General features: G+C 68.9%; 45 protein-coding genes and 1 tRNA gene (2 of these 46 running past the window's edge). 30 read left to right on the top strand and 16 right to left on the bottom strand.

Features of this window, described 5'->3' with window-relative positions; translation table 11 throughout:
- The 4 genes in view from LLS1_RS14930 to LLS1_RS14915 are tightly spaced (at most 56 nt apart) and all read left to right on the top strand, a layout consistent with a single transcriptional unit that may run on beyond the window.
- Nucleotides 1-470, top strand: partial view of an ABC transporter substrate-binding protein gene (locus LLS1_RS14930; RefSeq protein ID WP_226656725.1) — the 3' portion only. Its footprint begins 880 nt before the window's first position; only the last 470 of its 1350 coding nucleotides appear in the window; its start codon lies off the left edge, out of view; it ends in the stop codon at nt 468-470.
- Nucleotides 471-526: 56 nt separating this feature from the next.
- Nucleotides 527-1468, top strand: a complete 942-nt coding sequence (locus tag LLS1_RS14925) for a carbohydrate ABC transporter permease (protein ID WP_226656724.1) — start codon at nt 527-529, stop codon at nt 1466-1468.
- Complete coding sequence (locus LLS1_RS14920) at nt 1465-2409, top strand: carbohydrate ABC transporter permease (RefSeq protein WP_226656722.1); 945 nt, start codon at nt 1465-1467, stop codon at nt 2407-2409. Before LLS1_RS14925 ends, LLS1_RS14920 begins: the two co-directional genes overlap by 4 nt.
- Nucleotides 2410-2461: 52 nt before the next feature.
- Nucleotides 2462-2920: an MSMEG_6728 family protein gene (locus LLS1_RS14915; protein ID WP_226656720.1), complete on the top strand. Its 459-nt coding sequence runs from the start codon at nt 2462-2464 to the stop codon at nt 2918-2920.
- 80 nt (nt 2921-3000) lie between these two features.
- Here the strand turns inward: LLS1_RS14915 and LLS1_RS14910 are convergent, their stop codons facing one another.
- From LLS1_RS14910 to LLS1_RS14895, 4 genes are all read right to left on the bottom strand, one after another.
- Nucleotides 3001-4572, bottom strand: coding sequence for a transporter (locus LLS1_RS14910; RefSeq protein WP_226656718.1), 1572 nt, complete (start codon nt 4570-4572; stop codon nt 3001-3003).
- Nucleotides 4554-5297, bottom strand: coding sequence for an ABC transporter ATP-binding protein (locus tag LLS1_RS14905; protein WP_223360884.1), 744 nt, complete (start codon nt 5295-5297; stop codon nt 4554-4556). The genes LLS1_RS14910 and LLS1_RS14905 overlap by 19 nt, the downstream gene beginning before the upstream one ends.
- Before the next feature lie 146 nt (nt 5298-5443).
- The gene (locus tag LLS1_RS14900; protein ID WP_226656716.1) at nt 5444-10441 is read right to left on the bottom strand and encodes an endo-alpha-N-acetylgalactosaminidase family protein; all 4998 of its coding nucleotides are present in this window, start codon (nt 10439-10441) and stop codon (nt 5444-5446) included.
- A gap of 142 nt (nt 10442-10583) precedes the next feature.
- Entirely contained in the window at nt 10584-11621 is a 1038-nt protein-coding gene (locus LLS1_RS14895; RefSeq protein ID WP_223359041.1) for a LacI family DNA-binding transcriptional regulator, read from the bottom strand.
- A gap of 150 nt (nt 11622-11771) precedes the next feature.
- On the opposite strand from LLS1_RS14895, the gene LLS1_RS14890 reads away from it, so the two are divergent.
- The 8 genes from LLS1_RS14890 (at nt 11772) to LLS1_RS14855 (ending at nt 19404) form a co-directional block, all read left to right on the top strand.
- Nucleotides 11772-13073 (top strand): extracellular solute-binding protein, encoded by a 1302-nt coding sequence (locus LLS1_RS14890; RefSeq protein ID WP_226656714.1) that lies wholly within the window; start codon nt 11772-11774, stop codon nt 13071-13073.
- Nucleotides 13074-13180: 107 nt separating this feature from the next.
- Nucleotides 13181-14155 carry a carbohydrate ABC transporter permease gene (locus tag LLS1_RS14885; RefSeq protein ID WP_226656712.1) on the top strand — a complete coding sequence of 325 codons (975 nt, stop codon included), beginning with the start codon at nt 13181-13183 and terminating at the stop codon, nt 14153-14155.
- A complete protein-coding gene (locus LLS1_RS14880; protein WP_226656710.1) occupies nt 14152-15051 on the top strand; it encodes a carbohydrate ABC transporter permease in 900 nt (299 codons plus the stop codon). The genes LLS1_RS14885 and LLS1_RS14880 overlap by 4 nt, the downstream gene beginning before the upstream one ends.
- Nucleotides 15048-16850 carry a glycoside hydrolase family 35 protein gene (locus LLS1_RS14875; protein WP_226656709.1) on the top strand — a complete coding sequence of 601 codons (1803 nt, stop codon included), beginning with the start codon at nt 15048-15050 and terminating at the stop codon, nt 16848-16850. The genes LLS1_RS14880 and LLS1_RS14875 overlap by 4 nt, the downstream gene beginning before the upstream one ends.
- A gap of 120 nt (nt 16851-16970) precedes the next feature.
- Nucleotides 16971-17294: a hypothetical protein gene (locus LLS1_RS14870; RefSeq protein ID WP_223359046.1), complete on the top strand. Its 324-nt coding sequence runs from the start codon at nt 16971-16973 to the stop codon at nt 17292-17294.
- The gene (locus tag LLS1_RS14865) at nt 17294-18403 is read left to right on the top strand and encodes an AI-2E family transporter (RefSeq protein WP_226656707.1); all 1110 of its coding nucleotides are present in this window, start codon (nt 17294-17296) and stop codon (nt 18401-18403) included. The genes LLS1_RS14870 and LLS1_RS14865 overlap by 1 nt, the downstream gene beginning before the upstream one ends.
- A 134-nt stretch (nt 18404-18537) precedes the next feature.
- Nucleotides 18538-19245: a DUF2510 domain-containing protein gene (locus LLS1_RS14860; protein ID WP_226656705.1), complete on the top strand. Its 708-nt coding sequence runs from the start codon at nt 18538-18540 to the stop codon at nt 19243-19245.
- A gap of 70 nt (nt 19246-19315) precedes the next feature.
- Nucleotides 19316-19404: transfer RNA gene (locus tag LLS1_RS14855), tRNA-Ser, on the top strand.
- A gap of 214 nt (nt 19405-19618) precedes the next feature.
- Here the strand turns inward: LLS1_RS14855 and LLS1_RS14850 are convergent.
- Entirely contained in the window at nt 19619-22402 is a 2784-nt protein-coding gene (locus LLS1_RS14850; RefSeq protein WP_226656703.1) for a glycoside hydrolase family 15 protein, read from the bottom strand.
- Nucleotides 22403-22623: 221 nt separating this feature from the next.
- Here LLS1_RS14850 and LLS1_RS14845 point away from each other — a divergent pair, with 221 nt between their 5' ends.
- Nucleotides 22624-25233, top strand: a complete 2610-nt coding sequence (locus LLS1_RS14845; RefSeq protein ID WP_226656701.1) for a glycoside hydrolase family 66 protein — start codon at nt 22624-22626, stop codon at nt 25231-25233.
- 51 nt (nt 25234-25284) lie between these two features.
- Here LLS1_RS14845 and LLS1_RS14840 read toward each other — a convergent pair whose 3' ends face one another.
- Complete coding sequence (locus LLS1_RS14840) at nt 25285-26310, bottom strand: ROK family protein (RefSeq protein WP_226656699.1); 1026 nt, start codon at nt 26308-26310, stop codon at nt 25285-25287.
- A 323-nt stretch (nt 26311-26633) separates the two neighbouring features.
- Here LLS1_RS14840 and LLS1_RS14835 point away from each other — a divergent pair, with 323 nt between their 5' ends.
- The 5 genes from LLS1_RS14835 to LLS1_RS14815 all read left to right on the top strand — a co-directional run bounded on the left by LLS1_RS14835 (nt 26634) and on the right by LLS1_RS14815 (nt 33210).
- The gene (locus LLS1_RS14835; RefSeq protein WP_226656697.1) at nt 26634-27923 is read left to right on the top strand and encodes an extracellular solute-binding protein; all 1290 of its coding nucleotides are present in this window, start codon (nt 26634-26636) and stop codon (nt 27921-27923) included.
- A gap of 145 nt (nt 27924-28068) precedes the next feature.
- A complete protein-coding gene (locus tag LLS1_RS14830; protein ID WP_226656695.1) occupies nt 28069-28950 on the top strand; it encodes a carbohydrate ABC transporter permease in 882 nt (293 codons plus the stop codon).
- A complete protein-coding gene (locus tag LLS1_RS14825; RefSeq protein WP_223359058.1) occupies nt 28947-29837 on the top strand; it encodes a carbohydrate ABC transporter permease in 891 nt (296 codons plus the stop codon). Before LLS1_RS14830 ends, LLS1_RS14825 begins: the two co-directional genes overlap by 4 nt.
- Nucleotides 29834-31453 carry a glycoside hydrolase family 66 protein gene (locus tag LLS1_RS14820; protein ID WP_226656693.1) on the top strand — a complete coding sequence of 540 codons (1620 nt, stop codon included), beginning with the start codon at nt 29834-29836 and terminating at the stop codon, nt 31451-31453. The genes LLS1_RS14825 and LLS1_RS14820 overlap by 4 nt, the downstream gene beginning before the upstream one ends.
- Nucleotides 31450-33210, top strand: coding sequence for an alpha-glucosidase (locus LLS1_RS14815; protein ID WP_226656691.1), 1761 nt, complete (start codon nt 31450-31452; stop codon nt 33208-33210). The genes LLS1_RS14820 and LLS1_RS14815 overlap by 4 nt, the downstream gene beginning before the upstream one ends.
- A gap of 145 nt (nt 33211-33355) precedes the next feature.
- On the opposite strand, the gene LLS1_RS14810 is transcribed toward LLS1_RS14815, so the two are convergent.
- The 6 genes from LLS1_RS14810 to LLS1_RS14785 all read right to left on the bottom strand — a co-directional run bounded on the left by LLS1_RS14810 (nt 33356) and on the right by LLS1_RS14785 (nt 38352).
- On the bottom strand, nt 33356-34288 hold the full coding sequence (locus LLS1_RS14810; RefSeq protein ID WP_226656690.1) for a carbohydrate kinase: 933 nt from the start codon (nt 34286-34288) through the stop codon (nt 33356-33358).
- Nucleotides 34289-34438: 150 nt separating this feature from the next.
- Nucleotides 34439-35242, bottom strand: a complete 804-nt coding sequence (gene tatC / locus LLS1_RS14805) for a twin-arginine translocase subunit TatC (RefSeq protein ID WP_226656688.1) — start codon at nt 35240-35242, stop codon at nt 34439-34441.
- The gene (locus LLS1_RS14800) at nt 35239-35529 is read right to left on the bottom strand and encodes a twin-arginine translocase TatA/TatE family subunit (RefSeq protein ID WP_226656686.1); all 291 of its coding nucleotides are present in this window, start codon (nt 35527-35529) and stop codon (nt 35239-35241) included. Before LLS1_RS14800 ends, tatC begins: the two co-directional genes overlap by 4 nt.
- Before the next feature lie 10 nt (nt 35530-35539).
- Nucleotides 35540-35758 (bottom strand): twin-arginine translocase TatA/TatE family subunit, encoded by a 219-nt coding sequence (gene tatA / locus LLS1_RS14795; RefSeq protein ID WP_223359064.1) that lies wholly within the window; start codon nt 35756-35758, stop codon nt 35540-35542.
- Nucleotides 35759-35857: 99 nt separating this feature from the next.
- The gene (locus LLS1_RS14790) at nt 35858-37312 is read right to left on the bottom strand and encodes a glycoside hydrolase family 32 protein (RefSeq protein WP_226656684.1); all 1455 of its coding nucleotides are present in this window, start codon (nt 37310-37312) and stop codon (nt 35858-35860) included.
- On the bottom strand, nt 37309-38352 hold the full coding sequence (locus LLS1_RS14785; RefSeq protein WP_226656682.1) for a LacI family DNA-binding transcriptional regulator: 1044 nt from the start codon (nt 38350-38352) through the stop codon (nt 37309-37311). The genes LLS1_RS14790 and LLS1_RS14785 overlap by 4 nt, the downstream gene beginning before the upstream one ends.
- 146 nt (nt 38353-38498) lie before the next feature.
- On the opposite strand from LLS1_RS14785, the gene LLS1_RS14780 reads away from it, so the two are divergent.
- From LLS1_RS14780 to LLS1_RS14735, 10 genes are all read left to right on the top strand, one after another.
- Nucleotides 38499-39902 (top strand): sugar ABC transporter substrate-binding protein, encoded by a 1404-nt coding sequence (locus LLS1_RS14780; protein WP_226656680.1) that lies wholly within the window; start codon nt 38499-38501, stop codon nt 39900-39902.
- Nucleotides 39902-40861, top strand: a complete 960-nt coding sequence (locus LLS1_RS14775) for a carbohydrate ABC transporter permease (protein WP_226656678.1) — start codon at nt 39902-39904, stop codon at nt 40859-40861. The genes LLS1_RS14780 and LLS1_RS14775 overlap by 1 nt, the downstream gene beginning before the upstream one ends.
- The gene (locus tag LLS1_RS14770; protein ID WP_223359069.1) at nt 40858-41733 is read left to right on the top strand and encodes a carbohydrate ABC transporter permease; all 876 of its coding nucleotides are present in this window, start codon (nt 40858-40860) and stop codon (nt 41731-41733) included. Before LLS1_RS14775 ends, LLS1_RS14770 begins: the two co-directional genes overlap by 4 nt.
- Nucleotides 41734-41787: 54 nt before the next feature.
- The gene (locus LLS1_RS14765; protein ID WP_226656676.1) at nt 41788-43152 is read left to right on the top strand and encodes a glycoside hydrolase family 32 protein; all 1365 of its coding nucleotides are present in this window, start codon (nt 41788-41790) and stop codon (nt 43150-43152) included.
- A 201-nt stretch (nt 43153-43353) separates the two neighbouring features.
- On the top strand, nt 43354-44991 hold the full coding sequence (locus tag LLS1_RS14760; RefSeq protein ID WP_226656674.1) for an ABC transporter substrate-binding protein: 1638 nt from the start codon (nt 43354-43356) through the stop codon (nt 44989-44991).
- On the top strand, nt 44969-46006 hold the full coding sequence (locus tag LLS1_RS14755) for an ABC transporter permease (RefSeq protein ID WP_226656672.1): 1038 nt from the start codon (nt 44969-44971) through the stop codon (nt 46004-46006). The genes LLS1_RS14760 and LLS1_RS14755 overlap by 23 nt, the downstream gene beginning before the upstream one ends.
- On the top strand, nt 46003-46863 hold the full coding sequence (locus LLS1_RS14750; RefSeq protein WP_226656670.1) for an ABC transporter permease: 861 nt from the start codon (nt 46003-46005) through the stop codon (nt 46861-46863). The genes LLS1_RS14755 and LLS1_RS14750 overlap by 4 nt, the downstream gene beginning before the upstream one ends.
- Nucleotides 46860-48593, top strand: a complete 1734-nt coding sequence (locus tag LLS1_RS14745; RefSeq protein WP_226656668.1) for an ABC transporter ATP-binding protein — start codon at nt 46860-46862, stop codon at nt 48591-48593. Before LLS1_RS14750 ends, LLS1_RS14745 begins: the two co-directional genes overlap by 4 nt.
- A gap of 1 nt (nt 48594) precedes the next feature.
- Nucleotides 48595-50019, top strand: coding sequence for an NtaA/DmoA family FMN-dependent monooxygenase (locus tag LLS1_RS14740; RefSeq protein ID WP_223359076.1), 1425 nt, complete (start codon nt 48595-48597; stop codon nt 50017-50019).
- Nucleotides 50020-50126: 107 nt separating this feature from the next.
- A complete protein-coding gene (locus LLS1_RS14735; RefSeq protein ID WP_226656666.1) occupies nt 50127-51473 on the top strand; it encodes a YibE/F family protein in 1347 nt (448 codons plus the stop codon).
- Between the two features lie 24 nt (nt 51474-51497).
- Here LLS1_RS14735 and LLS1_RS14730 read toward each other — a convergent pair whose 3' ends face one another.
- The gene (locus LLS1_RS14730; protein ID WP_226656663.1) at nt 51498-52223 is read right to left on the bottom strand and encodes a glucosamine-6-phosphate deaminase; all 726 of its coding nucleotides are present in this window, start codon (nt 52221-52223) and stop codon (nt 51498-51500) included.
- A 56-nt stretch (nt 52224-52279) separates the two neighbouring features.
- Between LLS1_RS14730 and LLS1_RS14725 the strand changes: the two genes are divergently transcribed.
- Complete coding sequence (locus LLS1_RS14725) at nt 52280-53134, top strand: GntR family transcriptional regulator (RefSeq protein ID WP_223359079.1); 855 nt, start codon at nt 52280-52282, stop codon at nt 53132-53134.
- Between the two features lie 13 nt (nt 53135-53147).
- Here LLS1_RS14725 and LLS1_RS14720 read toward each other — a convergent pair whose 3' ends face one another.
- From LLS1_RS14720 to LLS1_RS14710, 3 genes are read right to left on the bottom strand one after another with little or no spacing between them, the layout of a single operon-like run.
- Nucleotides 53148-54914 carry an ABC transporter ATP-binding protein gene (locus tag LLS1_RS14720; RefSeq protein WP_226656661.1) on the bottom strand — a complete coding sequence of 589 codons (1767 nt, stop codon included), beginning with the start codon at nt 54912-54914 and terminating at the stop codon, nt 53148-53150.
- A complete protein-coding gene (locus LLS1_RS14715) occupies nt 54911-55864 on the bottom strand; it encodes an ABC transporter permease (RefSeq protein WP_226656659.1) in 954 nt (317 codons plus the stop codon). Before LLS1_RS14715 ends, LLS1_RS14720 begins: the two co-directional genes overlap by 4 nt.
- A gap of 31 nt (nt 55865-55895) precedes the next feature.
- Entirely contained in the window at nt 55896-56852 is a 957-nt protein-coding gene (locus LLS1_RS14710; RefSeq protein WP_223359082.1) for an ABC transporter permease, read from the bottom strand.
- Between the two features lie 113 nt (nt 56853-56965).
- Here LLS1_RS14710 and LLS1_RS14705 point away from each other — a divergent pair, with 113 nt between their 5' ends.
- Nucleotides 56966-57671: the start of an ABC transporter substrate-binding protein gene (locus LLS1_RS14705; protein WP_226656657.1), read on the top strand. It continues 938 nt past the right edge of the window; only the first 706 of its 1644 coding nucleotides appear in the window; the start codon lies at nt 56966-56968; its stop codon lies beyond the right edge, outside the window.

The following is a 57671-nucleotide window of genomic DNA, read 5'->3' as shown; positions in this document are numbered from 1 at the left end:
AGGACACCTCCGGCAAATGGCGCGCGGCGGACATCCCGCAGTGGTCGGCCGGCGAGAACGTCTCGGGCAACTGGGGCGGCTCCACCAGCGCGGTGCTCGCCACCTCCACCAAGAAGATCGCCGCCTACGAGCTGGCCAAGTTCATCAACACCGACCAGGAGTCGACGCTGATGTTCGCCAACAAGCAGTTCCTGTTCCCGGTGACGACCTCGACGCTCGCCTCGTCGGACTTCGTCGACACGAAGTCGGACTTCTACGGCGGTCAGCAGGTCAACAAGCTCTTCGCCGGCGTCTCCGACACCGTCGCGACCGACTTCGAATGGCTGCCGTTCATGGACTACGTGTACTCCAGTTACACGAGCACCGTGGGCGACGCGATCACCAACCACGGTGACATGGTGTCCGCGCTCAAGAAGTGGGACGACGATGTGACCGCCTACGCGAAGCAGCAGGGCTTCACCGTCAAGTGAACTCGAGCCGGGGGCCGGCCGCGCGGCCGGCCCCCGGCGGAATACGGAGAACCACCATGAGTGTCGCCCTCAACCGACCCAGACGCCCCGAGGCGGAGGCCCGCCGGCGAGATCCTCGCGCGCTGACGCGCTCGCAGACCGTCGCCGCGTGGACGCTGACCACGCCCTTCCTCCTCATCTTCGCAGCGATGTTCATCGTTCCCCTGCTGTACTCGCTCTACGAGAGCAGCTTCCAGTCGTCCCTGGTCGACGGGCAGTCCTTCGCGGGGCTGGCGAACTATGGTCGCGTCTTCACCGACCCGAGCTTCTGGGCCGGGCTGGGGCGCGTCGCCCTCTTCCTCGTGATCCAGGTGCCGATCATGCTCGGTCTCGCGCTGGCCTTCGCGCTCGCCCTCGACAGCGGCCGCCTGCGCGGCTCGAAGTTCGCCCGGCTCGCGATCTTCGTGCCGTACGCGGTGCCCGGAGTCGTCGCCACTCTCATGTGGGGGTACCTGTACGGGCCGGACTTCGGGTTGATCACTCAGATCGCCAAGGCGCTGCTGCTCCCGCCGCCGAACCTCCTGTCGTCCACGAACATCCTCGGCGCCACGATGAACATCGTCTGCTGGGAGTTCATCGGCTACAACATGATCGTCATGTACGCCGCGCTCCGGTCGGTGCCGACCGAGCTGTACGACGCGGCGGAGGTCGACGGCGCCAGCCAGTGGCGCATCGCATGGAGCATCAAGATCCCCGCGATCCGCAACGCGATCCTCCTGACGGTCATCTTCTCGATCATCGGGTCCTTCCAGCTCTTCAACGAGCCGAACCTCCTCTACAGCATCGCCCCGAACTCCATCGGGACGGACTTCACCCCCAACCTGTACGCGTACAACGTGGCGTTCAAGAACCAGGACGTCAACTACGCAGCAGCCATCGCCTTCGTGCTCGGTCTCATCGTCATGGTCGTGTCGTATGTGGTCCAGCTCGTCGCCAACCGCAAGGAGAAGCTGTCATGAGCGCGACGACTGAACGGGTCGCCCCGGCGTCGGGCCGCCGCTCCCACCGCCCGATCGTCGCGGCGTCGGCGCGCAGGCGGCGCGTCGTCGAGCGCGACAAGCGGCGCAGCACCGTCCTCACGGTCATCGTGTGGGTATCGCTCGCCTACTTCCTGATCCCGCTCGTCTGGCTCTTCATCGCGTCGACGAAGTCGAACAGCGATCTGTTCTCGACGTTCGGCCTCGCCTTCGGGAGCAGCTTCGATCTCTTCTCGAACATCGGGCAGGTGTTCACACAGCAGGGCGGGGCGTTCTCGCAGTGGTTGATCAACACGGTGCTGTACTCGGTGGGGTCCGCGGTGGGTGCTGCGGCGCTCGCGACCGCGTGCGGCTATGCCCTCGCAAAGTACCGCTTCCGCGGCGCCACGGCCGTCTTCAGCGTGATCCTCGGCGCCGTGATGGTGCCGTTGACCGCCTTGGCGATCCCCACCTTCCTGCTCTTCAGCGCGTGGAACCTGACGGACACGCCCTGGGCGATCGTGCTGCCCTCGCTCGTCAGCCCGTTCGGCGTCTACCTGATGCGCGTCTACGCGGCGGATGCCGTCGACGACAGCCTGCTGGAGGCCGCGCGCATCGACGGTGCCGGGGAGTTCCGCATCTTCTTCTCGATCGCGTCCCGCCTCCTCGCGCCGGGCATCGTCACGGTTCTGCTCTTCACCCTCGTCTCGACGTGGAACAACTACTTCCTGCCGCTGATCATGCTGAACAGCCCCGAGCTCTTCCCCGTCACGGTGGGCCTCGCCTCCTGGCAGGCGTCGGCCACTGCGGGCGGCGGAGGTCAGGTGCTGTTCACGACGGTGATCACCGGCTCGCTCCTGTCGATCACCCCGCTGATCGTCGCGTTCCTCTTCTTGCAGCGGTTCTGGCAGACCGGCCTGAGCTCGGGGAGCGTCAAAGGCTGAGTCCGGCGTCGACGGTGCCGCGACGTGGTCGCCCGCGCGTACTCTGACCGCCGTGCAGACATTCCTCCCGTACCCGTCCTTCGCCGACAGCGTCCGCCTCCTGGACCGCGCCAGGATGGGGAAGCAGCGCGTGGAGGCGCTGCAGGTGCTGCGGGCGATCACCGTGCCCGGGTACGGATGGCGCAACCATCCGGTGGCGACGATGTGGCGCGGGTACCTGCCCGCGTTGACGAAGTACGCGCTGGAGTCGGCAGACGCGTGGATCGAGCAGGGTCACGCGGACACCGTGCGGCCGCAGGTGCTCGCGTTCGCGCCGGAGGTCGCGGAGCTCCCGCAGGATGCCCTCGAGCTGCCGCCGTGGATCGGCGACGACGCGTTCCACCGCAGCCATCGGTCGAACCTGGTGCGGAAGGATCCGGAGTTCTACCGGCCGCTGTTCCCGGACGTGCCGGATGACCTGCCGTACCTGTGGCCCGGTGCGACACGAGAGGCGGACGGCTCGCCGCTGTGACAGCGGGGTCGCGAATCGCCGCTCTGAGGCGCTCGAAGCGGCGTTTCGCGACCCCTGTGTCGGCCAGGGCCGGGTCGGCCCTACGCGTCCTTCCGCAGCTGCAGCAGCAGCTCCGGGCCGCGCGCGTCCAGCACGCGTCCGCCGACGCGCGCGCCGACGGTGAGCAGCACGCCGCCCAGTGCGACGCCGACGACGAGGCCGGCCCAGGCCCACAGCGCATCGCGAGTGATGACGGCGACGATCAGCAGGGCGATCTCCGGCAGGCAGAGCACCGCGAGCACGCCCCAGGACGCGAAGGTGGGACCCATGAGGGCGAAGCCGGCGCCGGGCCGAGACTTGAACGGGTTGTCGCCCGGGTTGGGGACCGGGAACACCAGGCGAGCCGACGTCACCGAGCAGATGCCGACTCCGGTCAGGAGGATGCCGAGCGAGAGGCCGAGCAGGGCCGGGGCGATCGCCAGCTCGCCCTCCGCGGCGGCCGTGCCGATCGTGACGATCGCGACCGCAGGGACGCCGAAGGCGAGCATCGCCCCGGCCCGTCCCCAGCGGTCGGCGCGCCCCGGCACCGCCTTGGAGAGGTGCAGGGCGAAGGCGGTGGAGTCGTACGACACGTCCGCGAGCATCCCCACGCCGAGCGCGAAGGCGATGATCGGGCCGGACGCGATCAGGAAGCTGTTCGAGTGGTTGAGGCTGGCGTAGAACCACATCAACGCCGGGATCAGCGGGATCACGATCAGCTGGCGCAGATAGCGCGGATCCCGGAACCAGTAGGTCAGGCATCGTGCCGCGATCGCGCCGGCGGGTGTCGCGGGCAGGATGCCGAACAGGCCCGGCTTGCCCGGCGCGCGAACCCGGGAGGAGGCGCGGGTCGGGGTCACCAGCGAGCGGCCGAGACCCCAGCGCCAGACCAGCCAGAGCACGGCGAACGTCGCGAGCGCGATCAGGAGGCGCGCGAGCGCACCGAGCGCGTCGCCCGCTGCGAGCGCGCCCGGCACGGCCCACACGGCGCCGAGCGGCGACCACGACAGGCCGTCCGCGACGGCGGGCAGCGCATCCGCCGACGATCGAAGCCCGCGTGTCACGCCGATGATGATCGGTCCGGCCAGGATGAGCGGGATGAGCACGAGCAGGCCGCTCGCCTCGCGGAAGCGGCGCCCGGAGGCGAGACCGCTGGCGACGGAGGTCGTCGCTCGGGAGACGACGATGCAGGTGGCGGCCCCGAGCACGCCGGTCACGAAGGCGGCGAGCGCGATGCCCGGCGCGCGCCACCAGGGGAGCGCCGTGCCGAGGGCGGCGAGAGTCGTCGCCGCACCGGCGACGCCCACGGCGCCGCTCAGCAGCATCCCGATCATCATCGTCCGCAACGGGATGGGGTAGACCGCGAGGCGCGCCGGGTCGAGCGTCTGCTCGACCCCCGACATGAGCAGCGGGAGGACGGCCCAGCCGAGCACGGCGGCCGAGCCGGCGAGCACGAGAGCGGTGGTCGCGACCTCCCGCGGCGCGAAGGAGAGCCCGATGAGGGCGCCGAGCACCACCACGAGCGCGAAGACGCCGTAGACGGCGCCGAGGATGACGGCGACGAGCTGCCCGGTGCTGCGGCGGAAGGAGTTCCTCAGATAGAGGAGGCGGAGCCTTACGAGTGCTGCAACCACTCCGGCCCCTCCCCGACGCGGCGGCCGCCGACCAGCTCGACGAAACGGTCCTCGAGCGTCGAGCCCGCGCGGACCTCCTCCACCGTCCCGGCGGCGACGACGCGCCCGGCGGTGATGACGGCGACGTGGTCGCACATCCGCTCGACCAGATCCATCACGTGCGACGACACGATCACCGTGCCGCCCCCGCGCACGTACCCGCCGAGGATGTCGCGGATGTTCGCGGCCGACACCGGGTCGACCGATTCGAACGGCTCGTCGAGCACGAGCACTTTCGGCGCGTGCACCATCGCGGCGGCGAGCGCGATCTTCTTGGTCATGCCGGCCGAGTAGTCCACGACCAGGGTGCCGCCCGCGGACTCCAGGTCGAGCAGGCGGAGCAGGTCGGCCGTGCGCTGGGCGGCCGTAGGGCGGTCCATCCCGCCGAGCAGCCCGGCGTACTCGACGAGCTGCTCGCCGGTCAGTCGGTCGAAGAGTCGCACGCCGTCCGAGAGCACGCCGACGAGCGCCTTCGCGGCGAGCGGGTCGGCCCACATGTCGACGCCGTGGATGAGCACCTGGCCGGCGTCGGGGCGCAGCAGGCCGGTCGCCATGCTGAGCGTGGTGGTCTTGCCCGCGCCGTTCGGGCCGACCAGGCCGTAGAAGCTGCCGGTGGGCACGTCGAGGTCGATGCCGTCGACGGCGACTTTCTGGCCGAAGTGCTTGCGCAGCCCGCGCAGCGACATCGCGATTCCGTTGTCCTCGGGCACGAACCCTCCCCGTGTCGTTGGTCTGGCCCAGCCTACCCGCGCAATCGAGACGCCGCCGATTTGGACCGAATGTCGCGAAAGCCGGTGCGCTTTCTCGACATTCGGTCCAAGTGTTCCGGGGTTCAGGGGCGGCGGCGACGGGCGCGAAGGCGGAGAGCGGCGCCTGCCGCGATGCCTCCCGCGGCGAGCAGGGCGAGCAGGGCGGCCCCGAGCGCGCCGGAGCCCGTCGAGGCGAGCGGGCGGTCGAGCCCGGGCGGGACGACCGCGCCGCCGCCGCTCCCGCCGCCGGCTCCGGGGATCTCCGCCGCGGTCACCACGATCGCGCGTTCCGCGACCACCGCGCCGTCGACGACGACCTGGATGGTGTGCGGCCCGGTCGCGAAGTCCGCGGGCACGGTCGCGGTGACGCTCGCCGCGCCGTCCGCATCGGTCGTCGCCTGGCCGAGCGTCAGCGGGTCGGAGTGCAGCACGACCGTCGCCCGGACCCCGGCGGAGAACCCGCTCAGACCCACCGTCAGATCATGCCCGGCCGTGACCGCCGCGGGGGCGGCGATCGCGGGGGTGCCGGAGGCGCAGGGCTCGTCGTCCGGGCGCGCACCGGGCGCATACCCGGTCGGCGCGTCCGCTGCGGCGCCGTAGACCCGCATCTCCGCCGCGGCGGCGAAGGCCTGCCCGTTCAGCGCGCTCAGCGCCGTGAACCGCACGAACGACGCCGTGGTCGGGGCGAACGGGATCACCTGCATCGACGGGGAGTCGACCAGCGCGCCCGAGGCGACGGTCGTCCACGTCGAGCCGTCGTCCGACACCGCGACCTCGTAGCCCTTCACACGTCCGTTCTGCCCGCCGGACGACCGGCCGAGGTAACCGAAGCCGTCCACCGTCGACGGGCCCGCGAGCGCCAGCGTGACCCAGTGCGGGTAGGGCGCCGCGCTGTTCGTGTAGTCGGTGTGCCAGATCGTGTCCGGGTCGCCGTCGAGCACGTTCCCGACCGGGCCCTCTCCCGCTCCGGACGACAGGTTCTCGGAGTCGGCGGTCGCCGTCATCGAGCCGGGCGACAGCATGGGCCGCTCGGAGACCACGGTCTTCGCCTGCGCGGAGACCGATTTGGTCACGCAGTCGTTCACGTAGGTCGTCTCGATCCCGAGCATCGCCGTCGTGCCTCCCGCCGATGCCGGCGGAGTGACGAGCCAGGTCGTCGAGACGCTCGCTCCCGGGGCGACGCGGTCGAACAGGTTGCCGTTCTTCGTCGCCACCTCGGCCGTCCACCCGTCCGGGAGGTCCGTGAGCCGGACGCCGACGTTGGTCGCCGCGGTGAGCTCGTTGTTGGTGAACGTCGTCACGAACGTGCCGGCAACGCCGGGGCTGAGGTCGGTGCTCGCCGGGGCGGTCACCGAGCCGCAGGACGCGCCTCCCGCCTCCTCGCCGAGATCCTCGACCCGGAAGTCGTCCAGCACGAAGTCCGCGCCGTTCGCCCCCGAGAGCTTGCGGAGGCCGACCCAGGTGTCGCCGCAGCCCGCGACGACCTCCTTCGCGTAGTGCGCCGTGTCGAGCGCGGGAGCGAGTGCGTCGCGGTTCACGTCGGCGGACGAGACGGAACCGGCCGCCAGCGTGTCCGCGCCGGTCACCCAGGCCCACTGGCCCTCGAGGTTCGTCTGGTAGTCGAACGACACCCGGTACTTGTGGCCGGCGACGAACGGGACCGTGGCGGGCACGGTGCGGTACACGAGACCCGTGTTCTCCTCGTGCGCCTTGAGGGAGTGCTCACCGGTGAGCACGTCGTCGACGGCCAGGCCGTTCAGCGCTCCCGCGTCGTACGGCGAGTGCGTGTTCTTCCACTCCTTCTGGCTGTACGGCGCGTGCCGCTCGCTGATCGATGTGCGCGGGTCGGTCGTCCCTCCCGCGTCGCCCTTGACGAACGGCCCCCAGCCGGGCTGGTTGCCCTCGAAGTCGTCCGCCGCGATCACGGCTCCGGATGCCGGCGACGGTGTGGAGGTGTCGCGCATGAGGCGGGCGTCGTCGAGCGTGACGACGGCGTCGCCCGGCACGGCGCCCAGCGCCACCGTCACCGTGCCGCTCGCGGGCGCGGTGAACGAGACGGAGGCGCGCTGCGAGTACGTGCCCTGCTTCGCGTCGGAGGCCATCGAGTTGGCGGCCGGGGTGGAGTCGAACGTGTTGGCCGAGACGGTTCCGGCGTCCACCGAGACGGTCGTCGCCCGCCGCTCGCCCTCCGCGATCTCGACGTTCGCGCTGAACGTGTAGCGCTCGCCCGCCTGGAGGCGGGTGACCGTCTGCGAGAGCGACGACCGGTCGGAGCCGAGCGTCGCGACGTTGTCGCCGTTCGCGGAGGTCGCGAGCGCTGCTCCACCCGTCGGGTGCCACGCGCTCAGGTCGCCCGCGTTGAAGCCGGGGTCGACCAGTCCGCTGCCCGCGCCGTAGTCCGCCGCGGCGTGGGGAGCGGCGCCGCCGGCCGGAGCGAGCACGTAGGGCGTGCCCTTCGCCCCGGTCAGCGTGACCGTGCCGCCGTCCGCCCGCACATCGGAGACCTTCACCCGGCCCTGATCGGTCAGCGCGTAGAGCGTGAAGTCGGTCGTCCCGGCGAACTGCGGGGTGAGCGTGAACGTCGCCGCGCCTCCGTTCGGGTTGAAGTAGTACATCTTGTCGGCGTGGGCGGGCGAGGAGACGCCGTCGGCATCCGGCTCCCCCCACGGCAGCAGGTAGGTGCCTCCCGTCGCGACGGTGGCGCCGCCCATCGCGATCTGCCGCTCGCCGTCCACCATCGAGACGGTGACGCCGTCCGCGAGCGTGGCGCTCCGGCCGAAGTCCCACGCCTGCACCGGGAAGTGCTGCAGGAACTTGGTCGGCAGGTTGGCGCTCCAGATGTTGCGGTAGAACGTGTTCCAGTCGTTCTGGCCGGTCCAGCCCTCGAACTCCTTCACGTCCGCGCCTCCGAGGAGCGGATCGACGTTCCACACGTCGCGGTCCGTGTTGGCGATGAAACGGACGATGTTGGAGTTGATGCCCTTGTTCGTGGCGCCGCCGTAGTTCTTGTCGTTGGCCCAGTGCGACCAGATCGAGGTGCCCTCGAACTTGTAGGCCCACTCGGTGGCGACCTGCAGGTCGAGGTCGCGCAACTGCGCCGCGAGGCCGTCAGCCAGCCATCCGCTCGAGTAGTACGCGTCGATGTACACGCCGGCGAGGTTCGGCACCTCCTGCTTGAGCTGGGCGAAGCGGTCGACGATCGCCCCGGAGCCGAGGTCGTAGCGCTGGTCGATGTGATAGCTCTGGTTGAGCCAGTCCCAGCCGTTCACCTGACCCTGCACCATCCGGTCCGTGAAGGTCTTCGCCTGCGGGTACGCCTCGGTCGCGTTGACGTGCACGGCGACGTCGGCGTTGTACGCCTTGCCCTCGTCCACCAGCGTGTTGAAGTCGTCCAGGCCGCCCGCACGCGTGTTGTAGTCGCCGCCGTAGTCGGGATGCCCGGAGTCGTGGCCTTCGTTGGCGTACCCCTTGTCGAGGACCCACTGACCGAGATCGTCGGTGGTCATGGAGATGCGCTTGACGTTGTCGAGCGTCTTCAGGAACGGGTTGGTGGCCTGGCTCGCGAAGTTGAACGGGATGTGCTGCACGACGCGCTCGGGCACGCGGTCGGCGCCCAGCGGCCGGGTCTCGGCGTCACGGTAGGCGATCGCGGCATCCTGCCAGTCGACGCGACCGTCGCCGTTCGCGTCGGCGGCCAGCACGACCGTCGCGCGGGGCAGCGCGTAGACGGCCACGCGGGGATCGGTCGCGCCCGCAGGCGCGTACGTCCAATTGCCGACCGAGAGCTGCGCTCGCCGCGCCCCGTTGCCCGCGTCGACGATCTGCGACTGCAGTCGGGTGTTCCAGTTCGTATCGGAGTCCTGCGCGGCGTCCTCCGTCGCGTTGGTCAGGATGCCGCCCGCGAGCTGCGAGCCGCTGACGAAGCCGTAGGGAGTTCCGACGCTCCGCGCGTCGACCGGGGTGGCGCCCGTGACGGCGAGGAAGCGGTCGGCGGTGGTGGTGGAGTCCGTGGAGATCAGGGTGCGGGCGAGAGCCGCCGCCGGGTCGGACGAGTCGACCGACACCAGGGAGAGGTCGGGGATGGCGAGCTGGTCGACGGACATCGCGGCCGCGCCCTCCAGCTTCGTCACCGCGAACTCCACGGTCCCCTTCGCCGTCGCCGTGATCGTCGTCGTGATGGTGAGCTCCGGGAGGTCCGCGAAGGTCGAGACGTAGGTCGCCGTGTCGGAGGTGGCGCTCATGGTCGTGGTGGCGGTGTGCACGGTGCCGTTCACGCTGAAGCCGTCGAGCTTCTGCGCCTGACCGCCGAGGGTCCGTCCGTCGAGGTCGTAGGAGATCACCTGCGGGAACTCCTCGGCGACCTGAACCGTCAGCCCGGCGCCGTTGCCGATCGCGACCGGGGTCGCGGCGTCGGCCGGTGGATCGGGCGTGACCGGTGGCGGTGTGGTGTCGCCGGTGGCGAAGACGCGCAGCTCCCCGACCGACACGTTGGGGCTGCCGTTGATGGTGCTCGTGGCGACGAACTTGAGGTAGCGTCCGGTGACCGCCTGCGAGAACACGAGGTTCTGCACATCCGTCGCCGACGTCGGCTGGCGGAACCGCCCGGTGGCGGCGGGCGCGCCCCAGTCCGCCTCCGGGTCCTTCGCCACGGCCGCACTGTCGGTCACGTAGACGGACACGTCGGCCACCGGGCCGTTGGACTGGTTCTTGACCTGGTACTGGATGCCCGTCAGCGGGAAGGATCCGCCGACGTCGAGGGTGATCCAGTGCGGGAGCGGATCCGGCGACCCGCCGTTGTAGGCGCTCGCCCATTGCGTGCTCGGGTCGCCGTCGAAAGCCGCCAGGGCCGTTCCGTCGAGTGCGGGAGGCGCCGGGTAGGGCGCAGACTCGGAGTCCACGCCGACGAGCGCGTACTGGGTCTGCGCGATGGCCGTGCCGGCCGTCTGCGGAGCGTCCGCTGCTGCTGCCGGAGCCGTGGCGATCGGCGCCAGGGCGCCGGCGGCGACCAGCCCGATGGCCGCGAGGGTCGCGGGGAGAACGGCGGGAAGGGCGCGGAGGCCGCGCGGAGGATGAGGGCTCACAAGGTCCACCTAGCTGCATCGTTGGGAAGGTCCGCCTGTATGGCATCGATAACACTAGGGGATTAAAGCGATCCGGGGAACCCCTGATATCGCTAGCAGTCAGTGGGTGCCCGTGTGCGCCGGCCCGCCCCGGGGCTCCGGGTCAGGCGGTCGCGGGCGCTGCCGCCGTCGACGCGCGCACCACGAGCGTCGGCTCCACCGACGCCGGGGCGAGGGTCGTGTGCGGGTCGGCGATGTAGCGCAGAAGGTGCTCGACCGCGAGGCGACCCATCTCGCCGAAGGGCTGCGCGACCGTGGTGAGCGAGGGGGAGCAGTACTCGGCGAGAGTGATGTCGTCCACGCCGACGACGGAGATGTCCTCCGGGATGCGCCGGCCGAGCTCGTGGAAGGCGCGGATCACGCCGAACGCCATCTCGTCGCTCGAGACGAACACGGCCGTGACCTCGGGGATGCGCGCAAGGATCAGCCCGTTCTGGTAGCCGGAGGCCGGGGACCAGTCGCCCTTGAGCTCGGGTGGGGGAGTGATCCCGGCCGCCTCCAACGTGCTGCGCCATCCCTCGCTGCGGCTCATGGCGTCCAGCCACTCGGTGGGGCCGGAGACGTGCCAGACGGTCTTGTGGCCCAGATCGAGCAGGTGCTGCGTCGCCAGCCGTGCGGCTTGGGACTGGTCGACGGCGACGATCTCGGTGGAGGAGGTGCGCGATCCGTCGATGGTGATGGTGGGGATCGCGCGGGTCAGCTCCTCGATGCCGCGGGTGACGTGGATGAGCGGCAGCGCCAGGATGATGCCCTCCACGCCCTGGTCGGCCAGGCGTGACATCGCCTCCTCGATGGCCGTCGGCTCGAGGGACGGGCTGGTCGCCGAGCTGACGGAGTAGCCGGCGTCACGCGCGGCTTCCTCGACCCCGACGGTGACGGCGGTGCGCGAGAAGAAGCTGGTCTGCAGCAGCACGATCCCGATCGTCCGGCTGTGTCCGGAGGACAGCATGCGCGCCGCGTTGTTCATGCGGTAACCGAGCTGCTCGACGGCGGCGAGGACCTTCGCGCGGGTCTTCTCCTGCACGTTGGGGTGCCCGCTGAGCGCTCGCGAGACCGTCTGGGCGGAGACCCCGGCGACGCGTGCGACATCCGTCATCCCGGGCGGCTTCGGCGCCGACTCCCGTGCTTCCGTACTGGCCATGCTGGCAATGATAGCGGGCGCATCGTTGCAATCACGCAGATCCATTGACCGATTACGGCAATCCTGGCGGAACTGTTGTTATCGGTATCATTCTGTGCGACACTCGCTTCTCGAACCCGCTGAAGGGTGTCTGTGTTCAAAGGAGAGGCAGTGAAGAAGTCAGCAGCAATCCGATTGGCGGGCGCGGCGGGGGCGGTCGCGCTCGGCATCATGAGCCTGGCCGGCTGTTCCGGGGGATCCGGCTCCGGCGACGACGCGAAGCCGGCCACCGTGACGTTCTGGGGCTGGGCCCCCGGCTACGCCGACGCGGTCAAGGCGTTCAACGCCGCTCACAAGGACGTGACGGTGACGTACCAGGAGGTGCAGCCCGGCTCCAAGGGCGGGTACCAGAAGATGCTCAACGCGGTCACCGCGAAAAACGCGCCGTGCCTCGCGCAGGTGGGCTACGAGACCCTGCCGAGCTTCGCCGCACAGGGCGCGCTCGAAGACGTCTCGTCGGTCGCGAAGGCCGACGAGAAGGACTTCCAGCCGGCGGCCTGGAAGTCGGTCAGCATCGGGGACGCCGTCTACGGCGCGCCGGTCGACACCGGCCCGATGGGCCTCTTCTACAACAAGGAGGTCTTCGACTCGCTCGGGCTGAGCGCGCCGACGACGTGGGACGAGTACAAGGCCGACGCCGAGAAGATCCACGCCGCCGACCCGACGAAGTTCATCTCGTCGCCCTACCTCGACTACGACTACGCGGGCCTCGCCTGGCAGACCGGCGCGAAGTGGTTCGACGTCGACGGTGACGCCTGGAAGGTCACGATGGCCTCCGACGCCAACGCGAAGGTCGCCGACTACTGGCAGGGACTCGTCTCGGAAGGTCTGATCAGCAGCGCGCCGATGTACGACCAGGCCTGGTACACCGGCCTCGGCGACGGCAGCATCGCCACCGTGGTCGGAGCCGTCTGGCAGGCGGGCGTCATCAAGGGCGGCGCCGCCGACGGCTCGGGCAAGTGGGCGGTCGCCCCGATGCCGCAGTGGTCGGCGGGCGACGACGAGGTCGGCAACGCCGGCGGCTCGGCGACCGCCGTGCTCAAGGGCTGCTCGGACACCAAGGCCGCGTGGGAGTTCGCCCACTGGCTGAGCACCGACAAGGACACGTACAACACGCTCGTGCAGAAGGCCGGCCTCTACCCGGCTGCGACCGGCCTGGCCGATCTGCCCGCGCTCACCGAGGGCGACGCCTACTTCGGCGGCCAGAAGATCTTCGACGTCTTCGCGAAGGCCGCACCGCAGGTCAACCCCGACTGGACGTGGGGTCCGGTGATGACGAAGACCGCGGCCGACCTCGACGACGGGCTGGGCAAGGCCTGGGCCGGTCAGGGCACGATCGCCGACGCGCTGAAGAGCGCGCAGGACAAGACGGTCGCCGAGCTCACGAAGCAGGGCCTGACGGTCTCCGAGTAGGGCGAGAGCGGGAACGGGGGAGCGGGATGCGACGGGCCGATTCGGGACGGCCCGTCGCATCCCGTCGTGACAGCGCACGGGCATCCCGTGGGCGGAGAGAAGGAAACGTGACCGAACTGGCCGTCGCCGAGCATCCGGCGACCCCACCGGCGGCGAGCGACGCCGGGCCGCGCGCGCTGCGACGCGCGCGCCGGCCTCGCCGCTCGTTCAGCTGGCGCGCGCGGCTGCTGTTCCTCGGGCCGTTCGTCGTGCTGTTCGCCGCGATGAACATCGCGCCGATCGTCTATGCCTTCGTCAGCAGCCTCTTCACGGTCAAGCGCTCCGGCCTCGGCCTGACAGCGCCGACCCAGGAGTTCGACCCCTTCGCGAACTACCTCCACGCGTTCGGCGACCCCGACTTCGTCGCGTCGCTCGGCCGGGTGGCGCTGTTCGGCATCGTGCAGGTGCCGGTCATGCTCGGCCTCGCGCTGGCGCTCGCCCTGCTCATCGACTCGAAGTCGGCGCGGGGCAAGGGCTTCTTCCGGCTCTCCAGCTTCCTGCCCTACGCCATCCCGGGCGTGAGCGCCGCGCTCGTCTGGTCGTTCATGTACTCGACCACATCGAGCCCGATCAACCACCTGCTCGCGCCGCTGGGCATCCAGCTGCCGTTCTTCGACGAGGGGACGGTGCTGTGGTCGGTCGCGAACATCGTGACCTGGAGCTGGACCGGCTACAACATGATCATCATCTACGCCGCGCTGCAGTCGATCCCGGCCGAGGTGCTGGAGGCGGCCAAACTCGACGGCGCTTCCGCCTTCCGGACGGCGTGGAGCATCAAGATCCCGATGGTGCGCAGCGCGATCATCCTGACGGCCGTCTTCTCGATCATCGGCTCCGCCCAGCTCTACAACGAGCCGACCGTGCTGCAGCCGATCTCGGGCGGCTCCGTGTCGTCCACCTTCACCCCGATCATGTCGGCCCAGGCCGCGGTCGGCGCCGGCAACTACCCGTACGCGGCCGCGCAGTCGGTCATCCTCGCGGTGCTCGTCGGCGTGATCTCGTTCGTCTTCTTCCGACTCACCAGCAAGGGGGACACGGCGTGACCGCCCTCACCACACGGCGTCCGACCACACGGCGTCCGAACGCACGAGGCCTGAGCCCGCGTCGCGACACCACTGCGCTGAGCCGCACCGTCGTGCTGGTGCTGCTCTCGGTGTCGACCGTCTACTTCCTCTTCCCGCTCTGGTGGCTGCTCGTCTCGGCGACCAAGCCGTTCGGCGAGCAGTTCTCGGGCAACGGGCTTTGGTTCGACGGCTTCGGCCTGTTCGACAACCTCGTCCGGCTCACGGCGCAGGGCGACGGCATCTTCTGGCAGTGGATGCTCAACAGCCTGCTCTACTGCGGAGTGGGCGCCGCGATCGGCACCCTCCTCTCCGCGATGGGCGGCTACGCGCTGGCGAAGTACGACTTCCCGGGCCGGGGGGCGCTGTTCGGCGTCATCCTCGCCGCGGTGCTCGTGCCGAAGATCCTGTTCACGCTGCCGCTCTATCTGATGTTCTCGGGCGTGCACCTCATCAACAACCCGCTCGCCGTGCTGCTGCCGAGCATCGTCAGCCCGTTCGGCGTCTACCTGGCGCGCGTGTTCGCCGCTCAATCGGTGCCCGACGAGGTGATCGAGGCGGGGCGGATCGACGGCGCGAGCGAGTTCCGGATCTTCCGCTCGATCTCGGCCAGGATGATGCTCCCCGCGCTGGTGACCATCTTCCTGTTCCAGTTCGTCGAGATCTGGAACAACTACCTCCTGCCGGCCATGGTGCTCGGAGACGACCGCATGCAGCCGGTGACCGTCGGACTCGTCGGATGGAACGCCAGCCACGTCGCCGTCCCGCCGCCGCTCGTGGTGATCGGGTCGCTCGTGTCGGTCATCCCGCTGATCGTCGCGTTCCTCGCGCTGCAGCGGTTCTGGCGCGCCGGAATGACCGCGGGGGCCGTGAAGTGACGCTGACGGGAACCTCCTCGCTGCTGACGTACGAGGAGGGGGTGCTGCTGCGCGACGGCGCGCCCCACCAGGTGCTCTCGGGGTCCCTGCACTACTTCCGCGTGCATCCCGCCCAGTGGCGCGACCGGCTGGAGCGTCTGGCGGCGCTCGGGCTCAACACCGTCGACACGTACGTCGCGTGGAACTTCCACCAGCGCCGGGCGGACCGGCCCGCCTCCTTCGAGGGCTGGTGCGACCTCGAGGCGTTCGTCCGCCTGGCGGGCGAGGTCGGCCTGGACGTCATCGTGCGCCCGGGCCCGTACATCTGCGCCGAGTGGGACAACGGCGGCCTGCCCGCCTGGCTGACCGCGCGCGTCGGCACCCGCGCCCGCAGTTCCGAACCCGCGTTTCTCTCCGCCGTCGCCGACTGGTTCGACGACCTCGTCCCGCGGCTCGCCGCCCTGCAGGCGTCGAACGGCGGACCGATCGTCGCCCTCCAAGTCGAGAACGAGTACGGCAGCTACGGCGACGACGCGTCGTATCTGACCTGGCTACGGGATGCGCTCGTCGACCGGGGCGCGACCGAGCTGCTCTACACCGCGGACGGTCCGACCGACCTCATGCTCGACGGCGGCAGCCTGCCCGGCGTGCTCGCGACGGCGACCTTCGGCTCGCGCGCCGAGCAGGCGTTTCGCCTGCTGCGGTCCCGGCGCGAGGGCGAGCCCCTGCTGTGCGCCGAGTTCTGGAACGGCTGGTTCGACCACTGGGGCGAGCGCCACCACGTGCGCACGGTGCAGAGCGCCGACGCGACCCTCGGTGAGATCCTCGACGCCGGCGGCTCCGTCAGCCTGTACATGGCGCACGGCGGCACCAACTTCGGCCTGTGGGCGGGGGCGAACCACGACGGCCGGCTGCAGCCGACGATCACCAGCTACGATTCGGACGCCCCGATCACCGAGCACGGTGCCGTGACGCCGAAGTTCCACGCGTTCCGGTCGCGGTTCGCCGCAGCGGGAGGCCGACTGCGCGAGGTGCCCCCCGATCCGCCGATCCTGGCGCCCCGCACCGTTCCGGTGGTGCCCGGCGCCGGTCTCCTCGCCGCGCTCGACGGCCTCCCGGTCGCGGGCAGCCCCTTCCCCACCCCGCCGAGCTTCGAGGAGCTGGGCATCGCCTCCGGGCTCGTGCTCTACCGCGCGACGCCTCGGCTCCCACGCGGAGAGTGCACGCTGACGATCGCCGGTCTGCACGACCGCGCTCAGGTCTTCGTCGACGGCACCCGCGTCGGGACCCTCGACGCCGACGGCTCGCTCGCCGTCACGGGCGCGGGCGACGCTGTCGAGCTGCGCATCCTGGTCGAGAACCAGGGCCGCATCAACTACGGCCCGTTGCTCGGCCAGGGCAAGGGCATCCTGGGCGGCGTGCGCGTCGACCGCCGTCTGGTGCACGGCTGGACCGCGCGCCCCGTGCCGCTGGACGAGTGGGGGGAGGGGGAGGTCGCGCGGCTGGCGGGCGGTCGGGCGGCTCGCGGAGCCGCGGGCGCCGGGTTCTCGACGGCGCGGTTCGTGCTCGGCGCCGACGATCCGGCGGACGCCTTCCTGGCCCTCCCCGGATTCGGCAAGGGCTTCGCCTGGGTCAACGGCTTCCTGCTCGGGCGATACTGGGAGATCGGCCCGCAGGTCACGCTGTACGTCCCGGCGCCCGTGCTGCGTCCCGGCGGGAACACGGTGACGCTGCTCGAGCTCGAGCACTCCGGCGAGCGGATCGAGTTCCGCGCCGCTCCCGAGCTGGGGCCGCCGGAGGAGTACGTGGAGACGTTCTAGCGGGTTCACTCGTCGGCGCGGTGAACCGAAGGTCGTATTTGCGGCGCGCTTTCGCCTCATTCGGTCAAAATCGCGGCGGGGAGGCGTTGGATGGAGTCGAACCCGACGAGAGGACATCCCGTGACCGACAGCCCCACCACCGCATTCGACCTGCTCACCACCCGGCTGCTGCAGGATCCCGACCTCGATGTCTCCGCGACGGCGACCGGGCTGCACGTGCACGATCGGCTCTTCGCCTACCTCGACCGCGATGAGCTCGTCGTCGACCTGCCGCGCGAACGCGCCGCCGATCTGGTGGGTCGTGGGATCGCGACCACGGTTCCCGCCGCGCGCGCCGAGGCCGCCGGGGCCTGGGTGCGTATCGCGGATGCCGAGGACTGGCCGGAGCTCGCCGACGAGGCGCACCGGTTCGTGGGCGAGCCGGCCGTCGGCATGGACTCCTGATGGAGATGCCCTGGAGCCGTCCACGGCCGGACGGCGCATCCGCTGACGCATCGACCGTCCCGCCCGGCGTCCGCACCGCCTCCGAGTGGTCGTGGCGCCTGCTCGTGATCCTCGGGCTCGCGGCGGTCGTCGTCTACCTCGTGATCGTCTTCCACGAGATCGTCATCCCGCTGCTCGTCGCCCTGCTCGTGTCGGCCCTGCTGCAGCCCGCGGTGTCGTCGCTCGTGCGGCACCGCTGGCCGAAGTGGCTGGCGATCCTGGTCACGCTCGTCGCGTTCGCCGCCGTCGTCGCCGGACTGGTCATGCTCGTCGTGTGGCAGGTGCGCGCGGGACTGCCGCAGCTGGAGCGGGAGTCGGTCGCCGCATACGACCGCCTGCGCAACACCCTCCGCGAGCCGCCGTGGAGCGTGACCGACACGCAGCTCTCCGGGTACGTCGCCAGTGCGGGGGACTTGCTCCGCAAAGACAGCGGACAGCTGATCGGCGGGGCGGTGCGCGTCGGCTCGACGACCGGCCACCTGCTGGCGGGCGCGCTGATCGCCGTCTTCGCGACCATCTTCATGCTCATCGACGGCCACGGCATCTGGCGCTGGATCACCCGCCTCTTCCCGCGTACCGGCCGCCCGGCCATCGCGGCGGCGGGCGACGCCGGCTGGAGCACCCTCACGAGCTTCGTGCGCGTCCAGATCCTCGTCGCCGTGGTCAACGGCGTCGGGATCGGCCTGGTCGCCTTCTTCCTGGGCCTGCCGCTCGCCGTCCCCATCGGCGTCGTCGTGCTGCTCGCCTCCTTCATCCCCGTCATCGGCGCCATCGTCTCCGGCGTCATCGCCGTCGTGATCGCCCTGGTGTTCGCCGGCCCCGTGCAGGCGATCATCATGCTCGCCGGTGTGCTGCTCGTGCATCTGCTCGAAGCGCACGTGATGCAGCCGCTGCTGGTCGGCGGCGCGGTCAAGGTGCATCCCCTCGCCGTGGTCGTCGGCGTCGCCGCCGGCACCGGGATCGCCGGTGTCGCCGGCGCACTCTTCGCGGTGCCGCTCATCGCCGTGGCCAACGCGATGGTCGCCGCCATGCTGCGCACCGTCCGCGGCACTCCGCCCGCGGTGGAGTAGACCCGGCGAGGTTCACGTCGTTGCGCTCAAAACGCCGCTGTGAGCGCAACGACGTGAACTTCGCGGCCCGCGACGGGACGGCGCGATAGGGTCGCGAAGGTGGTCGTATCGGCGGCTGCGGGATGGAGGCGCACATGACCGACGTGAACGGGACTCCCGGGGGAGTCGCCGCGGGATGGTACCCCGACCCCTCCGGTGCACCCCAGCAGCGGTGGTGGGACGGAGCACAGTGGACGCCACACATCGCACCGTCGGCGCAGCCGGTCGCGCCCGCGCAGCCGGTCGCGCCCGCGCAGCCGGTCGCGCCCGCGCAGCCGGTCGCGCCCCAGTACTACGCCCCCGTCCAGCCCGCGCGCCCCGAGCTGAACCCGGCGACGCCGGTCGGCACGGTCTGGATCTGGCTCGTCGTGCTCCTCCCGGTGCTGAGCATCCTGCTGCTGCCGACCATCCAGATCCGCATCCCCACCATCGACCTCAACGACCCCAGGCCGATGGTCGACCCACTCGCCGTCATCGGCGGCCCCTGGTACTTCGTGCTCATCGGCGTCAGCTGGCTGACCTACGCGGCCACGGTCGTCTTCAGCTGGCTCGACCACCGCGAACTCACCCGCCGCGGCGTCGTCCGCCCGTTCCACTGGGCCTGGTCGTTCCTGAGCAGCCTCGTCTACGTCATCGGCCGCACCGTGATCGTCCGCTCCGTCGCCCAGAAGCGCGGGATGGCGCCGTTGTGGGCGATGATCGGGGTGACCGCCCTCTCCTTCATCGTCACGACGATCTGGACGATCATGCTCTTCACCACCATGTTCGACCAGATCTCCCGCCTCGCCACCTACGGAGCCTGAGAACCCCGTGTCCGAACGGGCCGCCCGCGTCCGTTATGATGGCTCACGTGCGCCTGCTCGCGGGCGCTCAGGAGACGTCGCATAGTCAGGCCTAGTGCACCACCCTGCTAAGGTGGAGTCCCCGTAAGGGGACCGAGGGTTCAAATCCCTCCGTCTCCGCAACAAGAGGTGCGAGTCCTGACGGATTGTGCGCCCAACCGTGCCGGGCCTCACAGCGCCCAGCTTCCGCACCTCAGAGACGCCGTCGGTCGTGGCTGCTCGACAACCGCGAGACGTGGAAACGCCTGCTGCCGTGAGGCGGACATCAACGCGGGCCGTTGAGACACGAGGTGGGCGAGATGCAATGCACCTCGCCCACCTCGCTACCTACTGGCTAGCGGACGTTGCCGTAGATCCAGGCGGTATTGGTCGGCGTCAGCCGGTAGCGCAGGCTGAGCTGGTCATCCTCCGACCACGCACCGGTCGTCGGATTCTGGCGGACGAGCGCGATCGTGATCGGCTGGACCGAACCGTCGGCGGCGGCTCCGCTGGTGAGCGCGCTGCGTGGGATGACGACCTCGATGCGTCCCGTTGTCGGATCCCATTGCGGTGCGATGACGGACGTGATCGACGAGTCGGCCGTCCACGCTCCTCCGCTGACCGAGAAGTGGGCGTAGTTCGTCGAGTCCGACCACCGTCCCACCATGTACGCAGCTGGTCGGGGCAGGGTCGCGCCGTACATCGCCGTCGTGCTCGTCGTGGTGGAACTGCTGCCCGAGTAGTCGCCGGCATAGACGTTGACGGCGAACTTCGGCGTCGTGTTGTAGCCGGGGAGGGTCCCCGACGCGTTGTCGATGCGGATGTAGATGTTGTTGGCATCGTTGGCGATGGCGACGTTCTTGATGTCCGTGTTCGCGTCGCCGCTGGTCTCGTTCCCGACCTTCGAGACGAAGTACGGGATCGGGTTCCACTGGGGCCAGTCTCCTGTCGTCCCCGAGTTCACCGTGAGGCTGGCGTTGGAGCCGGCGTCGCTGATGGGCGCGTAGGTCCGAGTGTCGGCCTGGTGGGTGTAGACGAGTGCCGCGAGCACGTACCAGGCGCCGGTGACCGGTTCCACCATCGTGGAGATGATCGGCTTCTGGCTCACATTGGAGACGGCCTCCCCGGGCGGCATGTAGCCCGCTGCGGTGCGCGTGACGTACCAGGTGAGCCGGTTGAGCGCGTCGGTGGTGTTGCCTGTGTACGTGTCGTCGATCGCCGCGTACATCGACATCTGGGGCCAGGACGGTTCAGCGGCCAACGCTTCGTTGCCCGCAGGGCTGTATGGCGACGTGTAGTAGAAGTTGTCTCCTTGGTACCGCGCCAGCCCGTAGGTGTCGTGGGTGAGGGTCGAGATGATCTTCGACAGGTGCGAGACGGCACGACTACTGCTCGGGTCGACGACCCCCGAGACCATCAGCATGTCGGACGACGAATCGATCGTCGTCCTGCCCGTGTTGTCGGCGTTCACCGCTCGGTTGTAGTAGCCGTCTGGCGAGTTCCACATGCCGGCGGGTGAATTGAGCGAGCTCGTCTGCAGCGCGGTGGCAATGGATCCTGCGGCATGGCTCCACGTGTCCGCATCCGTGGTGTCGCTCTTGCTTTGCGCGACGGATTCGGCAGCCCACAGGCCACTGACGTAGAGGGCCTGGGTGAAGGCGTTGTACTCCTGCGTCTCCTCCCAGATGGACGCGTCCTTCGGGCCGAGCCCGTTGCTCGCGATGTTGTTCGACACGAAGTTCGCGGCCTTCTGGATCTCCGGCCAGACGGCGTCCCGGAATCCGGTGTCACCGGTCTGGATCCAGTGCCGGTAAGCGCCGATGAGGAAGATGCCGACACTGTCGAGTTCCGGCTCGACGAAGCTCACGTGCTGACCGGTCCAGTTGTCGTAGGTCGTGCCGAAGGAGCCGTCGGCGTATTGGACGCTCGCCAACCATCGGAAGTACTTGTCGGCCTCCGCGTGATGCCCGGAGCTGTCCAGAGCGAGCGCAGTGACCGCGGAGTCGCGAACCCAGCTCTTGTAGCCGTAGGCGATCGGGTTGGTGGCAGCCGGCCACACTCCGAGAACCGGGCTCTGGGACTGCTTGATCGAGACCAGCGCCCGGTCGAATGCGGTCGACAGGCCGGTATCCGAGAAGTTGCTCGTCGTACGGGATCCTGCTGCGAGCCAGTTGGAGTATGCCGTCGTGGTGTTGTTCAGCCAGTAGGTTCCGGTATGCGCCCGCGCCGCATCGGCAGCAGCGTTCGCGTTGCAGGCTGTGTCGGCGATCGCCAGGTAGAAGGAAGCGGTTGCGTCGCCGCCGGCGGGAACGTTGACCCTCTTGTTGATGGCGAGGTCGACGTTCATCGCGCTGACGGAACTGTTGTTCGCCAGTGTGCCGTTGTTGTCGAAGGTGTACCACGGAGCGACGGACGCGCTCGTCAGCGTGGAGTTGGTGTCGTCGCCGACCTGGTGCCCGTCGGCGCCGTCGAGCGCGCCGAGAGTCACGTGGTACTGACCGCTGGCCGACATGTCCGCGTCGGCGGCGGTGCGTGTCGCATCCCAGGACGCCGTGACGTTCTGGCCGGAGGATCCGGTGTTGTTGAGGTGGACAGCATCGAGGACGTTCAGGTTCACCGCACTGGTGCCCGGGTTGTGGAGACGGTACTGGACGACGAGGAAATGCTGGTTCGGTACGAACGCGTAGTCCCGGCCGATGGTGACGGTGGTGGCTGACCCGTTGTAGGCGCCGTAGTCACTGCGGAGGACGCCGCCCGAGTCGATGTAGCCGGTCGCACTACCGAAATCGTGGACCTGGTCGTACTTGTTGCCGTTCGTCTCGTCGCGGAAGAACCCGGTGTAGTCGACGATCTGGTTGACCGCGGAAGCGGAGGTCGCGCCGGCGGGGGAGTAGTGGAGTTCGCCAAGTCGCGGGCCGTACTGCGTATTGGAGTCGGTCTGGGCCAGCTGCGGAGCCATCCAGATGCCCGTGGTGTCCGTCCAATTGTTCATGTAGAGGCTGCGGGCGGTCTCGGTGGAGGGCTGCGTAGGTGACGTTGCCGAAGCGTGTGTCGGTGCCGCGACCACGCTGAGCGCGGTCGCGCTGAGCAGGGCGAGCGCGACGACGGGTGCGAGTCGCGAGGTGAGTCTGTGTTTCATCGACGCCTCCTTGGGTCGACAGGGGAGGGGAACAGGGCGAGTCTCGACCCCCTCGGTTAGTTCTGTCAAGCAAGTAAATGAACCAATTTCCGAGCGCTGCGGCGCGAAGAAGCTTCGCTAAGGTCGATGGATATTTGATTGACAGAACTAATTGACACCGTCATGATGTGAACTACTCGACCCTTGGGGGCACAACGATGTCACGCCTTAGGAGCACGAAAATGTCACACACTCCCGCTGTCCGGGCACGGCGCCTTCGAAACGTCCTGACGGGCGGCCTCGCTGCAGTCGCCACCATTGCCTCGCTCCTCGTCGGGTCCGCCGCATACGCGTCGGGAGGGACCCCGACTCTCACCAGCGCCTACGTCAGCCAGGCCCGGTACGCGCCCGGCGCGTCCGTCACCGTGACAGCAGTCGTCGCCGAGACCAGTGGCGCCGGCTCCTGGTCTGGTCCTGTCGGATTCACGGTGTCGCACCTCGGCAGCACCGTGGCCACCGGGACAGCGACCGCGAATGTGGCAGCCAATGGCACCCAATCGGTCACCTGGAACACCACGGCCCCGAGCGCGGACTTCACCGGGTACCTGGTCACAGTGACGGCGGGAGCATCCACCACCCAGACCGCGATCGACGTGTCCAGCGACTGGAAGCACTTCCCCCGATTCGCCGCCCTCACCACGTATCCGTCCGGCACGACCACGGCGCAAGCGCAAGCCGATGTCGATCAGCTGGTCCGCGAGTACCACATCAACGCCTTCCAGTTCTACGACTGGATGTGGCGTCACGAGAACCCGATCGAACGCAACGCCAACGGCACCCTCGCATCGACCTGGACCGCTTGGAACGGAGACGTCATCTCGCCGACGACCGTCCAGAACTACATCCTCGCCGTGCACAACGACAGCGCCGCGGCGATGCCGTACTCGATGTCGTACGCAGCCCTGCAGAACTATCAGAGTGTGTCGGGGGTGGACCCGAACTGGGCTCTGAAGTACGCGTCCACCGGCCAGCCGTGGGCCTTCGAGATGAAGCCCAACCAACCCAGCACGAACCTCTACATGTTCAACCCCGCGAACACCAGCTGGCAGAGCTACATCACCGCCAAGTACGTCGACGAGGCGAACACGATGGGGTTCGACGGGGTGCACCTCGACCAGCTCGGCAACTGGGGCGCGATGACCGACACCTCGAACAACCCCGTCGATCTCCCGTCGGGCCTCGCCTCACTCGTGGCCGCATCCCGAAGCGCACTGGGCACGGGCAAGGCGCTCGGGTTCAACGCCGTCGACGGATACGGCGGCGACAACGTCGCCAGTGGAAAGCAGACCGACTACCTGTACAGCGAGCTCTGGGACAACCACGAGACCTATACGGCGATGAAGACCTACCTGGACACGCAGAAGAACGAATCGGCAGGCATCCCCTCGGTCATCGCGGCCTACCCGAACACCAAGGATGACGCCGGCCCCACGTACGAAGCCGAGAACGCGACCCTGAGCAGCGGCCTCACCGTCGACTCCGACCACGCCGGCTACACCGGCACCGGGTTCGTCGCCAACTACGGCAACACCGGCGACACGGTCACGTTCACGATCACCGCCCCCGAGACCCGCCGCTACAGCCTCGTCTTCCGGTACGCGAACGGCGCGGCGGGCGACGCCACACGCAGCGTCGCCGTCGACGGAACGACCCTGGGCAACGTCACCATGCCCACCGACGGCAACTGGAACAACTGGCACTACGACGCGGATATCGTCACGCCCACCCTCACAGCGGGGACGCACACGGTCACCATCTCCGTCGGCAGCAGCAACACCGGATTCGTGAACCTCGACAATCTCGTCCTCGGGACCCTCGACACCAACTCCGTCGAACTCGAAGACGCCGCCATCGCCGCCTCCGGTGCAACGAACATCGGGATGGCGCAAGGCGACTCGATGCTGTCCGCGCCGTACTTCCCCGACCACGACAAGCAGATGACCAACGCTCTGCGCGCGTGGGAGAAGAACTACTACGACTTCATCACCGCGTACGAGAACCTTCTCTACGGCCCGGATGTGCACTCCGTCGACTCCGGGTCGCAGTTCCTCTCGATCGCGGGCGTAGCGACCTCCGGTGACGCTTCGGCGAACACCGTCTGGACCGACGTGAAGAAGACGTCCAGCGACGATGTCGTTCAGCTCGTCAATCTGCTCGGGAACGACAACACCTGGCGCGACGCGGGTAAGGCCACGCCGCCGGCGCAGACGAACCTGGCGGTCAAGTACTACATCGGGCCGAACGAGTCCCCGACGGCGGTGCACGTCGCCACGCCGGACAGCAACAACGATTCCAGCACGAACCTGAGCTACACCATCGGCACCGATGGCAACGGCCGCTACATCAGCTTCACTGTGCCGAAACTGAATGTCTGGGACATGATCTACATCGACCGCGGCTTCACCACGCCGAGCGGCAACCAGTACGAGGCCGAGAACGCTGTGCTGACCAACGTCACCACCAACACCGACCACGCGGGTTACACCGGAAACGGATTCGTCGACAACTTCTATCAGACCAACAGCGGCGTGTCCTTCACCGTCAGCGCAGCGACGAGTGGCAACTACCACCTCACGCTCCGGTACGGCAACGGCGGCTCCACGGCGACGCGAATCGTCGCCGTCGACGGTCAGCAGGTAGCCACGCCGACCTTCCCTGCACAGGGCACCTGGGACTCCTGGACCACAGTGTCCGTACCGGTCACACTCACGCCGGGCCTCCATACGGTCGTCATCTGGTGCACCGGGGGCTCGGGAGCGATCAACCTCGACAACCTCACCGTCGGGCCCTGAGTGCGAGTCCTACGGCACGGGCGCTGCAGCTCGAGAGTGCGGTTCAGCGCGTCAGCGCCTTTCCGCTCCGGGATGCGTGCCGAGCACGTAGGTCTGGATGGCGATGACGGCAGCTCCGCGGCACCATTCGAGATTGTCGCCGGAGGTGGCGACGAGATCGAGGCGCTTCGCCCGCGGGTCGCGGTCGGCTGCGATTCCCTGGTCGACCGCCTCGCGTGCGATCTCGACGAGGCGGACGCCTTCGCCGCCGAGGATGATGCGTTCGGGGACGGTGAGGTTGGCGATGGCGGCGAGGAGGCGGCCGAGGCCCCGGCCGGCATCGACGACGACGCGGTGAGCGGCGGGCTCACCGGCCACCGCCAGGTCGAGCGCCTCGTCGTACCCGACCTCGCGTCCGAGCGCGGCGCTCACTTCGTGGGTGATGGCTCCTTGCGTGAGAACGCTGCGTGCGCATCCTCGATGGCCTGCGGGGCAGAGCGGGCCGAACGGGTCCAGCGGCCAGTGTCCGATGAGTCCGATGCCGGTGTCCTCGTCGGCGACGATGCCGTCGTGGATGACGAGGCCGTACCCGATCCCGACGCCGAGGGTGATGACGGCGAAGCGGTCGAGCCCGCGTCCGTAGCCGAACCAGTGCTCGGCTTCGGTGAAGGCGACGACGTCGTTCTCGATGATCGTCGAGATGCCGGTGCGCGCCTCGATCATGTCGACGAGCGGGACGTCCTCCCATTCGAGGAAGGCGGCGCTCGCCACGGTGGAGTTGTGGGCGATTCGGCCGCCGAGGCCGACCCCGATCGCAGTGACCCTCGGGACTGTGCCCGCGAGCCGCTCGGCGACCTGGGCGATCGCATCTGCAACGGACTCCGGGTCGCGCGAGCTGAAGGATGCGCGGTCGGCGCTGATCACGTTGGCGCGAAGATCGGTGGCGACCCCCTGAACGTCATCGGCCGTGAGCTTCATCCCGATGAAGTGGCGGGAGTCCGGCACGATGTCGAGCGGGCGTGATGGGCGGCCGGTGCGACCCTCCGTGAGCTCGCCGGTCTCGACCAGCAGCCCGCTCTCGATAAGAGGAGCACTCAAGCGCGTCAGCGATCCCGGGGAGAGATCGAGCCGGCGTGCGATGTCGCTTCGTGAGAGGGGTCCATTGATCAGCACTTCGAGTGCGACCGAACGGGAGGCACCCGTCCCGGGCGTCCATGAGGGAGCGCTAATCGTCACGCCGACCCCCTTTCTCTGTTCCCTCACTCTCGCATAGCCAGATTGTTTCGTCAATCAACGAATCAAGGGCGGGAATGCGGGCGAGAACCGGAAGTTGACACCGAGTTCTTTTTGCTCTAGAAATAATTCACACCAAGAGGCGCTCGAGCTGAGCGCTCCGGTCACCCTTTGACAGGAGAACTGCAATGAAGCGTTCCACCGCACTGGCCGGCTCTGCGGCGATGGCCGCCGCCATCGCGCTCGTCGTGGCCGGCTGCTCGTCCCCGTCGGCCGGATCCTCGACCGACGGCTCGTCCAGCAACCCCGTCACCCTGACATTCTGGGGATCCTACGGAAACGGCGGCAACTCCACCCAGGAGGATGCGCTGAACAAGACCTTGATTCCCGCCTTCGAGAAGGCCAACCCCGGCATCAAGGTCGACTACGTCGACATCCCGTACGACAGCCTGCTCCAGAAGCTGACCACGAGCGCGGCCGGCGGCACGCTGCCCGACCTGGTCCGGTCCGACATCGGCTGGGTGCCTCAGCTGGGCCAGCTCGGCGTTCTCACGCCGCTGTCCGACAGCATGAGCGACTTCGGCACCCTCTCGAAGGCGACGTACCCGGGCTCGCTCGCGACCAACAAGTACAACGGCAAGTACTACGGGCTCCCGCTCGACGCCAACACCCGCGTGCTGATCACCTCGCAGAAGGCTCTGGATGAGGCCGGGATGAGCACTCCGCCGGCGACCTTCGACGACCTGAAGCAGATGGCGGCGAAACTCAAGGGCACCGGAGTGTCCGTCTTCGCCGACGGAGGGCTGGGCGGCTGGAACATCTACCCGTGGATCTGGTCGAACGGCGGCAGCATCACGAACTCCGGCCTGACGAAGGCCACCGGCTACCTGAACGGAGACAAGTCGGTGGCGGCCATCCAGATGCTCGTCGATCTGTACAAGGAGGGACAGATCCCGAACCTGATCACGGGCAACCAGGGTGCGACCTCCACGTCGGACGGCCTGCCGACCGGCAAGTACGCGACCATCCTCGATGGCCCGTGGATGAAGGGCATCTGGGCCGGACAGTACAAGGACTTCAAGCCGGTCTACGCACCGGTGCCCCACGGCGACGGACCGTCGACCAGCGTCGTGGGCGGCGAGGACATCGTGCTCACCGCATCGTCGAAGCACCAGGCCGCGGCCGAGAAGTTCATCCGCTTCACGCAATCCGAGTCGTTCCAGATCGAGATGGCGAAGACCGGTCAGATGACCGTGATTCCGGCATACGCGTCCAAGCAGGCCGCCATCGACCCGTATTACACGATGTACGCGGACCAGCTGAAGACGGCGAAAGCGCGCCTGGCGATCCCGCAGGGGGCGAAGGTCGACAACATCCTCAGCACCGCGCTGACCCCGGCATTCACGGGATCAACCAGCGTCAAGGATGCGCTCACCACGGCGGCCCAGCAGATCGATCCGCTGCTGACCGGCAAGTGACCTCGTGAGCACGGCCACAGCAGACACCTCAGGCGCGGCGGGAAGCACTCCCGCCGCGCCGCGGCCCTCCGCCGCCCCTGGCCGCCGTTCGGCACCGCCGACGCAGCGATCGCCGCGGCCGCGGCGGCCGCCGACGGCCGGCCGCGTGCTGACCCGCGCGACGCCCTACCTCTTCATCGCCCCCGGTTTTCTCCTCTTCGCCGCGCTGATCCTCGTGCCCATCGCGCAGGCCGTGCAGATGAGCTTCTACGACTGGAAGGTCATCGCCGGGGCGGTCAGCCAGTTCATCGGCCTGGACAACTACATCCGGGCGTTCTCGGACGATCATTTCTGGCTGAGCCTCGCGAACAGCGGCATCTACATGCTCTTCACGGTGCCACCGCAGATCATCATCGGCTTGTTCATCGCTCTTCTGCTCAAGCAGAAGAGCCCGACTCAGCCGGTGTTCCGGGTGCTCTTCTATCTGCCGGTCGTCACGAGCTGGGTCGTGGTGTCGCTGCTCTTCAAGTACCTCTTCGCCGACGGCGGCCTCATCAACTTCACGCTGCACGACTTCCTGCACCTGATGAACTCCGACGTCTCCTGGCTTTCCGGCCGATGGACGGCCCTGGTCGCGATCTGCGCGCTGGGCGTCTGGAAAGGCGTCGGCTGGTCGATGATGATCTTCCTCGCCGCGTTGCAGGGAGTGCCCCGTGCGCTCGAGGAGGCGGCGATGATGGACGGCGCCGGCCGCTGGCAACGCTTCCGTACCGTCACCGTCCCGGCCATCTGGCCCACGCTCCTGTTCGTCACGGTGATGCTCGTGATCGGCGGCTTCAACGTCTTCACGTCGGTGCTCCTGATGACCGGCGGTGGACCGGGCGGCGCGACCGATGTCGTCCTCACCTACATGTACAACCAGGCGTTCACGTTCCTCGACTTCGGCTACGGTTCCGCTCTCGCCGTGATCCTGTCCGTGATCGTCTTCGTGCTCGCCATCGTCCAGCTGCGCGTGTTCCGCGACCGCAGCGGAGAGGATCTCGCATGACCGCCACCGCCGCCACGACGGCCGCCGCGCCCCCCGCGCGCAGGCGGCTCGGCGTGCGCCGAGCCCGGTCCCTCGGCACCGCCGCTCGCATCGCCATCCTGATCGTCGGGGCGGTGATCATGGTGACGCCGTTCCTCTACATGCTCTCCACCAGTTTCAAGAGCCAGGCGTACGTGCTGACAGTTCCGCCGCAGTTCATCCCGAACCCGGCGACCACGGCGAATTACACCCAGGCGTTGACGACGCAGGACTTCGGACTCTACTTCGTGAACTCCGTCATCGTGGCCGTCATCTCCACGGCTCTGTCGCTGCTGATCAGCTCGATGATGGCCTACGGGTTCGCCCGGTTCCGGTTCCCCGGACGCGAATGGATGTTCCGCATCCTGTTGCTCGGGCTGGTCGTGCCAGCGATGATGCTGATCATCCCGCAATTCGTCATCGCGAAGTTCTTCGGCCTGATCGACTCGCTCGGCGGCCTGATCGTCTTCTACGTCGCCGGGTCGCTCGCGCTCAACACCTTCCTGCTGCGCGGATTCTTCGCCGCTATCCCCGACGAGCTCGACCAGGCGATGCAGGTGGACGGTGCGAATGCGTGGACGAGGTACTGGCGTCTGGCGATCCCTCTGGCCAAGCCCGCCCTGGCGACGGCGACCATCTTCACGTTCCTCGCCTGCTGGGACGAGTTCGCCTGGGCCCTCACCATCATCAACACGCCGGAGCACCGCACGCTGCCGATTGCCATCGCGCTGTTCCAGGGTCAGAACGCGACCCAGTGGGGCCTCGTCTTCGCCGCATCCATCATTGCGATCGTTCCGGTGATCGTCGTCTTCCTGGTGTTCCAGCGGTACTTCGTGCAGGGCCTGACCGCGGGGGCGGTGAAGGGATGAGCGAGAGGACGGTGCGCGCCGAGCTGCTGCCGGAACGCTCCTCGTTCGAGGCCGGCGAGGATGTCCGCGTGGAACTGCGCGGAGCATCCGGCCCGGGCACGCTGACGCTGTGGCACCTGGGCGTCGAGGTGGAGAGCCGGGAGACCGAAGGCGCCGGGTATCTCTCGCTCGGCTCGCTCGCGCCCGGCGGGTACGGGGTCGAGTGGACGGACGGCGTATCCATCACGAGAACCGCGGTCGAAGTGACCGAGCATCCAGGCGCGCGCATCCGCTACGGCTTCACCGTGGACTACTCGCCCGGGCGGGATCCAGAGGGGCTCGCCGACACTGTCCGCCGCCTCCACCTCACCGACGTGCAGTTCTACGACTGGGCCTATCGCCATGCCGAGCTGCTCGGCGGTGGCGAGGCGTACGAGGATGCGCTCGGCCAGCCCGTCGCTCTGGAGACCGTGCGCCGCCTCGCTGACGCGGTGCGGGCGGCCGGAGCCCGCGCGCTCGGCTATGCCGCCGTCTACGCCGTCGGACCGCAGGAGTGGGACCAGTGGAAGGACTGGGCGCTCATCGACGCCACGGGCTCGCCGTACGCCCTCGGCGACTTCCTGTTCATCGTCGATCCGGCGGCCGTGTCGTGGCTCTCGCACTTCCGTGAGGAACTCGCGGCTTCGGTCGCGACGGTCGGTTTCGACGGCTTCCACCTCGACCAGTACGGCTACCCCAAGCACGCTCGTCGCGCGGACGGCCGGGCGGTGGACGTCGGCAGCTCGTTCGAGGCGCTGATCGCCGGGGTGCGCGACCGCCTCCCGGAGGCGCGCCTCGTCTTCAACAACGTCAACGACTTCCCGACATGGGTGACCGGCGCGACCCCGCAAGACGCCGTGTATGTAGAGGTGTGGGATCCGCACGTGACCCTCGGCGCTCTGGCGGCGGTCGCCACGCGCGCCCGGGCGGCCGGCGAGGGCAAACCGGTCGCCATCGCCGCCTACCAGCATGTCTACGACTCCGTTCCAGCGGGTGCGGCCGACGAGGCCACCGCATTCACGATGGCGACGCTGTTCTCCCACGGGGCCACCCACCTCCTCGCCGGCGAGGCCGACCGCATCCTGGTGGACCCCTACTACGTCCGCAACCACACGGTGGAGCCCTCGACCGCTGAGCTGCTCCGCCGCTGGTACGACTTCATGGTGGAGCACGACGAGCTGCTGTTCGACCCTCGCATCGTGGATGTCACCGGCTCCTACGCGGGGCCGTACAACGACGACATCGACGTGTCGTATGCAGCAGCGCCGGTCTCGGGCGAGGCCGTAGCCGGAGCGGTCTGGCGACGTGTCACGAGCACCCCTCGCGGGCTCGTGGTGCAGCTGATCAACCTCGCCGGCCAGCCGGACACCCTCTGGGACGGGCCGAAGGAGACGCCGGCCGCCGTCGGCGAGGGCGTCTTGCGCATCCGGACCGTCGCCGGTTCGCCGCCCCGCGTCCGCGTCGCCGATCCGGATCGCTCTCCGCGGCTCGTCGAGGTCCCCGTCGACGCCGGCGCCACCCACGCGACGGTCACCCTGCCGGCCCCCGGCACCTGGCAGCTCGTGCTCATCGAACTCGATCCGAACGGAATGGAATGACCGACGTCACGCTCCTGCCGACCGCGGTTCCCCCGCGCACGACGGCCGAGGAAGACCCGTGGTGGCGCTCTGCCGTCGTCTACCAGGTGTACCCGCAGAGTTTCGCGGACGCGGACGGCGACGGCGTCGGCGACCTGCGGGGCATCTCCCAGCACCTCGACCACCTGGAGGAGCTCGGTGTCGACGTGATCTGGCTGTCGCCGATCTACGCCTCACCGCGCGACGACAACGGCTACGACATCAGCGACTACCAGCAGATCGACCCCATCTACGGAACTCTGGACGATTTCGACCAGCTGCTGGCGGACATCCATTCGCGGGGAATGAAGCTCGTCATGGATCTGGTCGTGAATCACACGTCCGATGAGCATCCGTGGTTCGTCGAATCCGCGTCCCGGCCTGACAGCCCCAAGCGCGACTGGTACTGGTGGCGTGCACCCCGCGAGGGCTTCGCCGGCGGAGAGCCGGGGGCGGAGCCCAACAACTGGGGGTCCTTCTTCTCCGGATCCGCGTGGCAGTACGACGAGGCGTCCGGCGAGTACTTCCTGCACCTGTTCTCGCGCAAGCAGCCGGACCTGAACTGGGAGAACCCCGAGGTCCGCGGTGCCGTGTACGACATGATGAGCTGGTGGCTCGACCGGGGGGTCGACGGCTTCCGGATGGACGTCATCAACCTCCTGTCGAAGGTGCCATCGCTGCCGGATGGCGTCGTCGCGCCCGGCGCTCTCTACGGCGACGGCTTCCCCTTCTACGCGCAGGGGCCGCGCATCCACGAGTTCCTGCACGAGATGCACGAGCGCGTCTTTGCGCACCGTGAGGGAGCCTTTCTCACCGTCGGCGAAATGCCTGGCGTCACAGTCGAGGATGCGCGACTGTTCACGGATCCGTCGCGTCGCGAAGTCGACATGGTCTTCCAGTTCGAGCACGTCGGCCTGGACCACGGCCCGGGCGGCAAGTGGGACCCGCGTTCCGCCAGTGTTCGCGACCTCAAAGAGTCGTTCGCCCGGTGGCAGGAGGGACTGGCCGAGGCCGGCTGGAACAGCCTGTACTGGAACAACCACGACCAGCCCCGCGTGGTCAGCCGATTCGGCGACGACGCGGACTACTGGCGCGAATCGGCAACGGCCCTGGCGACCGTCCTCCACCTCCAACGAGGCACCCCGTACATCTATCAGGGTGAGGAGATCGGCATGACCAACATGTCGTTCGCCGACATCACGGGGTTCCGCGACATCGAATCGCTGAACCACTACGCCGAGGCCGTGCAACTGCGCGGCGTCGCCCCGGATGAGGTGCTCGCCGCCCTGCGCATCATGAGCCGCGACAACGCGCGCACACCGTTCCAGTGGTCGGCTGAGCCGAACGCCGGTTTCACGACGGCCGAGCCGTGGATCCCGGTGAACCCGAACTTCGACCGGATCAACGCGGACGCTCAGCGACGCGATCCTCGGTCGGTGTTCGCGTATTACCAGGCCCTCATCGCGCTCCGACACTCCGAACGTGCCATCTCGCACGGCAGCTTCCAGCTCCTCCTGCGGGAGCATCCCACCGTGTTCGCCTACGTGCGGACTCTGGAGGCGCGGGAGGTTCTCGTGCTCGCGAATCTCGTCGGCGCAGCGGCGACGTATGAACTGCCGGAGGCCGAGGTGTGGGCAGACGCGGTGCCGGTGCTCGGGAACACCGAGGCGAATGTTCCGCGTGTGGATGGGCGCTTGGGGCCGTGGGAGGCCCGGGTGTTCGTCCGGGACGCTCGGTAGCGTCGTCGCACTCGTCGGAGCCGTGGTCATCTGGCGAGTGCGCGCCGTCACGTGGCGTTCCGATTCAGGTCCCGGTCGGCCGGCTCCGCGTTCGGCCGGCGGCTCCTCGACAGCGCGTCAGCGCCGACCCTGCCCCGGGGCGCTGTCACCCGGCGAGCTCGGCGGAGGTGGGGGGTTCCGCGCCCGCCCGGGACACGGTGATCCCGGCGGCGCGAGCGGCCGACTGGCCGGCCGACGCGAGTTCGGCGGGTGAGAGACCACGCGCCGTGTCCAGGCCGGCCTCGAGGAACCAGGCCAGCAGAGCGGCCATGTAGCTGTCGCCTGCACCGACGGTGTCCACCACCTGAACGGTGACGGGTGCGATCTCGACCGTGGAGCCTCCCGCGGTGAGGATGGAGCCGGCGGAACCCCGTGTGACGGCCACGAGTGCGCCGGTGGATGAGATCGCGCGTGCCGCCTCGTCTGCGCGCACGTCCGGGTACAGGAAGAGCGCATCCTCGTCGCTGAGCTTGACGATGTCCGCCCGCCTCGCGAGTCGCTCGAATCGTGCCACGGCGTCGGCGCGGTCGCCGACGAGGGCCGGACGGATGTTCGGGTCGAAGCTGATGCTCGCCTCGGGGCGGAGCTCCTCGACGAGTTGCTCGATTCTGTCCGCGCCCGGTGCGAGGAAGGCGGAGATCGAGCCGATGTGCAGATGCCGAACGGGAGGCACGGCGATCCGTCGGGGGAGCTGCCAGGTGATGTCGAACTCGTACGCAGCCGAGCCATCCGCCGTGATTCTGGCTTCCGCGCTGGAGGTCGTCGGAAGGCTCCACGATTCCGGCAGGAGAGTGACGCCGGCGCCCGTCAGGCGCTCGCTGATCGCGTGTCCTCTGGCGTCGTCGCCCACAGCGGTCAGGAACGACGTCGCCACACCGAGCCGGGCGAGACCGAGCGCGACATTCGCGGGGGAGCCCCCGGGGTGCTCGCGCGTCGTGCCGTCGCGATGGATCACATCGATGAGCGCCTCGCCGGCGACCAGTACGCGGTGAGCGTCCGCCGTGGGGTCGAAGGCCTGCTCGGGCGATGACGGGGGCATGTGTGGACCTGCTCTCTTTCCGAATCGACGTGACCCGCGCGGCCGTGATTGCTCGATGCCGCGCGTCGATCAGTGTGGATAATACGTATTGCAATGTTCACCGGTGCGGAGAGGATGCGCCACTCGCCATGATCCGATGCCGCGGAATCGTCACGTCTCTCGGTCGGCATCACAGTAGATCGGTCTCCTGCTCGGCGCCGAGAGGATCCGCGCGGCGAGCCGTCGGTCGTGCAGCAGCGCGACCGTCCAGGCGAGGTAGTACAGCGCGATCAGGGGGAGGGCGAGCAGAAGCATGGAGATCACGTCGGCCGACGGCGTCACGATCGCCGTGAAGCCGAGGATGACGAGGAAAGCGATGCGCCAGCCGTGCAGGATCGACGCGGCGGAAAGCAGTCCGAGGAAGTTCATCAGCACGAGGAAGACCGGCGAGACGAAGGCGAAGCCGGCCGCGACGACGAGTTTCAGCACGAACTGGAAGTAGTCGTTGGCCTGGATGAATGACGAGGAGCCGTCCGCTGCGAAGCCCGTGAGCAGGAGGACGATGTGCGGCACGATCAGCCAGCCGGCGACGCAGCCGCCGAGGAAGAGCGGGACGGCGGTGAAGAAGAAGCCGAACCCGTACTTCAGCTCCCGGCGACTCAGGGCGGGGACGAGGAAGGCCCAGGCCTGATGGAGCCAGATCGGGCTGGACGCCACGATGCCGATCGCGAACGCCGCCTGCATCCGCAGGTCGAAGGCGCCGGTGATGGTGTCGAAGTTCAGCGCTGCGAGGCGATGCTGCGACGCCGCGGCCTCCGCGATCGGTGCCCGCAAGGCGGCGAGCAGGAGCGGGCCGAGGAACCAGCCGCCGATGGTTCCGGCCACGAGCGCCGCCGCGGCTCGCACCGCGCGACGACGCAACTCCGTGACGTGAGCCGCCAGCGACATGCGCGCGGTGCGGTTCGCGCGGCTCATGGCGCGTCCGGGCCGGGCCGCTCGCGGGCGCGGGTCGCGGGCTCGGGCTCAGAGAGCAGTGCCTCGCGAATGATCCGCCGCGGGTCGTACTGCCGCGGATCGTACCGACGCCAGTCGAGGTCGACCGACTCGCCGGTCTCCTCGCGCACCTGCCGCTGCACATCGTCGGCGAGCCCGCGCAGGGAGCGGACGAGCCGACCGAGCCTGGCGGCGTAGGCCGGCAGCCGGGTCGGGCCGATCAGGAAGGCGGCGATCACGCCGATCACGAGCAGTTTCTCGAAGCTCATGACGCCCTGCTCACGGTCGGGCGGAGACCTCGTCGGAACCGGAGGGCGCAGCGGACTTCTCCGCGGTGCCGCCGGCTTCGCCGTCCGACAGGTCGTGGACCTCCTTGCGGAAGATCCGGATCGACTGGCCGAGGCCCTTCGACAGGGCGGGCAGGCGCGTGGCGCCGAATAACAGCAGCACCACCGCGAGGATCACCAGCAGGTGCCAGCCACCGAGATTAGCCAACATGAGTCATCTCCTTTGACGAACCGATACGAGCCAATTCGTATTAGTAATTCGTATTGGCAGAGTAGACAGCGGGCCGGGCGATGTCAAGCCGCGTCGGCTTCAGCTGTGGACCCTGGCCTCCAGGCGCACCAGGTCGAAGGCGCCGTCGGTCGCGAAGACGCCGACGCGGCCGGAAGCGAGGTCGTAGATCCGCGTGCTGAGGGCGACCCGGTCGTCCACCACGACCACGCAGATGTCGCCGTCGAGGTGGACCTCTATGGTGTGCCGGCCCGGGGGCAGAGGGACGGGGCGCTCCGATTCGAGCTCGTGCGGCACATCTCCCCGGACCTGCCACTGCTCGCCGCCGGTCGTGCCCCGGGGCCAGCGATCGAACACCAGCCGATCGCGGTACGGCTCGAGCCGGATCGAGTACGCCTTCCCGGCGTCGTCGGAGCTGCGGAGGAGGAGGCCGCAGGCCTGCGTGGAGGGAGCGATGTCCACCTCGGCGACGAGGAGCGCCTCCGCCGGGACCTCGCCGGCGAGCCAGGTCGAATGCCGATCCAGCGCGCCGCGGCCGGGGACGGCATCCGCGCCCTGCAGCGGGGTGAGCTCCGGCACAAGGTCGCGGGCCGCTCCATAGAGCGCCTTCACCGCTCGAGGCAGGCCGAATCGCAGAGAGCCGTCGGGGGACTGCATGGCGCGGAGCGACGACATCGTGCCGGCCCACTGCCACTCGCCGCTGTCGGTCTCGCCCCGTCTGGTCGCGATCCACCCGATGAAGTGGCGCTCTCCGGCGTGCTCGACGGTCTTCGATGCGTAGAAGGCGCGACCGTCGACGGTGTCGTGCTCCGGCGCGCGCCAGGGCCCGTCGGGAGAGTCGGCGATGCGGTAGCGGGTCTGGAAGGAGTCGGAGAACTCCGAGTAGACGAGATACCAGTGGTCGCCCCACTGGAAGACGTCGGGGCACTCCTGGGTGATGAACCGGCGCGGGTCCCAGAGGGGCACTGCGTCCCGCCAGTGGACGAGATCGTCCGAGACGAGTCGTGCGACGACGCCGGAGCGGCGATAGGGTGTTCCGGTCCATCGGGTCGCCAGCAGCATCTGCCACTGCTCGCCGGGAGCCGTGCGGAACACGAACGGGTCTCGCCAGTCCTCGGCCGAGTAGCCCTCGAGGGCGCCGAAGGTCCACTCGGGGTGGCGGGTCCAGGAGTCGAGCCCCGCCGAGGACGTCGCGTGGCAGACGACCTGCGCGTCGCCGTCCGCCGTGCGGATGCGCGGATTGTGGCCGGTGTAGAAGAGGTGGTGCACGCCGTCGTCGTCCGTGACGACGCTGCCGGTGTAGCAGTCGAAGTCCTCGGCCTCGGCGCCTCCCGACGGCAGTACGACGCCGCGGTCGGTGAACCGCGCGAAGTCGGTCGTCGTCACCGCTGCCCACGGCATACCCTCCTCGCGGTCGAGTGGGCGGCGCGGGTCGCGCGTGTCGAGGAGGTAGTACAGCCAGACCGTGCCGTCGTGTTCGAACGGGATGACATCGCCGACGTGCCCGCCTTCGGGCAGGAAGTGGGCGGAGCTCATCGGGCGGAGCCCGAGCGCGGGGCCCCGAGGGAGGCGCGGTCGATGTATTGACACGGGACGAGGGTGCGCTTCGGCGGCTCCTCGTCCTCGATCAGCAGCCTGCCGGCGGTGATGCCCATCTGAAGGTGGGGGAGTGCGACGGTGGCGAGCGGCGGGTGCAGCTCTGCGGCGAGCTCCGGCTGGTCGTCGAAGCCCACGATGGAGATGTCCCTCGGGCATTCCAGCCCGGCCTCGTGGGACGCGAGCAGTGCGCCGACCGCCATCCGGTCGTTGCCGCAGACGAGGGCCGTCGGCGGCTCGTCGGCCAGGATGCGGGACGCCAGTTCGTACCCCGAGGACACGTGGTAGGTGCCGTAGGCCCGGGGGATGGACGCGGGGTCGATGCCGGCCTCGACGGCGGCGTCGACGAGGCCGCGCTCGCGCTCCTTGCACGCGTAGTCGTCGGACGGACCGCCGAGGAAGGCGACGCGCCGGTGACCGGCGGCGAACACGGCCGCCGCAGCGTCCCGGCCGCCCTGGTACTCGTCGGCCAGCACGAGGGGGGCGCCCTCCACGTTGCCCGCCCAGCAGTTGACGAAGATCGTGCGGATGTCCTCGCCGATGTCGAGCGCGGAGATCGGCTCAGGGCCGGGGGCCGCGTACACCAGCCCGGCGACTCCCTGCCGGACGAGGTTCTCCACGGCCGCCTTGCCGCTGTCGGGCGCCTCGGAGATCTCGACGACGAACGATACGTAGCCGGCGGGCTGCACCGCCTGTTGCACGCCGAGCACGATCTGGCCGGCGTACGCCTGCGAGACGACGCGGTGCGCGATCACGCCGATGGTGAAGGGGCGGTTGGAGCGCAGGGACTGCGCCGCCCGGTTGGGCTGGAACCGCAGTTCCTTCGCCGCCTTCAGGATCCGCTCCCGGGTCTCGGGGGCGACCGAGATGTCGCGCCGGTCGTTGAGCACGAAGGACACCGTCGGCTGAGACACCCCCGCCCGCCGGGCGACATCCTTCATGGTCACCCGCTTCGCCGGGCCTTTGCTGTTCGCAGCCATGTGATCGATCCTCCCGCAACCGATCATGCCACAAGCTAATACGTATTTGCACTGAGGCGACGGGTGGAGCTATGCTCGGAACCCCAATACGTATTAGTCCGGCCGTAGCCTCGCTGCGGCCTCGACGCTCAGAGAGGAGCGGACGGATGACCAGCACCTTTGGAACGGCCATTGACCGTCGCACTTTGATCAAAATCGGCGGCGCGGGCCTCGCGCTGACCGGCCTGGCCTCGTTGGCCGCCTGCTCCACCGGCGGCGGAGGCGGGACGAACGCATCGGGCACCATCAAGATGCTCTACTTCGGAGACCAGAAGGCGGCGACGGCCCTGCAGAACACCCTGCAGCCGCAGATCAAGAAGCTCGACAAGAACGCGAAGCTCGAGGTGACCGCCATCAACGGCACCGACTGGAACGACTTCCTCGCGAAGGTGCTCACCCAGATCGCCGCCGGCGCGGCGCCCGACCTGGTGAGCGTCGCGACCGAGGGCCTCCAGCTCATGGCGTCCAAGGACCTTCTGATCCCCCTGGACAGCTACGTGACCAAGGACATGTCCTCGTTGCAGAGCTACTTCGACCAGATCCACCCCGCGCTCGTCGAGTCGATGATGTACCAGGGGCATCTGTACGAGCTTCCCGACAGCTTCAACGCCGGCAGCATGTTCTACAGCACGGAGCTGTTCCAGAAGGCCGGGCTCTCCCGTCCCGCCGACAACTGGACGATGGACGAGTTCCACACCTACGCGACCACCCTCAAGGGCCTCGGCGGCGACGTCAACGCCTTCGACTGGGTCGTACGGCTCTGGGGCAGCTGGACGTCGTTCCTCTACGCCAACAACGGCAACCTGCTGGAAGAGGGCAAGTACTCCGGCGGCGACTGGCTGTGGAACTCCGCCTTCAAGAACAACCCGGTCGGCGTGCACGGCCGCAAGGGCGGCTGGAAGTGGGGCACGCCCACGGCCAACTCGGAGGCCGCCATCGAGGCCCTCGAGTACGTGGTCGACCTCCAGCGGTCCGGCCTCTCGCCCTCGCCCGACGTCGGAGGCGGCGCGACGCTGCAGGGCCTGTTCTCCACCGGTCGCATCGGCATGACGATCGGCGGCGGGTTCTGGGCCGGCGGACTGCACAACGCGGGCATGGCGGACGGGAGCTTCGACGTGCAGCGCTTCCCGACCTGGAAGAGCAACAAGTCGCTCTTCGGCGCGGGCGGCTACGGCATCTTCAACTCGTCCAAGAACAAGGACCTGGCGTGGGAGGTCGTGAAGATGATGGTCGAGCCCTCCACCTTCGACATCATGTTCCCTGGAAACGTCACCACCCCCGGCCGCAAGGAGCTGCTGACGGCCGAGCGGTACAAGACGACCGGGCCGGAGAACTGGGCGGTCTTCTACGACCAGCTCGAGGGCTCGGTGCCCATCTCCGCGCCGCCGTACTACAACGCGCTGGCGACCTCGCTCAATCAGCGGACGACGCAGGCGATCTCGTCGGGTAACGCCAAGGCGGCGCTCGACGGCATGCAGTCCGATTTCGAGAAGGCAGCGCAGGCGTCCTGATGGCTGTCCAGACCCAGGAGCGCCCGCGCGTGAATGGGGCGACCTCTCCTCGCCGTGCCGTCCGTCGCCCCGGAGTGCGACGGGCGGCCCGGCGGGAGGGCGCGTTCGGCTATTCGATGATCGGGCTCGCGGTGGCGTTCGTCGCCGTCTTCACGTTCATCCCGATCCTCGCCTCGCTCGGGCTCTCGTTCTTCTCGTGGGACGTCATCTCGCCTCCCAAGTTCGTCGGCCTCGCCAATTTCACCCGGCTGTTCAGCGACGGCTCGACCCTCGCCTCGTTCGGGGTGACGATCCTGCTGGCCATCGGCATCGTCGTGCTCCAGATCACGCTCGGTCTGCTGCTCGCGGTCCTCGTCAACAGCCGCAAGCGGAAGTCGACGAAGGTCTTCTTCCGAACCGCCTTCTATCTGCCGCTGCTGGCCTCCACCGCAGCCGTGTCGATCTTCATGGGCTACCTGTTCGACGCGAAGTTCGGGCTGATCAACTACTACCTGACGCAGCTGGGGCTGCCGGAGGTGCCGTGGCTGACCAACCCGGTGGCGGCGCAGATCACGATCATCCTGATCGTCGTCTGGCAGCAGGTCGGCTTCACCTTCGTGCTGTTCGTGGCCGCGCTGACGTCGGTCCCCCAGGAGGTCCAGGAGGCCGCGGCGATCGACGGGGCAGGGGCGTGGCGCACGCTCCTGCGGATCAAGATCCCGCTGATCAGCCCCACCATCCTGTTCGCCACGGTCGTGGCGATGATCAACGCGATGCAGCTGTTCGATCAGCCGTTCATCATGACCAAGGGCGGCCCCGGCACGTCGACGACCACCGCGACGATCGCGATGTACCAGACCGGGTTCCAGAACCTGCAGTTCGGCTACGCGTCGGCGATCGCGATCCTGCTGCTGGTGATCATCCTCGTGCTGACCGGCATCCAATTCCTCGCCGCACGAAAGCTGGTGTTCTACCAATGACCACAGATGTCGCTCCGAGCACCGCAGTCGTGCTCGGCCGTCGCCGGCGGCCGATCGTGAAGGTCGGCAGCATCGCCGGCATGGTGCTGCTCATCCTCGCCGCGGTGTTCGCGCTCGGCCCGTTGCTCTGGACCCTGACCACCTCGCTGCGCACGCCGGCGGAGGCGTTCACCAACCCGCCGCAGTGGATCCCGACCAACCCCGACTTCAGCAACTACGCCGCCGTGTTCAACCAGATCCCGATCGGGCAGTTCTTCCTGAACAGCGTCGTCGTGACGGTGCTCATCGTGGTGGGCCAGACGATCACCTGCACCCTCTCCGGGTACGCGTTCGCGATGGTGTCGTTCCCCGGAAAGAACACGATCTTCGGCATCTTCCTGGCCACCATGATGGTGCCGCTGCAGACGATCATCATCCCGGTCTTCGTCATCGTGAAGACGATGGGCATCAGCGACTCGCTCGCATCGCTCATCATCCCGGCACTGGGGAGCGCGTTCGGAACGTTCCTGATGCGGCAGTACTTCATGCAGATGCCGAGGGAGCTCGGCGAGGCGGCCCGCATCGACGGGGCGTCGCAGTGGGGCGTCTTCCGGCACGTCTACGCGCGAATGGCGTCACCGGCGATCGCGACCCTGGCCATCCTCAACTTCTCGGGATTCTGGGCCGAGTTCTACCGGCCGTTGATCTTCCTCCAGTCGCAGGGCAACTTCACGCTGCCGCTGGGGCTCGTCGGGCTCCAGGGCAACCTGGGCACCGGGTCGATCTCCGTGGTCCTGGCCGGAGTCATCCTCGCGATGATCCCCAGCGTTCTGCTCTTCATCTTCGCTCAGCGCTACTTCATCGAGGGCGTCACGGCCGGTTCGTTCCGGTGAGCCTCCGCACCGGCCTCATCGAGACGGCCGTCGAACAGAGAGACATGTGAACTCATGCACGACCACCACCTTCCCCAATTCCACGTGCGCCTGCCGCGCGGCTACCTCAACGACCCCAACGGCCCGGTGGAGCTCGGCGGAACGACGCACCTGTACTTCCAGTCCCGCTCCTACGCCGAGATCGCGGTGCCGGTCGAGTGGGGCCACGCGACGAGCGAGGACCTCGTGCACTGGACGCTGCAGCGGCCGGCCATGAGCCCCGTGCCGGGGGGCCTCGACTCGGACGGCTGCTGGTCGGGCAACACGGTGGTGGACGGAGAGAGCGTGCGGGCGTTCTACTCCGGGAAAGTGGAGCAGCGTCCCTATCAATCGGTGCTGACGGCGGTGTCGGACCGGGACGGCGCGAATTTCGGTCCACCGGTCCAGGTGGTCGATGACCCGGCGCCCGAGGAGGGCGTCACGATGTTCCGCGATCCGTTCGTCTGGCGTGACGGCTCGAGGTGGCGAATGGTGGTCGGGGCGGCGGGCCCCGACAACACGGCGAGCATGCGTCAGTACTGCTCCGAGGACGGGTCCTCCTGGGTGTTCGAGGGGGACCTGGCGCGGCTTCCGAGGACCGAGTTCGACGGCATCGACACGGGCGAAGGGTGGGAGTGCCCGCAGCTGATCGCGGTGGACGGTCGCGAGATCGCGATCGTCTCATCGTGGTCGCACGAGCACGGTCCGGGGGCCGTCCTGGCCTTCCCGATCGATGCGAGTCCGGCTCCTCGCCGGGTTGACGACGGCCACAACTTCTACGCAGCATCCGTGATGCGTGAGAGCTCGTACGGGCAGGTGCTCTTCGGCTGGATCACCGAGGGGAGAAGTGCAGCGGAGTGGCAGACGGCCGGCTGGGCCGGAGCGATATCGCTCCCGCGTCGTGCCTGGCTCGACGGCGACCAGCTGTGCAGCGAGCCCCACCCTGCTGTCGCGCGCCTCCGCGTCGACTCCGGTCGACCCGCGAGCGGTGCGACGGTCGGCGCCCAGGTGGAGATCATGGTCCCTGCCGTCTCGGGAACAGTGCGACTTCAGTATGACGAGGGTCACTGGCTCGACATCGTCGTGGATCTCGATGCAGACACGCTCACACTCGATCGCAGCGCGGCAGGTGGAGAATCCGGCGCCCGTGCGGAGACGGCCACGAGCACGCGAGCGTTCAGTGACCGCACGGACTGGGCAGCGCGGATCTTTCTCGACGGATCGGTCGTCGAGGTCTTCACGAGCGCGGGGCGCTCGATCACCAGCCGGGTCTACCCGACGACGCCGCCTCCGTGGCACGTCCACGCGCCGGCCGGTGCGGTCGTCTGGGACCTCGCGAGATCGATCTCCTCTGCGCACGAGCGGGAGATCGTCCGGGTGGAAGCGGTCACGGTCCGCTAGAAGCCGCGTCGGGCTTCGAATCTCTCTCCCGCCGATCGAAACCCCCGGAGATCCCCGAGATCTCCGGGGGTTCTCCTGTGGCGGAAGACAGGACTGCCCACCTCCGATGGTCGTGCGTCGAAACACAGTGTCACGCACGCTCGACGTGGGTTGCGATCTCCCGCATCCTGGTGCGCACCCCCGAACCCCAGGAGTCTTCACATGCGTCCACGCCTCGTCCGTCCGCTCGGCGCCGTCGCCGTCATCACCGCAGCCGCGCTCACCTTGTCCGCTTGCGCGGGCGGGTCCGATGCCGCGTCCGGCGGGCAGAAGGTCACCGGCGGCACCATCGTCTACGCGCACCAGCAGGAGCCCGCCTGCGTGTTCGGCGGGTGGATCGAGCAGGCCTACCTGTCCTATCAGGTCCTCGACAACCTGACCTCCCTGGACGAGGACCACAAGGTCGTGCCATGGCTCGCGACATCGTGGAAGCAGTCCGACGACGGGCTCGTCTGGACCTTCGACCTGAAGAAGGGCGTGAAGTTCACCGACGGCACCCCGCTCACCGCGGCGGCGGTGGCGTACAACTTCGACTACTGGGTGAAGGGCGGCAACAGCACCGCGAAGGTCTGGCTCGACGGCTACTTCGCAGACGCCAAGGCGATCGACGACACGACGCTGCAGATCGACCTCTCCCGGCCGTATCCGCGCCTGGCGGACAACCTGACCCAGGGCTATTTCGGCATCCAGTCCCAGCACGCGCTGGAGACACGCACCCAGGAGCAGAACTGCGAGGCGCCGATCGGCTCCGGCGCGTTCATCGTGGACAAGTGGAACCGCGGGCAGGACATCATCCTGAAGAAGAACAAGGACTACACGTCGCCGCCGGCGAACGCGAAGCACACCGGCCCGGCGTACGTCGACGAGATCGACTGGAAGTTCGTCGCCGACCCGACCACCCGCGTCGCGGCCCTGCAGGGCGGCCAGGTGGATGCGATCTACGATGTACCGGCCGTGCAGTGGGACACGCTGAAGAACGCCGGCTACCAGCTCGAGAAGTACGTGACGGCGGGCCGCCCGCAGCAGATCAGCTTCAACACCCAGAAGGGCCCGTTCACCGACGAGAAGGTGCGGCAGGCGTTCGCCTACAGCCTCGACCGCGCGTCGATCGTCGGCACGATCGGCCGCGGAGTCATCCCGGCCGAAGGCAACGGCGGCGTCAGCCGGGCGACGCCGGGCTACAGCACGAAGGCCGCCGACTGGTACTCGCAGGACACCGCGAAGGCCGACCAGCTGCTCGACGCGGCGGGATGGACCCGCAGCGGCAGCACGGGCGTGCGCGAGAAGGACGGCGCGAAGCTGGCCGTGAAGCTGCCGTACGGCGCCGGCTCGATCATCAACGCGGACGGTGCGGCGATCCTGCAGGGCGTGAAGGAGCAGGCCGCGAAGGTCGGCTTCGACGTCGAGCTCGTCCCGGTCCCGCAGAGCGAGTTCTTCTCGGGCAAGTACTCGACGCCCGACTCGTACGACCTCTCGGCCGGCTACTGGACGGCCGTGACCGCGGGCATCCTCTACATCAACTGGCGGCCCTCCACGGCGGACGACCCGAACTACGCGAACTCGGCCTTCTACAACGACGACACCCTCGCGCAGTACATCCTCGACGGCAACTCGGCATCGACCGTGGACGCACAGAACGCCTCCTACGAGAAGGCACAGGAGTACATCGCCGAGCATGCCCTGTCCATCGGCGTCTACGACCGTCTGAGCACGCTCGCGGTCTCCACCAAGCTCCGCGACGTCTGGCAGGAGCACGCACAGGGAGGGCCGACGTTCTATGACGCCTACTTCGTCAAGTGAGCTGACCGCCGCACCCGGCGGACAGACCCCCGCGGGGCCGATCGCGCAGAACGCGGTCCGGCCCCGCCGGGGACGGGCGATCGGCCTCACCCTCCTCACGAAGGTCGGCGCCGCGATCGTCGTGCTGTGGGGCGCCGCCACTGTCGCCTTCTTCGCGCAGCTCGCCCTCCCGGGCGACCGTGCCACCACCATCCTCAACATCCGGGCGGGTCAGGCCCAGGTGCGCACTCCGGCGGAGCTGGCGCAGATCAACGAGCAGTACGGCCTGACCCGGCCGGTCATCGTCCAGTACGTCGACTACCTGCGCGGACTGGTCTCGGGCGACTTCGGCAACTCGTATCAGCAGTATCGCCCCGTGACCGCGATCATCGGCGAGCAGATCGGCAACACGCTGACCCTCTCGCTGATCGCGATCGCCTTCGCCTGGCTGATCATGGTCGTCTGGGTGACGCTCACCGCCGGTCGCGGCCCGCGTCTGGGAGCGGTCGGGTCGACCGTCGACGTCGTCACCGCGGGCCTTCCCGCGTACTGGCTGGGCATCATCCTGCTCCTCGTCTTCGGCCTCGGTCTGCACTGGTTCCCGATCATCAGCGGGACCTCGGCCGCCGGCATCGTACTCCCGGCGCTGACGCTCGCCATCCCGCTCGCCGGGTTCATGGCCCAAAGCGTCCGGACCGAGTTCGAGCGTTCGCTCGATCAGCCCTTCGTCCTCTCGGCCCGGATGCGAGGGATGGGCGAGTGGGGCATCCGCCTGCGCCACGTGCTCCGCCACGCTGTCATCCCGGCGGTGACGCTGTCGGGGTGGGCGCTCGGCGCGACCCTCTCCGGCGCGGTCATCGTCGAATCGATCTACTCCCGACCGGGGATCGGGACGGTGCTCGTGAGCGCCGTCAACTCGCAGGACCTGCCGGTCGTCACCGGAATCGTCACCCTCGTGGCCGTCGTCTATGTGATCGCCAACCTCATCGTGGACGTCGTCTACACCGTCATCGACCCCCGCCTGGAGCTGTCATGACCACCCTCACCAGCGCTCCCGGGCGCACGACGGTCGCCTCGCGGCTCGCGCGCGTCCCCTGGGGGCTCGCCATCGCGATCGCGTTCGCCGTGCTCCTGGTCGTCGCGGTCGTCGCGCCGGAAGCGCTGACCACGCACCTGCCGACCGCGATCGACTACCAGGCCGCGCTGCAACCGCCCAGCCTGGCCCACCCCTTCGGGACGGACGAATCCGGCCGCGATCTGTACACGCGTGTCGTCTGGGGCGCGCGCGACTCGCTCACGATCGGGGTCGGAGCCGCCGCGCTCGGAGTCGGCCTCGCCCTGGTGCTCGGTTCGCTCGCGGCACTCGGGGTCAAGCCGGTCGCCGTCGTGATCGACCGGCTCGTGGAGGTGCTCTTCGCCTTCCCTGCACTGCTGCTGGCGTTGCTGCTCATCGCGATCGCAGGGCCGAGCGCCGCGACCCAGGTGCTCGCCGTCGGCATCGGAACCGCACCCGGTTACGCCCGGATGATCCGCGGGCAGATCCTCGCGGCGCGCGGGTCCGGATACGTCGAGGCCGCGACGGCCCTCGGCCACTCGCGGTGGCGGATCATCCGCGCCCATATCCTGCCGAACGCCCTGCGCCCGCTGGTCGCCGTGTTCGCCCTGTCGATCGGGCAGTCGATCGTCTGGGCGTCGAGTCTGTCGTTCCTCGGGCTCGGCGTCGCCCCGCCAGCGTCCGAGTGGGGAGCGCTGCTCGATGCCGGCCGGCAGTACGTCACGACGGCGTGGTGGCTCATCGTCATCCCCGGCCTGGTCATCGTCGCCGTGGCGCTGGCCGCGACCACGATCGGGCGGCATATCCAGGCACGGCTCGAGAAGGGAGAGCGGTCATGAGCATCGTCGAGCGTGAGAGCGAAGACGTGGTGGACGAGCTGGACTGGCCCGCGACCCGGCTGAGCGTCCGCAACCTGCGGACGGGTTTCGTCGTCGACGGCGCGTATCGTCCGATCGTGCGGGGGGTGAGCTTCGATCTCCTTCCCGGCCGCTGCGTGGCGATCGTCGGGGAATCGGGCTCGGGCAAGTCGGTCACCGCACGCTCCCTCGTCGGGCTCGCGGGCCGGGGCGCCGTCGTCGAGGCCGACGAGCTGACCATCCACCACGAGGATGTGCGGTCGTTCACCGCGAAGCAGTGGCGACGCATCCGGGGCAGTGATGTCGGGTTCGTCCTCCAGGACGCCCTGGTGTCCCTCGACCCGCTGCGCCCGGTCGGCCGCGAGATCGAGGAGGCGCTGCGACTGCACGGGTGGGGATCGCGACGCACGCGCCGAGAGCGCGTCCTCGAGCTGCTCCGCCGCGTCGGTGTTCCCTACCCGGAGGTGCGGGCGAAGCAGCGACCGGATCAGCTGTCCGGAGGTCTGCGACAGCGGGCCCTCATCGCCTCGGCCATCGCGCTCGACCCGGACATCGTGATCGCGGACGAGCCGACCACGGCTCTCGACGTCACGGTGCAGGCGCAGGTGCTCGCCCAGCTGGAGGAGATGAAGGCGCGCGGTGCGTCCATCATCCTGATCAGTCATGACCTCTCCGTCGTCGCGCGGCTCGCCGATCACCTCCTCGTGATGCGCGGAGGCGACGTGCTCGAGCAGGGTGCGGCGGCCGCAGTCCTGGGCGACCCGCAGCACGAGTACACGCGTGCGCTGATCGCGGCGGTGCCGAGCGAAGCCACCCGCGGGCATGCGCTGACGCCGGGTGCCACGGCGTCGCCCGCGAAACCGGCGCCGGGGGCGGTCGTCCTCGAGGCGACCGACCTCGTCAAGCGGTTCCACACCTCCGACGGCACCGTCACGACAGCGGTGGACCACGTCTCATTCCAGCTGCGTGCAGGCGAGACCCTCGGCATCGTCGGCGAATCCGGCTCCGGCAAGAGCACGACGGCGCGCCTCGCGCTCGCCCTCGAACCCCTCGACGGCGGCCGCGTGCAGCTGCACGGCGAGCAGTGGGCGCCGCAGCCGGAGAAACGACGCCGCCGCCTCCGTGGCCGCATCTCCGTCGTCTATCAGGACCCGCTCAGCTCGTTCGACCCGCGCTGGACGGTGGAGCGCATCCTGAACGACGCACTGCGCTCCGAGCGGTTCGACTCCGCGGACGGGAAGGCGGCGCGGGTGCGTGAGCTGCTCGCCCAGGTCGGCCTCCCGGAGGCCGTCCTTCCCCGCTTCCCGCTGCGACTCTCCGGCGGCCAGCGTCAGCGCGTCGCCATCGCGCGCGCTCTCGCCCCGCGGCCGGATGTCATCGTCCTCGATGAGGCCGTGTCTGCGCTCGACGTCACGATCCAGGCGCAGATCCTCGACCTCCTCGCCGTGCTGCAGCGGGAGTCCGGCGTCGCGTACCTCTTCATCTCGCACGACCTCGGCGTCATCAGCCACATCAGCGACCGGGTGCTCGTGATGAAGGACGGAGCCGTCGTCGAAGAAGGCTCGGCCACGGACGTCTTCGAGAACCCCACCCATCCGTACACGCAGGCCCTGATCGCGGCGATCCCCGAGTTCGACCCCGCCGTCGTCCGTGGAGCCTTCTCCGGCACGGCGGCGGACACCGAGCCGGCTCTCGTGCAGGAAGGCGTCTGACTTGGCCGAACCGAAGCAGCTCTTCGTCAACCTGTTCGAGATGGCGTGCGTGAGCCACATCACCCACGGCCTCTGGCCGTTGCCGGGCAACAACCGCGAGCGGTTCGCCGACCTCGACTACTGGCTCGAGCTCGCGCAGCTGTTGGAGCACGGCGGTTTCGACGGGATCTTCCTGGCCGACGTGATCGGAGCCTACGACGTCTTCCGCGGGGGACCGGAGACGGCGCTGCGGGAGGGGCTCCAGAGCCCCAACATCGACCCGCTGCTCCTCGTCCCGGCGATGGCCGCGGTGACGGAGCGGCTCGGCTTCGGGGTCACCTTCTCGACGACCTACGAGCCGCCGTTCGCCTTCGCACGGCGCATGTCGACGCTCGACCACCTGACCAAGGGCCGCATCGGCTGGAACGTCGTCACCTCCTACCTTCCGAACGCCGCCCGCAACTTCGGACTCGACGAGGAGCTCCCGCACGATGAGCGGTACCGGCGCGCCGACGAATACCTCGACGTCCTCTACAAGCTCTGGGAGGGGTCGTGGGACGATGACGCGGTGATCGCGGACCGGGAGGCGCGCGTCTTCACGGACCCGTCGAAGGTGCGCTACATCGACCACATCGGCGAACACCACCGCGTCGCCGGTCCGCACATCGTGCACCCGTCTGTGCAGCGCACTCCGGTGCTGTTCCAGGCGACGGGGTCACCCGCCGGCATCGAGTTCGCCGGACGGCACGCCGAAGCGGTGTTCACGGGAGGCCGGACCAGTGAGCAGTTCCGGGCCAACGCCGAGGGGATGCGCGACTCCGCCGAGCGTCACGGCCGCGCTCGCGACGACCTCCGTTTCATCGCGATGGCGGGCGTCATCGTCGGCCGCACGCAAGAGGAGGCCGAGGACAAATGGCGGCTGTATCAGCAGCACTCGAGCCTCGACGGCATCCTCGCGCACTCCAGTCTGCCCGTCGACCTCACCGCGTTCCCGCGGGACATCACCGTGCGCGAGGCGCTCGCTCGCGCCGAGTTCCCCGCGGAGAAGGTCCCGTACCTGCCGCTCGACCGCACGGTCGGAGAGGCGCTCGACTTCGTCAAGGGAAGCCGTGACGACCGCTTCCTCGTCGTCGGCGACCCCACGACGGTGGCCGACGAGATCGAGCGCTGGCTCGACGAGGACGGCCTGGACGGCATCAACCTCCGCCAGTACCACTCGTTCGACACGGCGCGCGACTTCGCCGAGCTGGTCGTTCCCGAGCTCCGTCGCCGGGGCCGCCTCCCGCGCGAGGGCGAGCGGTCCGGCACGTTGCGCGAACGGTTGTTCGGCGCAGGCAACGCCCGGCTGCCGGAACGGCACACGGCCGCCCGGTATCGGGGCGGGGCGAACCTGGATGTGCCCGTCGAACCCCTGCGTCTCGATTTCGCCGACGCACCGTCGTTCTGAGCGCCGCCGTCCTGCGAGGATTCTCCGCTGCTCCCATCGTCCCTTGAGCGCCGGGCAGCCGCCGCCGGATACTCTGGCACGTCCCCGTCCGTCTCCGGAGGTCGCTCGTGTCGCACGCCCATGTCCGTTCCCCTGGTGTCTCGGGTACGCCGCGTGCAGGCCGCACGCTGCGCACCGTCGTGGTCGCCATCCTCATCGCGGCCGGGCTGGCCACGGTCGCCGGGCTCGCTCTGCTCTGGCCTGATGGCGGGGCGGTCGCGCACGCGCGGTCCAGCATCCAGTTCGCGGCGCCGGGGACGACCTTCCCGACGGGACGGATCACCGCCCTGTCGAAGGACTGCCCCGGATACTTCTCGTCGGACGCGAGTGCCACGGGATCGGCACCCGGCGACACCCGAGTGTGCCGGATGGCGACGGTGAGGCTGCTCGACGGAGCGCACGCGGGGAAAGCCGTCTCGCTGCCGCTGCTGTGGCCGTGGGCGAGCGCGGGCCTGAACGTCGGGGATGAGCTGGAGCTGGTCGTCCCGCCCGCCTCGGCCTCGTCCGCAGCCGGGTCCGGCTCGGCGGATCCCTCGACGGTGCAGGGGGTCACCGTCAACGGCGTCGTGCGCGACCACTCCCTCCTGGTGTGGGTGATCGTCTTCGTCGTGATCGTGGTGGTCGTCGGGCTGCTGCGCGGGCTGATGTCGTTGATCGCCCTGGGCTTCAGCGCGTTCGTGCTGGTCCAGTTCGTGCTGCCCGCCGTCATCTCGGGCAGGCCCGGGCTGGCGGTCGCCGTGGTGGGCGCGTCCGCCATCATGTTCGTCGTCCTGTACCTCGCGCACGGCCTCTCGATACGGACGAGCGCCGCGCTCCTCGGCACCCTGTTCGGGATCGCGGTCACGGCGGGGATCGCGCAGCTCGCCGTCACGACCACGCACCTGACCGGCGTGACGGGAGATGTGGGTGGTCTGCTGGCCGGGGTCACCCAGATCGATTTCCGCGGCCTCCTGACGTGCGCCATCGTCATCGCCGGGCTCGGGGTCCTGAACGATGTCACGGTGACACAGGCGTCGGCGGTCTGGGAGCTGCGTGCGGCGTCGCCCGGGCTGACCCGCCGTCAGCTCTACCTCCGCGCGATGCGCATCGGCCGCGACCACATCGCCTCCACGATCTACACGATCGCGTTCGCCTACGCGGGCGCAGCGATGGTGGTCCTGATCGTCCTCTACCTCTACGATCGCCCCGCTCTCAGCCTCCTGTCGCAGGAGGACCTCGCAGCCGAGGTGGTCCGCACCCTGTGCAGCGGCATCGGTCTGGTGCTCGCGGTGCCCGCGACCACCGCGATCGCAGCGCTGCTGGTGCCGAGGGAGGTCGTGGTGAGCGATCGGAGCGCGTGGGATGCCCTTCGCCTGCGCTGGTACGCCTTCATGCCCCGGCCGGCCGTCCCGGAGGCTCCGCGCCGCGAGTACTGAACGGGGCGGTCCGTATGGCCGCGGTCACGGCAGGAGTGCTGCCGCCGCAGGGTCGGCGTACACCACCGCGTCCTCGTGCAGACGCAGGAACGAGGCCGGGCACGCCGCGTCGATCGGTCCGGCCACCGCGGCGGCGACCGCCTCCGCCTTCGCGGACCCGGTGGCCACGGCGATGATCGAGCGCGCCCGCAGGATCGTTCCGACGCCCTGCGTGATCGCCTGGTGCGGAACCTCGTCGGGGTGATCGAAGAATCGTGCGTTGTCGCTCCGGGTCCGCGCTGCGAGGTCGACCACGCGGGTCACGGAGTCGGCGGGGGAGCCCGGCTCGTTGAAGGCGAGGTGCCCGTTGGCGCCGAAGCCGGCGAGCTGGATGTCGACTCCGCCGGCATCGGCGATGGCACGCTCGTAGTCGGCGCAGGCCTCGTCGAGGTCGGGGCGAGTACCATCCGGGACGTGCAGTGCGGAGGGGGAGAGGCCGAGCGGGCGGGCGAAGGCTGTGTGCAGCGTCGCGGCGTAGCTGCGGGGATCGTCGGGCGATATGCCCACGTACTCGTCGAGAGCGAATGCCCGCAGGTTCGCGACGTCGAGGCCGCCCGCGACACGACGGGCGAGAGCACGGTACACCCCCAGCGGACTCGATCCGGTCGCGACCCCGAGCACCGTGGCGGGAGCCGACGCGATGGTGGCGGCGATGCGGTCCGCGATGCTCTCGGCGAGCGTCTCCGGGTCCGCGACGACGATCAGTTCCATGTGTCTTCATTCCTTGTATGATGTGTGACTTGACAGGTTGAGAACCGGAGGAAGCAGTGCCAGCGAAGGCGCAGACGAACGACGACGGATCCCGCCCGGGGGGGCAGAAGCGCGTGCTCCGATACCAGTACGTCTACGATCTGGTGATCGACCTGATCCAGGACCAGAACCTCCAGCCCGGGGACCAGCTGCCGAGCACGGCGGAGCTCGCCGAGCTGGCGGGGGTGAGCGTGATCTCGGTCCGGCGCGCTCTCGACGAGCTCACCCACCGGGGCAAGATCGTGCGGCACCAGGGCGTCGGCACCTTCGTCGCCCCGCGACGCATCGTCAGCGAGCCGTCGCGACCGGGTGCCCTGCTGCAGACGCTGCGCGGACCGTCGGGGGACGACGTGCACCTCGAGACCGAGCTGGTGAGCATGCTCGTCGGCATCCCGAGCGACCAGCACGCGACCGCGCTCGGCATCGAACCCGGTGCTCCGGTGTGGGAGGTCGCCCGCCTGCGTCGTCTGGGGAGCACCCCCAAGGTCCTCGAGACCGCCGTGCTCCCGCTGTCTCTCGTGCCGTCGCTCGACGAGGCCCATCTGGCCGCGGGCGGCTCGCTCTACGAGCTGCTCGCCGACCGGTACGGCTACACCGACGAGTTCGTCGAGCAGGCGATCGAGGTCGACGAGCCCACCTCCTGGGAGCGCGGTCATCTGGGCCTCTCGGCCAAGGACAACGTGGTCCGCATCCGCGGTGTCAGCCTCGGGGCCGACGGGGTCGCGTTCGACAGCTTCCGCCAGACCTACCCCGCGCACGACTTCGTCTTCTACGTCTCGGGGACGTCTCGGCAGCGCCTGGTCGAGCCGCACCGCGACGGGAGCTGGGCGGTGCGCCCGCTCGGAGCCCCGGCGACCGCCGGCGCCGACTGATCGGCCCGGCCGCTCACGACGCATTGCGCCGCAGCGGGTCCGGGCTCGGAACGCTCTCGAGGAGCCTCCGCGTGTACGGCTCTCGCGGATCGTTCACGATCTGCCACGGGTCGCCCTGTTCGACGATCCTCCCGGCGCGCATCACCACGATCCGGTCCGCGTAGGCGGCCGCTGTGGAGAGGTCGTGGGTGATCATCAGGATGCCCATCCGGTGCTCGCGCCGCAGCCGGTCGAGCAGCTGGAGCACGCCCGTGCGCACCGACACGTCGAGCATCGACACCGGCTCGTCGGCGAGCAGGAGGCGCGGCCGCAGCACGAGGCTGGCGGCGATCGCCACCCGCTGCCGCTGACCGCCCGACAGCTCGTGCGGGAAGCGCGTCGCGTACACCTCCGGGTCCAGGCCGACATCGGAGAGGGCCTCTGCGATGAGCGCCCGGCGCTCCGCGTTCGAGGAGCCGATGCGGTGCACCTGCAGAGGCTCCATGACGAGGTCCTGGATGCGGAGGTGCGCGTCGAGCGCCTCGTACGGGTCCTGGTAGATGAGCTGGACGTCTCGGCGCAGGGGCCGCCACTGCCGTGGTGACAGACCGGTCACTTCCGTGCCGTCGATGCGGATGGAGCCGGATGTCGCGGGCTGCATCCCCACCACGGCTTGCAGGGTGGTGGTCTTGCCGCAGCCCGACTGTCCGACGAGGGCGACGAGCTCGCCCTCGCGCACGACGAGGTCGATCCCGTCGACGGCCGCGGACGACGCGGTCGTGGCGCTCTCGTCGGCGTCGGCGATGGCGGTCTCGTCCGACGAAAGCCGCCCGGTGGCGATGCTCTCGGTCGGAGTCTCGATCGGCGCCGGGGACGGGGCGGCGAAGTCGATCGCGCCGGGGGCGGCACCACGTCGCGATCGGCGGGCCTTCTGCCCGTAGACGACACGGAGGTCGCTCACCCGCAGCAGGTCGCCTCCGTCGGAGGCGCGCTCGGTCTGCGTCACGTCGTAGAGGTTGGGCGTCGCCTCGAAGAGCTCGCGCGTGTAGGGGTGCGTCGGGCGACGGTAGAGGTCGTCGACGTCTCCCTCCTCGACGATCTCGCCCGCCCGCATGACGGCGGCCCGGGTGCAGGCCTGTGCGACCACGCCGAGGTCGTGGGTCACCAGCACGAGTGCGAGGTTGAGGTCGCGCGAGAGCCGGACCAGGAGCTGGAGGATCTGATCCTGCACCACCACGTCGAGCGCGGTCGTGGGCTCGTCGGCGAGCAGCACCCGCGGCTCGCAGGAGAGGGCCATCGCGATCACGGCGCGCTGCTTCATGCCGCCCGACAGCTGGTGCGGGTAGCGTGCATCGGTGCCGTCCGGCAGGCCGACCTGGCGCAGCAGCTCCCGTGTGCGTGCGACCGCCGCCCTGCCCGTGGCGACCTTGTGCACCTCGAGCGCTTCGCGGATCTGCCAGCCGACCGTGCGCACCGGGTTGAAGGCGCTCATCGCGCCCTGGAAGACCATCGCGATGTCCGTCCATCGGTGGGCGCGCATCCCGGCCTCGCCACGGGCGATCACATCCTCGCCGCCCACGAGCACGGAGCCCGAGACCGTCGCCGAGACGGGCAGCAGGCCCATCGCCGCGAGGATGGTCGTCGTCTTCCCGCAGCCGGACTCGCCCACGAGGCCCACCCGCTCGCCGGGGGCGAGGGAGAGGTCGATGCCGCGGAGCGTGTGGATGGGCTCGCCGCCGCGGCCGTCGCGCGGGTCGAACCACACGTTGAGATCCCGGATCTCGAGCGCGTCGCCCGTCATAGTGCGTCCTTCCCGCGACCGACGAGTGGTCGCAAGCGCCAGGTCCTGACCGACAGATACGAGGAGCGCAGCCGCGGGTTGAGGGCGTCCTCGATGGCGCTGCCCAGGAGGTAGCAGCCCATGATCAGCAGGGCGACGGCGATCCCGGCCGGCACGATCGCCCACCACGCGCCGGTGCTGATCGCGTCGCGTTCGAACGCGTGCTCCATGATCGTCCCCCAGGTGACCGCGGTCGGGTCGGAGAGCCCGAGGAAGGCGAGGGCCGTCTCGTTGAAGATCGCGAGCGTCACGGCGAGCACGGCGTTCGCGATGAGCAGCGGCCCGAGCTGCGGCAGGATGTGCCGCAGGATCACGCGGGGGCTGCTCGCCCCGATCGACTCCGCCCGGCGGATCGACACCCGCTCCCGCAGCGTCTTGACCTGCGCCCGCACGATGCGCGCGGTGCTCGTCCACATCAGGAAGCCGATCACCAGCACCACGTGCCAGAGGCTCGGCCCCCAGACGGTGGCGACGACGATCATCAGGACGATCTGCGGGATGACGATGAAGTAGTCGGTGATGCGCATCAGGATCACGTCGGTGATGCCGCCGAAGTATCCGGACAGGATGCCGAACAGCGCGCCGATCACGATCGCGATGACGGCGGCCGTGAACCCGACGATCATCGAGATGCGGCCACCCAGGAGCACCAGGCTCAGGACGTCGACCCCGCCGTCGTCGCAGCCGAGCCAGTGCTCGAACGAGGGAGGCGCGAACACCGCGCAGCTCGGCTCGGTGGTGCTGTACGGCGCGAGGAGGTCCGCCCCGACCGCCAGCACGACGAAGAGCGCGATGATCGCGATGCCGACGATCGCGGGGGCGGTGGTCAGGGAGCGCGCCATTTCGGCCCAGACGCCTCCGCGCGAACGCGTCCGGGTCGCGCGCGGAGTGGTACCGGTCGGAGTTCCCATCGTCGTCTCCTTGGTCATCGCTGCCTCCGCGTCATCGTGACACCCGGGGGTCGAGGCGGAAATACACGAGGTCGGCGAGGTAGTTCAGGAGCACCACCGTCACCGTGATGAAGAGGAAGCCGCCCTGCAGCATCGGGTAGTCGCGTTGCAGGACGGCGTTGTAGAGGGCGCGGCCGATGCCGGGCCACGAGAAGATGACCTCGACCAGGATGGAGCCGCTCACGATCGCGCCGAGCGAGAGCGCGATCTGGGTGATGGTCGGCAGCGCGGCGTTGCGGAGTGCGTAGGACGAGATGATGCGCCGTCGCGGCAGGCCCTTCGCCCGGGCCGTCAGGACGTAGTCCGCGCCGAGCGTCTCGAGCATCGCGGAACGGACGATGAGCGCGTTCTCGGCGTAGAGGGTGAGCACCAGCGTCAGCACCGGCAGGATCATGTGCCGCAGCGTGTCGACGAACTGCTCGCCCGGTGACAAGGCGATCGCGAACGGGTCGTTCATCCCGACGGAGGGCAGCACGCCCGCGAACAGGATGAGGATCATCATGCCGAGGAACTGGGTGGGGAACGCGTAGAAGACCACCGCGAGGTTGGTGGAGAGATGATCGCCGATCGTGCCCCGCCGCACCGCCGAGAACACGCCGACGCCGATGCCGAGGACGATGGCGATGACGGTGCCCGCGGTGACCATCGGAAGCGTGTTCGCGAACGCCTGCCAGAGGTTCTCCGCCACCGGCTGACGGTTGGCGAACGAGACGCCGAGGTTGCCCTGGAACAGCTGCTGCAGGTAGAGGAGGTACTGCCGCCAGATCGGCTGGTCCAGCCCGAACTCCACTTCGAGTGCGTGCTTGAGCGCCGGGGACGCGTTGGGGACGCGCGAGATCCGGGTGACGGCGTCGCCCGGCAACACGCGGAACAGGACGAAATTGATCGTCAACGCGACGAAGATCGTCACGACGGCGAAGAGCGAGCGTTTCCAGACGTACCCTCGCATCCGGTCTCCTTCCGAGCTTGACCTCTCGCGGTGGTGGTCATCATACTAAGCGCAATAAGAGTGTGAAACCGAGCACCGGAATCGAAAAAGCGATCTCACGAGGGAAGGTTTACATGAAGGTAATACGCGCCCTGGCCGCGGCCGCCGCTCTGGCGGCGACCGCGGGGCTGATGACGGCCTGCTCCCCGTCCGGATCCAGCGACACGGTCCTGCGCATCGGCGCCAGCGCCACGATCGACTCGCTGAACCCGTTCGTGTCGAGCTCGGACTACAGCAGCGTCGTCTACGAGTACGTCTATCCGCACCTCACCGAGTACGACACGAAGGATCTCTCCCTCGTCCCGTCGTTCGCGACCTCGTGGTCGACCTCCGCGGACGGCAAGACCTGGACCTTCGACACCGTCACCGGCGCGTCCTGGTCGGACGGCAAGCCGTTGACCGCCGAGGACGCCGCCTTCACGATGTCGATGATCATCGCGCACAAGGACGGTCCGACCGGCCAGCTCGCCGGCTTCGTCAACCACATGACGTCCGCCGTCGCCACCGACGACCACACCCTCGCGGTCACCTACGATCAGCCGGTCGGGAACGTGCTCGCGCAGCTCCAGCAGCTGCCGATCCTCCCCGAGCACGTCTGGAAGAAGCTCGCCGCCGGCGACGGCAAGGAGATCACCTCCTTCCAGAACGGTGCGCCGATGGTCTCGGGCGGCCCGTTCGAGCTCACGCAGTACAAGAAGGACCAGCTCGCGCTCTTCCAGGCCAACCCGAAGTGGTGGGGAAAGACGAAGCCTGCGATCACCGGCTTCGGCCTGCAGTTCT

The sequence above is a fragment of the Leifsonia sp. LS1 genome, assembly GCF_020521355.1.
Taxonomy (GTDB): Bacteria; Actinomycetota; Actinomycetes; order Actinomycetales; family Microbacteriaceae; genus Leifsonia.
This window is presented reverse-complemented; position numbering and strand designations above follow the sequence as displayed.

Excerpts from the sequence above, each read along its gene's own strand:
- LLS1_RS14780 (WP_226656680.1), top strand. The coding sequence starts at position 38,499 with ATGACCAGCACCTTTGGAACGGCCATTGACCGTCGCACTTTGATCAAA.
- LLS1_RS14790 (WP_226656684.1), bottom strand. The coding sequence starts at position 37,312 with ATGAGCTCCGCCCACTTCCTGCCCGAAGGCGGGCACGTCGGCGATGTC.
- LLS1_RS14850 (WP_226656703.1), bottom strand. The coding sequence starts at position 22,402 with ATGAAACACAGACTCACCTCGCGACTCGCACCCGTCGTCGCGCTCGCC.
- LLS1_RS14925 (WP_226656724.1), top strand. The coding sequence starts at position 527 with ATGAGTGTCGCCCTCAACCGACCCAGACGCCCCGAGGCGGAGGCCCGC.
- LLS1_RS14745 (WP_226656668.1), top strand. The coding sequence starts at position 46,860 with ATGAGCATCGTCGAGCGTGAGAGCGAAGACGTGGTGGACGAGCTGGAC.
- LLS1_RS14860 (WP_226656705.1), top strand. The coding sequence starts at position 18,538 with ATGACCGACGTGAACGGGACTCCCGGGGGAGTCGCCGCGGGATGGTAC.
- LLS1_RS14820 (WP_226656693.1), top strand. The coding sequence starts at position 29,834 with ATGAGCGAGAGGACGGTGCGCGCCGAGCTGCTGCCGGAACGCTCCTCG.
- LLS1_RS14765 (WP_226656676.1), top strand. The coding sequence starts at position 41,788 with ATGCACGACCACCACCTTCCCCAATTCCACGTGCGCCTGCCGCGCGGC.
- LLS1_RS14920 (WP_226656722.1), top strand. The coding sequence starts at position 1,465 with ATGAGCGCGACGACTGAACGGGTCGCCCCGGCGTCGGGCCGCCGCTCC.
- tatA (WP_223359064.1), bottom strand. The coding sequence starts at position 35,758 with ATGTTGGCTAATCTCGGTGGCTGGCACCTGCTGGTGATCCTCGCGGTG.
- LLS1_RS14730 (WP_226656663.1), bottom strand. The coding sequence starts at position 52,223 with ATGGAACTGATCGTCGTCGCGGACCCGGAGACGCTCGCCGAGAGCATC.
- LLS1_RS14810 (WP_226656690.1), bottom strand. The coding sequence starts at position 34,288 with ATGCCCCCGTCATCGCCCGAGCAGGCCTTCGACCCCACGGCGGACGCT.
- LLS1_RS14865 (WP_226656707.1), top strand. The coding sequence starts at position 17,294 with ATGGAGATGCCCTGGAGCCGTCCACGGCCGGACGGCGCATCCGCTGAC.
- LLS1_RS14760 (WP_226656674.1), top strand. The coding sequence starts at position 43,354 with ATGCGTCCACGCCTCGTCCGTCCGCTCGGCGCCGTCGCCGTCATCACC.
- LLS1_RS14905 (WP_223360884.1), bottom strand. The coding sequence starts at position 5,297 with ATGTCGCTGCGCGGGCTGCGCAAGCACTTCGGCCAGAAAGTCGCCGTC.
- LLS1_RS14845 (WP_226656701.1), top strand. The coding sequence starts at position 22,624 with ATGTCACACACTCCCGCTGTCCGGGCACGGCGCCTTCGAAACGTCCTG.
- LLS1_RS14835 (WP_226656697.1), top strand. The coding sequence starts at position 26,634 with ATGAAGCGTTCCACCGCACTGGCCGGCTCTGCGGCGATGGCCGCCGCC.
- tatC (WP_226656688.1), bottom strand. The coding sequence starts at position 35,242 with ATGAGCCGCGCGAACCGCACCGCGCGCATGTCGCTGGCGGCTCACGTC.
- LLS1_RS14800 (WP_226656686.1), bottom strand. The coding sequence starts at position 35,529 with ATGAGCTTCGAGAAACTGCTCGTGATCGGCGTGATCGCCGCCTTCCTG.
- LLS1_RS14715 (WP_226656659.1), bottom strand. The coding sequence starts at position 55,864 with ATGGGAACTCCGACCGGTACCACTCCGCGCGCGACCCGGACGCGTTCG.
- LLS1_RS14785 (WP_226656682.1), bottom strand. The coding sequence starts at position 38,352 with ATGGCTGCGAACAGCAAAGGCCCGGCGAAGCGGGTGACCATGAAGGAT.
- LLS1_RS14770 (WP_223359069.1), top strand. The coding sequence starts at position 40,858 with ATGACCACAGATGTCGCTCCGAGCACCGCAGTCGTGCTCGGCCGTCGC.
- LLS1_RS14755 (WP_226656672.1), top strand. The coding sequence starts at position 44,969 with ATGACGCCTACTTCGTCAAGTGAGCTGACCGCCGCACCCGGCGGACAG.
- LLS1_RS14710 (WP_223359082.1), bottom strand. The coding sequence starts at position 56,852 with ATGCGAGGGTACGTCTGGAAACGCTCGCTCTTCGCCGTCGTGACGATC.
- LLS1_RS14825 (WP_223359058.1), top strand. The coding sequence starts at position 28,947 with ATGACCGCCACCGCCGCCACGACGGCCGCCGCGCCCCCCGCGCGCAGG.
- LLS1_RS14895 (WP_223359041.1), bottom strand. The coding sequence starts at position 11,621 with ATGGCCAGTACGGAAGCACGGGAGTCGGCGCCGAAGCCGCCCGGGATG.
- LLS1_RS14775 (WP_226656678.1), top strand. The coding sequence starts at position 39,902 with ATGGCTGTCCAGACCCAGGAGCGCCCGCGCGTGAATGGGGCGACCTCT.
- LLS1_RS14720 (WP_226656661.1), bottom strand. The coding sequence starts at position 54,914 with ATGACGGGCGACGCGCTCGAGATCCGGGATCTCAACGTGTGGTTCGAC.
- LLS1_RS14815 (WP_226656691.1), top strand. The coding sequence starts at position 31,450 with ATGACCGACGTCACGCTCCTGCCGACCGCGGTTCCCCCGCGCACGACG.
- LLS1_RS14750 (WP_226656670.1), top strand. The coding sequence starts at position 46,003 with ATGACCACCCTCACCAGCGCTCCCGGGCGCACGACGGTCGCCTCGCGG.